Annotated in this window: 47 protein-coding genes and 1 tRNA gene (1 of these 48 running past the window's edge); 19 read left to right on the top strand and 29 right to left on the bottom strand. The window is 67.7% G+C overall.

Going from position 1 to position 57,671, the window contains the following annotated elements:
- Window positions 1–520, top strand: the final stretch of a protein-coding gene (locus KVS69_RS04230; protein ID WP_217537172.1) for a prolyl oligopeptidase family serine peptidase. 1,511 nt of this gene lie to the left of the window's left edge; 520 of the gene's 2,031 nt are visible here — the last part of the coding sequence; its start codon lies off the left edge, out of view; the stop codon is at window positions 518–520.
- Between the two features lie 73 nt (window positions 521–593).
- Here KVS69_RS04230 and KVS69_RS04225 read toward each other — a convergent pair whose 3' ends face one another.
- Entirely contained in the window at window positions 594–2,189 is a 1,596-nt protein-coding gene (locus KVS69_RS04225) for an NAD(P)/FAD-dependent oxidoreductase (protein ID WP_093533398.1), read from the bottom strand.
- A gap of 121 nt (window positions 2,190–2,310) precedes the next feature.
- Here KVS69_RS04225 and KVS69_RS04220 point away from each other — a divergent pair, with 121 nt between their 5' ends.
- Window positions 2,311–4,425: a M13-type metalloendopeptidase gene (locus KVS69_RS04220; RefSeq protein WP_176472633.1), complete on the top strand. Its 2,115-nt coding sequence runs from the start codon at window positions 2,311–2,313 to the stop codon at window positions 4,423–4,425.
- A 168-nt stretch (window positions 4,426–4,593) separates the two neighbouring features.
- A complete protein-coding gene (locus KVS69_RS04215; protein WP_068853496.1) occupies window positions 4,594–6,603 on the top strand; it encodes a M13 family metallopeptidase in 2,010 nt (669 codons plus the stop codon).
- 119 nt (window positions 6,604–6,722) lie between these two features.
- Here the strand turns inward: KVS69_RS04215 and KVS69_RS04210 are convergent, their stop codons facing one another.
- From KVS69_RS04210 to KVS69_RS04180, 7 genes are all read right to left on the bottom strand, one after another.
- Window positions 6,723–8,381: an SDR family oxidoreductase gene (locus KVS69_RS04210; RefSeq protein WP_217537170.1), complete on the bottom strand. Its 1,659-nt coding sequence runs from the start codon at window positions 8,379–8,381 to the stop codon at window positions 6,723–6,725.
- A 36-nt stretch (window positions 8,382–8,417) separates the two neighbouring features.
- Window positions 8,418–9,089, bottom strand: a complete 672-nt coding sequence (locus tag KVS69_RS04205; protein ID WP_068853500.1) for a rhomboid family intramembrane serine protease — start codon at window positions 9,087–9,089, stop codon at window positions 8,418–8,420.
- A gap of 36 nt (window positions 9,090–9,125) precedes the next feature.
- A complete protein-coding gene (locus KVS69_RS04200) occupies window positions 9,126–9,500 on the bottom strand; it encodes an MGMT family protein (RefSeq protein WP_254622026.1) in 375 nt (124 codons plus the stop codon).
- Window positions 9,497–10,417: a DMT family transporter gene (locus KVS69_RS04195; protein ID WP_068853502.1), complete on the bottom strand. Its 921-nt coding sequence runs from the start codon at window positions 10,415–10,417 to the stop codon at window positions 9,497–9,499. Before KVS69_RS04195 ends, KVS69_RS04200 begins: the two co-directional genes overlap by 4 nt.
- Before the next feature lie 63 nt (window positions 10,418–10,480).
- Window positions 10,481–11,836, bottom strand: coding sequence for a glutathione-disulfide reductase (gorA, locus tag KVS69_RS04190; RefSeq protein ID WP_217537165.1), 1,356 nt, complete (start codon window positions 11,834–11,836; stop codon window positions 10,481–10,483).
- Between the two features lie 59 nt (window positions 11,837–11,895).
- On the bottom strand, window positions 11,896–13,113 hold the full coding sequence (locus tag KVS69_RS04185; protein ID WP_345776790.1) for a DUF418 domain-containing protein: 1,218 nt from the start codon (window positions 13,111–13,113) through the stop codon (window positions 11,896–11,898).
- 123 nt (window positions 13,114–13,236) lie between these two features.
- Entirely contained in the window at window positions 13,237–13,716 is a 480-nt protein-coding gene (locus KVS69_RS04180) for a peptidylprolyl isomerase (RefSeq protein ID WP_217537162.1), read from the bottom strand.
- A 116-nt stretch (window positions 13,717–13,832) separates the two neighbouring features.
- On the opposite strand from KVS69_RS04180, the gene KVS69_RS04175 reads away from it, so the two are divergent.
- The 3 genes from KVS69_RS04175 to KVS69_RS04165 all read left to right on the top strand — a co-directional run bounded on the left by KVS69_RS04175 (window position 13,833) and on the right by KVS69_RS04165 (window position 16,859).
- Window positions 13,833–14,366 (top strand): C40 family peptidase, encoded by a 534-nt coding sequence (locus KVS69_RS04175; protein ID WP_217537159.1) that lies wholly within the window; start codon window positions 13,833–13,835, stop codon window positions 14,364–14,366.
- A 146-nt stretch (window positions 14,367–14,512) separates the two neighbouring features.
- Window positions 14,513–15,277 carry a C40 family peptidase gene (locus KVS69_RS04170; protein ID WP_254622024.1) on the top strand — a complete coding sequence of 255 codons (765 nt, stop codon included), beginning with the start codon at window positions 14,513–14,515 and terminating at the stop codon, window positions 15,275–15,277.
- Window positions 15,278–15,521: 244 nt separating this feature from the next.
- On the top strand, window positions 15,522–16,859 hold the full coding sequence (locus KVS69_RS04165) for a sigma-54 dependent transcriptional regulator (RefSeq protein WP_217537154.1): 1,338 nt from the start codon (window positions 15,522–15,524) through the stop codon (window positions 16,857–16,859).
- Between the two features lie 252 nt (window positions 16,860–17,111).
- Here KVS69_RS04165 and KVS69_RS04160 read toward each other — a convergent pair whose 3' ends face one another.
- The 7 genes from KVS69_RS04160 to KVS69_RS04130 form a co-directional block, all read right to left on the bottom strand.
- Window positions 17,112–18,422 carry a transporter gene (locus KVS69_RS04160; protein WP_217537152.1) on the bottom strand — a complete coding sequence of 437 codons (1,311 nt, stop codon included), beginning with the start codon at window positions 18,420–18,422 and terminating at the stop codon, window positions 17,112–17,114.
- Window positions 18,423–18,467: 45 nt separating this feature from the next.
- A complete protein-coding gene (locus KVS69_RS04155; RefSeq protein WP_068853512.1) occupies window positions 18,468–19,250 on the bottom strand; it encodes a hypothetical protein in 783 nt (260 codons plus the stop codon).
- Between the two features lie 8 nt (window positions 19,251–19,258).
- A complete protein-coding gene (locus KVS69_RS04150; protein ID WP_093533407.1) occupies window positions 19,259–19,960 on the bottom strand; it encodes a C39 family peptidase in 702 nt (233 codons plus the stop codon).
- Window positions 19,961–20,097: 137 nt separating this feature from the next.
- Window positions 20,098–21,639: an adhesin gene (locus tag KVS69_RS04145; RefSeq protein ID WP_217537149.1), complete on the bottom strand. Its 1,542-nt coding sequence runs from the start codon at window positions 21,637–21,639 to the stop codon at window positions 20,098–20,100.
- Between the two features lie 42 nt (window positions 21,640–21,681).
- On the bottom strand, window positions 21,682–22,320 hold the full coding sequence (locus tag KVS69_RS04140; RefSeq protein WP_217537147.1) for a hypothetical protein: 639 nt from the start codon (window positions 22,318–22,320) through the stop codon (window positions 21,682–21,684).
- Window positions 22,317–22,802: a hypothetical protein gene (locus KVS69_RS04135; protein WP_320457656.1), complete on the bottom strand. Its 486-nt coding sequence runs from the start codon at window positions 22,800–22,802 to the stop codon at window positions 22,317–22,319. Before KVS69_RS04135 ends, KVS69_RS04140 begins: the two co-directional genes overlap by 4 nt.
- Before the next feature lie 357 nt (window positions 22,803–23,159).
- Entirely contained in the window at window positions 23,160–24,488 is a 1,329-nt protein-coding gene (locus KVS69_RS04130) for a dicarboxylate/amino acid:cation symporter (RefSeq protein WP_184126492.1), read from the bottom strand.
- 150 nt (window positions 24,489–24,638) lie between these two features.
- Here KVS69_RS04130 and KVS69_RS04125 point away from each other — a divergent pair, with 150 nt between their 5' ends.
- The 5 genes from KVS69_RS04125 to KVS69_RS04105 all read left to right on the top strand — a co-directional run bounded on the left by KVS69_RS04125 (window position 24,639) and on the right by KVS69_RS04105 (window position 29,387).
- Window positions 24,639–26,351: an alkaline phosphatase gene (locus KVS69_RS04125; RefSeq protein WP_217537142.1), complete on the top strand. Its 1,713-nt coding sequence runs from the start codon at window positions 24,639–24,641 to the stop codon at window positions 26,349–26,351.
- Window positions 26,351–26,869, top strand: a complete 519-nt coding sequence (locus tag KVS69_RS04120) for a WG repeat-containing protein (protein ID WP_217537139.1) — start codon at window positions 26,351–26,353, stop codon at window positions 26,867–26,869. The genes KVS69_RS04125 and KVS69_RS04120 overlap by 1 nt, the downstream gene beginning before the upstream one ends.
- 66 nt (window positions 26,870–26,935) lie before the next feature.
- A complete protein-coding gene (gene tilS / locus KVS69_RS04115; RefSeq protein ID WP_217537271.1) occupies window positions 26,936–28,222 on the top strand; it encodes a tRNA lysidine(34) synthetase TilS in 1,287 nt (428 codons plus the stop codon).
- A gap of 36 nt (window positions 28,223–28,258) precedes the next feature.
- A complete protein-coding gene (locus KVS69_RS04110; protein WP_068853531.1) occupies window positions 28,259–28,519 on the top strand; it encodes an exodeoxyribonuclease VII small subunit in 261 nt (86 codons plus the stop codon).
- A complete protein-coding gene (locus tag KVS69_RS04105; RefSeq protein WP_093533413.1) occupies window positions 28,509–29,387 on the top strand; it encodes a farnesyl diphosphate synthase in 879 nt (292 codons plus the stop codon). The genes KVS69_RS04110 and KVS69_RS04105 overlap by 11 nt, the downstream gene beginning before the upstream one ends.
- Window positions 29,388–29,848: 461 nt before the next feature.
- Here KVS69_RS04105 and KVS69_RS04100 read toward each other — a convergent pair whose 3' ends face one another.
- Entirely contained in the window at window positions 29,849–30,232 is a 384-nt protein-coding gene (locus tag KVS69_RS04100) for a DUF4870 domain-containing protein (RefSeq protein ID WP_217537137.1), read from the bottom strand.
- Between the two features lie 88 nt (window positions 30,233–30,320).
- Window positions 30,321–31,688 carry a metalloprotease PmbA gene (gene pmbA, locus KVS69_RS04095; protein ID WP_184126487.1) on the bottom strand — a complete coding sequence of 456 codons (1,368 nt, stop codon included), beginning with the start codon at window positions 31,686–31,688 and terminating at the stop codon, window positions 30,321–30,323.
- Between the two features lie 68 nt (window positions 31,689–31,756).
- Here pmbA and yjgA point away from each other — a divergent pair, with 68 nt between their 5' ends.
- On the top strand, window positions 31,757–32,347 hold the full coding sequence (gene yjgA / locus KVS69_RS04090; protein WP_217537136.1) for a ribosome biogenesis factor YjgA: 591 nt from the start codon (window positions 31,757–31,759) through the stop codon (window positions 32,345–32,347).
- Window positions 32,348–32,378: 31 nt separating this feature from the next.
- On the opposite strand, the gene tldD is transcribed toward yjgA, so the two are convergent.
- The 4 genes from tldD to KVS69_RS04070 form a co-directional block, all read right to left on the bottom strand.
- Entirely contained in the window at window positions 32,379–33,824 is a 1,446-nt protein-coding gene (gene tldD / locus KVS69_RS04085; protein WP_217537133.1) for a metalloprotease TldD, read from the bottom strand.
- A gap of 70 nt (window positions 33,825–33,894) precedes the next feature.
- Window positions 33,895–37,734: a YhdP family protein gene (locus KVS69_RS04080; protein ID WP_217537131.1), complete on the bottom strand. Its 3,840-nt coding sequence runs from the start codon at window positions 37,732–37,734 to the stop codon at window positions 33,895–33,897.
- 45 nt (window positions 37,735–37,779) lie between these two features.
- Window positions 37,780–39,267, bottom strand: a complete 1,488-nt coding sequence (gene rng / locus KVS69_RS04075; protein ID WP_068853541.1) for a ribonuclease G — start codon at window positions 39,265–39,267, stop codon at window positions 37,780–37,782.
- Window positions 39,260–39,841, bottom strand: coding sequence for a Maf-like protein (locus tag KVS69_RS04070; RefSeq protein ID WP_217537128.1), 582 nt, complete (start codon window positions 39,839–39,841; stop codon window positions 39,260–39,262). Before KVS69_RS04070 ends, rng begins: the two co-directional genes overlap by 8 nt.
- A gap of 130 nt (window positions 39,842–39,971) precedes the next feature.
- On the opposite strand from KVS69_RS04070, the gene KVS69_RS04065 reads away from it, so the two are divergent.
- The 3 genes from KVS69_RS04065 to KVS69_RS04055 all read left to right on the top strand — a co-directional run bounded on the left by KVS69_RS04065 (window position 39,972) and on the right by KVS69_RS04055 (window position 44,576).
- The gene (locus KVS69_RS04065; RefSeq protein WP_068853543.1) at window positions 39,972–40,706 is read left to right on the top strand and encodes an SIMPL domain-containing protein; all 735 of its coding nucleotides are present in this window, start codon (window positions 39,972–39,974) and stop codon (window positions 40,704–40,706) included.
- Window positions 40,707–40,908: 202 nt separating this feature from the next.
- Complete coding sequence (locus KVS69_RS04060) at window positions 40,909–41,565, top strand: energy transducer TonB (protein WP_217537125.1); 657 nt, start codon at window positions 40,909–40,911, stop codon at window positions 41,563–41,565.
- 182 nt (window positions 41,566–41,747) lie between these two features.
- Window positions 41,748–44,576, top strand: a complete 2,829-nt coding sequence (locus KVS69_RS04055; RefSeq protein WP_217537123.1) for a TonB-dependent receptor — start codon at window positions 41,748–41,750, stop codon at window positions 44,574–44,576.
- A gap of 767 nt (window positions 44,577–45,343) precedes the next feature.
- Here the strand turns inward: KVS69_RS04055 and KVS69_RS04050 are convergent.
- The 8 genes from KVS69_RS04050 to KVS69_RS04015 all read right to left on the bottom strand — a co-directional run bounded on the left by KVS69_RS04050 (window position 45,344) and on the right by KVS69_RS04015 (window position 52,414).
- Window positions 45,344–45,420, bottom strand: a tRNA-Asn gene (locus tag KVS69_RS04050).
- Window positions 45,421–45,477: 57 nt separating this feature from the next.
- Window positions 45,478–45,948 (bottom strand): 23S rRNA (pseudouridine(1915)-N(3))-methyltransferase RlmH, encoded by a 471-nt coding sequence (rlmH, locus tag KVS69_RS04045; RefSeq protein ID WP_068853546.1) that lies wholly within the window; start codon window positions 45,946–45,948, stop codon window positions 45,478–45,480.
- 65 nt (window positions 45,949–46,013) lie between these two features.
- On the bottom strand, window positions 46,014–46,409 hold the full coding sequence (rsfS, locus tag KVS69_RS04040) for a ribosome silencing factor (protein WP_184126665.1): 396 nt from the start codon (window positions 46,407–46,409) through the stop codon (window positions 46,014–46,016).
- A gap of 97 nt (window positions 46,410–46,506) precedes the next feature.
- A complete protein-coding gene (gene nadD, locus KVS69_RS04035) occupies window positions 46,507–47,172 on the bottom strand; it encodes a nicotinate-nucleotide adenylyltransferase (RefSeq protein WP_217537120.1) in 666 nt (221 codons plus the stop codon).
- 5 nt (window positions 47,173–47,177) lie between these two features.
- Entirely contained in the window at window positions 47,178–48,215 is a 1,038-nt protein-coding gene (gene holA / locus KVS69_RS04030; protein ID WP_184126479.1) for a DNA polymerase III subunit delta, read from the bottom strand.
- A gap of 28 nt (window positions 48,216–48,243) precedes the next feature.
- Window positions 48,244–48,876, bottom strand: coding sequence for an LPS assembly lipoprotein LptE (gene lptE / locus KVS69_RS04025; protein WP_210130788.1), 633 nt, complete (start codon window positions 48,874–48,876; stop codon window positions 48,244–48,246).
- Window positions 48,877–48,972: 96 nt separating this feature from the next.
- Window positions 48,973–51,612, bottom strand: coding sequence for a leucine--tRNA ligase (gene leuS / locus KVS69_RS04020; protein WP_217537117.1), 2,640 nt, complete (start codon window positions 51,610–51,612; stop codon window positions 48,973–48,975).
- Window positions 51,613–51,802: 190 nt separating this feature from the next.
- Window positions 51,803–52,414, bottom strand: a complete 612-nt coding sequence (locus KVS69_RS04015; protein ID WP_217537114.1) for a DUF998 domain-containing protein — start codon at window positions 52,412–52,414, stop codon at window positions 51,803–51,805.
- Between the two features lie 120 nt (window positions 52,415–52,534).
- Between KVS69_RS04015 and trxA the strand changes: the two genes are divergently transcribed.
- The 4 genes from trxA to KVS69_RS03995 all read left to right on the top strand — a co-directional run.
- Entirely contained in the window at window positions 52,535–53,392 is an 858-nt protein-coding gene (gene trxA / locus KVS69_RS04010) for a thioredoxin (RefSeq protein WP_217537111.1), read from the top strand.
- A gap of 139 nt (window positions 53,393–53,531) precedes the next feature.
- A complete protein-coding gene (locus KVS69_RS04005; RefSeq protein ID WP_217537109.1) occupies window positions 53,532–55,196 on the top strand; it encodes a FecR domain-containing protein in 1,665 nt (554 codons plus the stop codon).
- Window positions 55,193–56,833 (top strand): CHASE2 domain-containing protein, encoded by a 1,641-nt coding sequence (locus tag KVS69_RS04000; protein WP_217537107.1) that lies wholly within the window; start codon window positions 55,193–55,195, stop codon window positions 56,831–56,833. Before KVS69_RS04005 ends, KVS69_RS04000 begins: the two co-directional genes overlap by 4 nt.
- 236 nt (window positions 56,834–57,069) lie before the next feature.
- Window positions 57,070–57,671: hypothetical protein (locus KVS69_RS03995; RefSeq protein ID WP_217537104.1), on the top strand; the 602-nt coding region annotated here is incomplete at its 3' end.

Raw genomic sequence — 57,671 nt, 5'->3', positions numbered from 1 at the left:
CGGCGACGCCGAGTGGGGCCAGAAGATGCAGGACGACAAGGATGATGGCGCCAAGTGGATGATCGACCAGAAGATCGCCCAGCCCGGCCACATCGCCATGTTCGGCTTCTCCTACGGCGGCTATTCGGCATTCGCCGCATCGGTGCGGCCCAACGGGCTGTACAAGTGCGCCATTGCCGGTGCCGGCGTGTCGGACATCAAGAAGATCTGGTCGCGGTTCTACACCAACCCGTTCTTCCGCCAGGCCCAGGCCAAGACGGTGGACGGCCTGAACCCGCTGGACAAGGCCGGCGAGATGAAGATCCCGCTGATGGTCTACCACGGCGACCGCGACCGCACCGTGCCGATCGAACAGTCCGAATGGTTCGTGGCCAAGGCGAAGAATTCCGGCCAGCCGGTGGAGTACCACGAAATCGCCGATTACGCGCATGGCCCGGCGTGGACGCGCGCAATCATGGGCGACCAGCTGCGGCTGATCGATGATTACCTGGGCAAGGGGTGTGGTGGTGGCGGGTTGTAACCGCCGCTGAGGGGCACCCGACCCACGGTCGGGGGCTCCCGATGATTATCGGCCACCTTCGGGTGGCCTCTTTTTATTCGCGAAGAATGGCCTGTGCCGCGTTGTGTCCCGGCGCGCCGGTGACGCCGCCACCCGGATGCGTCCCCGAACCGCACAGGTACAGGCCCGGCAGGGCACCGCGGTAGTCGGCCTGTCCCAGCATCGGCCGGGCGCTGAACAGCTGGTTGAGGCTGAGCGCGCCATGGAAGATGTCGCCGCCGATCAGCCCGAAGGTGCGCTCCAGGTCCAGCGGACTGAGCGCCTGCCGGCCCAGCACCAGTGCGCTGAATCCCGGCGCGTGCTTCTCGACCGTTGCGATCATCAGGTCGGCCACTTCGTCGCGGTGGTCATCCCAGCTGCGCCCGCCGGAAAGCACCGGGGCCACGTGCTGGCAGAACAGGCTGGCCACGTGCTGGCCGGGCGGCGCCAGCGAATCGTCCAGCGTACTCGGGATCAGCATTTCCACGATCGGTTCGCGTGACCAGCCGTGCTGGCGCGCATCGCGGTAGGCGCGGTCCATGTAAGCCAGCGTGGGCGCCATGATGATGCCGGCCGTGAGGTGGTCCCCTGCCCCGGGCAGCACGGAGAACGAGGGCAGGCCGGACAGCGCGACGTTCATGCGGAACGTGCCTGAACCGCAGCGCCAGTTCGCCATGCGCTCGCGGGTGGCCAGTGGCACCTCCCCAGGCGCGAGCAGCTGTTCGTACAACAGCTTGGGATTGACGTTGGCCACCACCCTGCGGGCGCGGATGACATCGCCCTGCAGCGTTTCCACCCCTACCGCGCGCCCCTGCTCGACGACGACCCTGCGCACGCCGCTGTCGGTACGGATGCTCGCCCCGGCGGCGATGGCCGAGCGCGCCATCGCCTGGGTGATGGCGCCCATGCCGCCGATGGCGTGGCCCCAGGCGCCCTTCACTCCGTTGCTCTCGCCAAAGGCGTGGTGCAGCAGCACGTAGGCCGAGCCGGGCGCTTCCGGGCTGGCGTAGTTGCCCACGATGCCGTCGAACCCGAACAGGGCCTTGATCGGCTCGCTCTCGAACCAGCGGTCCAGGTATTCCGAGGCCGAGATGGTGAACAGGTCCAGCAGTTCCTGGCGCAACGCCGGCGCCAGCCCATGCAGCCGCCTGCCGAGCTGGCCGGCCTGCCACAGCGCCGGCAGCTGGGTCAGCCAATGGCCTTCACCCACGTTCGGCGGTGCCTGCAGCGCAAGATCGCGCAGCACATCGGCGAATGCCTCCAGGCGCTGCTCGAAGGCCGGAAGGCGCTCGGCATCACGTGCGGAAAACCGCGCCACCTCCGAACGGGTCAGCCCGGCACCGGCCAACAGGTAATCCCCGTCCAGCGGCAGGAAGTTGTTGATCCGCCGCGGCACCACCCGCAGCCCGTGCTCCGCCAGCGCCAACGCCTGGATGATGCGCGGCTGCAGCAGCGACACCGTGTAGGAAGCCACCGAATTGCGGAAACCGGGATGGAACTCCTCGGTGACCGCCGCCCCGCCCACCACCGGCCGCCGTTCCAGCACCAGCACCCGCTGCCCGGCCCGGGCCAGGTAGGCCGCGCAGACCAGGCCGTTGTGCCCGCCGCCGATGATGACTGCATCCCAGGCACGCGTCGTTGAAGTGTCCATGCTGGCTGTATACATGACCTTCGACACCCTTGCAGGCCGGGCCAGCGGCGTATCGTCTGGCCCACGGCCCCCATCAGGGGGCCTTCCTGAAAGATTCTTCGGCCCGGAGGCCATACTAGTGATCTCTCGTACTCCCAAGATTGTCCTGCTGACCCTGGCCGTTTCGGCCGCGCTGGTCGGCTGCGGCAAGAACGAAACCCCGGCTACGGACAGCGCGGCCTCCACCGCCACCCCGACCGCCGCCGCCCCGGCCGCCACCGAGTTCAAGCTCGACGAAGCGAAGCTGCCGGCCTACAACGCCTTCCACCCGTCCGACCTGGACAAGAGCCTGGACGCCTGCACCGCGTTCGGCGATTACGTGAACAGCAAGTGGCTGGCCGCCAATGAAATCCCGGGCGACCGCACCAGCTGGGGCGCCTTCACCATCCTGGACGAGCGCTCGGTCGCCGTGCAGCACCAGCTGGCCGAACAGGTCGCAGCGGTGAAGAACCCGACCGGCATCGAAAAGATCGTCGGCGACTTCTGGGCCACCGGCATGGACGAAGCCAAGATCAACGCGCAGGGCATCGAGCCGATCAAGGCCGACCTGGCTGCCATCGACGGCCTGCAGGACAAGGACGCCATCGCCAACTACCTGCGCACCACCGCCGCCAAGGGCGAAAACGTGCTGTTCGGGTTCGGTCCGGAAGCGGACTTCAAGAACTCCAGCATGAACATGGCCTACGCCAGCCAGGGTGGCCTGGGCCTGCCGGACACCACGTACTACACCGACGCCAAGAACGCCGACAAGCTCAAGGCCTACCAGGCGCACGTGGCCAAGGTGCTGGAACTGTCCGGCGTGGCCGCTGCCGACGCCGCCAAGCAGGCCGCGGACGTGGTCAAGTTCGAAACCCGCCTGGCCAAGGCCTCCAAGTCCAGCGAGCAGCTCTCGCGCGATGTCTCGCTGTACTACAACCCGGTCACCGTGGCCGACGCCGACAAGCTGACCCCGAACTTCAGCTGGAGCCGGTTCTTCGAAGCGCAGGGCATTGCCGCGCCGGAGAAGTTCTCGCTGGCCATCCCCAGCTTCCACCAGGAAGTCAGCAAGGCGCTGGGCGACACCGACCCGTCGGTGTGGCGTTCGTACCTGCGCTTCCACACCGTGGATTCGGCGTCGCCCTTCCTGGCTGACGCCTTCGCCCAGGAAAACTACGAGTTCTACGGCAAGACCCTCAACGGCCAGAAGGAAATGAAGCCGCGCTGGAAGCGCGTGCTGGGCACCATCGAAAACGATGCCGGTGAAGCCTTCGGCCAGCTGTACGTCAAGGTCGCCTTCTCGCCCGAGTCGAAGGCCAAGATGGAAGAGCTGGTGAAGAACCTGGCCGCCGCGCTCAAGGAACGCATCCAGGGCCTGACCTGGATGAGCGATGAGACCAAGGCCAAGGCGATCGCCAAGTGGGAAACCTTCACCCCGAAGATCGGTTACCCGGACAAGTGGCGCGACTGGAGCGGCCTGAGCACCGGCCGTGACAGCTACTTCGGCAACGTGCGCGCGGCCAACGAATTCAACTACAAGTTCGCGCTGGGCAAGATCGGCAAGCCGGTGGACAAGACCGAGTGGGGCATGACCCCGCAGACGGTCAACGCCTACTACAACCCGCTGCAGAACGAGATCGTGTTCCCGGCCGCCATCCTGCAGCCGCCGTTCTTCGACCCGAAGGCCGACGACGCGCTGAACTACGGCGGCATCGGTGCGGTGATCGGCCACGAAATGACCCACGGCTACGACGACCAGGGCAGCCGCTTCGGGCCGACCGGCAACTTCGAGAACTGGTGGACCGATGCGGACACCAAGAACTTCAGCGGGCTGACCGGCAAGCTGGTGAACCAGTTCGACGGCTACAAGGTCGGCGACCAGGCGGTCAACGGCAAGCTGACCCTGGGCGAGAACATCGCCGACCTGGGCGGCCTGGCCACCGCCTACGACGCCCTGCAGAAGGCCAGCGCCGGCAAGGAAGACCCGAAGGTGGACGGCTTCAGCCGCGACCAGCGCTTCTTCTTCAACTGGGCCACCGTGTGGCGCACCAAGTACACCCCGGAAAACGCCAAGGTCCGCCTGGCCACCGATCCGCACGCCCCGGCTGCGTTCCGTGCCATGGGCGCGCCGTCGAACCTGCCGACCTTCGCGGCCGCGTTCGAGTGCAAGCCGGGTACGCCGATGGTGCGCGCCGGCGACAAGCAGGTGGTGATCTGGTAATCGTTCACGCGGTGGCGTGAAGCAGAGGGGCCCGGGATTTTCCCGGGCCTTTTTGTTTGCCCGGTTGCCGGCCAACGGCCGGGGCTTCCGTCGGCGTCGGTGAATGCCGCGTTTTCATGCGGGCTTGCTATAGTTCCGCGGTCTTCAATCCTCCTGGATTTGTTTCGCATGCCCAACCTTCGTCCGCTTGCCATCGCCCTAGGCCTGGGCCTGGCCACCCTGGTCGTCACCGACGCCTCCGCCGCCCCGAAGAAGAAGGCCGCCAGCCGTGCGCCCGCCGTGAGCGCGCAGTGCAGCGACTTCCATGACGCCACCAATGCCGGCTGGCTGAAGGCCAACCCGGTGCCGCAGACCGGTGCCACCACCGCCATTGGCCAGCTCGCCGAGCGTACCCGCGTGCAGCAGCGCGAGCTGCTGGATGGCGCGATGAAGGCACCGCAGGGCAACGTGCAGAAGCTGCTGGGCGACTTCTGGGCCAGCGGCCTGGATGAAGCGGCCGTGGAAGCCGACGGCTCGGCCCCGATCGCGCCGCTGCTGACCCGCATCAACGCCATCAAGAAGGCCAAGGATGTGCCGGCCTCGATTGCCGCGCTGCACCAGGTCGGCATCCCGGTGGCCTTCAACTTCGCCCCGGACGTGGACCTGAAGGCGCTGGATCGCCACATCGGCTACTTCATGCAGGGCGGCATGGGCCTGCCCGACCCGGCCTTCTACACCCGCACCGACGCCGATACCGTGGCGCTGATGGGCCGTTACCGTGCGTACGTGAAGCAGATCCTGGCCCTGACCGGCACCCCGGCCGACAAGCTGGAGGCCGAATCGCAGGCGGTGATCGCGCTGGAAACCGAGCTGGCGCGCAATGCGCAGTCGCTGGCCGGCATCAACAACCCGTTCAACAACTACGCGCCGATTTCCACCAAGGAACTCAACAGCCGCTTCCGCAACCTGCAGCTGGATGCGTTCCTGAAGGCGCAGGGCGTCAACGACGACCTGGTCTCGTTGTCCGACCCGGAGCTGTTCAAGGCGCTCGACGGCATGGTCACCCGGATCAAGCCGGACCAGTGGAAGGCCTATCTGCGCTGGCGCGTGGGCGATGCCATGGCCCCCTACCTGTCCAAGGCCTACCGCGATGCGGAGTTTGAATTCCGCGGCCGCGTGATCCGTGGCGAAACCATCGCCCCGGCCCGCTGGGAGCAGGTGCTGGATGCGATGAACGTGGCCGCCGGCCCGATGGTCGGCCGTGAATATGCCGCACGTTACCTGTCGGCCGACGATCGCCGCCAGGCCGCCGTGATCGTCGACAAGATCCGCGAAACCCAGATCGAGGCGGTCAAGGCCAGCGGCTGGCTGAGCCCGGAAGCCAAGACCGAAGCACAGGCCAAGCTGGCCGCGCTGAAGATCGAGATCGGCACGCCGCTGCGCGACCTCGATTACAGCGTGCAGCCGATGGGCCGAGGCAGCTTCGGCGGCAACATGCTGATCGCCTCCACCTGGCGCCATCGCGAAGAAATGAAGCGCATCGGCAAAGGCAACGCCGACCGCCGCTGGGATGTGTTGCCGCAGCAGCCGGCACTGGCCTACGACATCGCGCAGAACCGCCTGATCGTCACCGCCGCCGTGCTGCAGGGCCCGGTGTTCAATGCCAAGGCCGACAACGCCGACAAGTACGGCAGCTTCGGCGCGCTGGTTGCCCACGAACTGAACCGTGCGATCGATGCCAAGGGTGCCCTGGTCGATTCCAAGGGCGAACTGCGCAGCTGGTGGACCCCGGCCGACAAGACCGCCTGGAACCTGCTGGGCAACCGTGTGGCTGCGCAGTACAGCAGCCTGGACTTCCCCGGCGTGAAGGGGGCCAAGGTCAATGGCGAACTGACCCGCGAAGAGAACCTGGCCGATCTGGCCGGCGTGGAACTGGCATGGGCGGCCTACCAGTCGGCCGAACCTGCCGCCAAGCCGGCCGCGCAGCAGGGCTTCTTCCGCGCCTGGGCCAGCCTGTGGCCGCAGCAGCTCTCGCCGGGCGAAGCCGCGCAGCGGCTGACCGCGGACACGCTGGCCCCGGGCAAGTGGCGCACCAACGTGCCGCTGTCCAACCTGCCCGCCTTCGGTGCCACCTTCAGCTGCAAGCCGGGACAGCCGATGCAGCGCGTGGACAGCGACCAGATCAAGATCTGGCGCTGAGCGAAACGTTGAGGGATTGAATGAGGGCGCCCCCAAGGGCGCCCTTTTTCATGCACGTTGAGCCACGCCCTGCCTGGCTGCACTTCGCCGGGCACTGCAAAGCCACGCAGGGCGTGGCTCTACGCGTCGGGCTGCAGCCAGCCCCGGTAATTCACGATCAACCCCACCCCGGGTGCGGCGATCTCCACGTTGAACACGAACCGGCCGTCCACTTCGGTTTCGAACGTGGTGCCCCTGGGCAGCAGCGCCTTCGGCAGCGGCACGCCCAGGAAGGACCAGCGGCGAGGCACCAACATCAAACGATCGCCTTCCACCACCAGCGCCAACGCGACCTCGATCACCCCGAAGCGCTCCACCAGCAGCGCATCGTTGCGCCCTGCCCCGCGCCGTTGCCACGAGGTGAACCTGCGCCCGCCAAAATCCCGCGTCCAGCGCTCGATGCCCTGCTCCGGCATGAAGGTCACGGTGACCGGTACATCGGCGCCCGCTTTCGGAAAACCGATCACCGCCGCCACCAGGCGTGACACCAACCCGGTGCCACGACGCACCTGCGCCGTACCGCTCCAGCGGTGCTGCCCGGACGTGTCGTGCAGCGCCTGCACCTGCGCAGGCAGCGCATCGTAGGCACTGGCCAGCACCTGCCGGTACAGGCTGGCGCCGGCATCGTCGCTGCGGAAACCGGTGTGGATCGCGCGCCCCTCGAACAGCGCGTGGTAGTCGGTAAGTTCCAGCGCCCGGGTCGCGGGCCGCGCACCGGGCAACGGCCGCTCACCCGCCAGCAGCTTGCGGATCACCGCTTCGATCGCCATGGACGGAATGTAAGGGCCGTCATCGCCTTCGGCGAGCAGGTGCCAGCTCAGCGTGGTGGGCGCCCCGTCGCGCATGCCCTGCGCACGCACGTACATCCCACCGCGGTGCTCGCCAAACTTCATCAGGTTCAACACGCGGTAGAACAATGGCGAGAGCGGCTCCAGCGACGGCAGGGTAAAGCGCGCACGCGCCCTGGCCAGCAGGTTGAGCACGCGGTGCAGTACCTCCGGCACCGGGCCGGCGCCCATCCAGATGTCGGTCAGGGTCGGATGTTCGGGCGGAATCACCTGCAGGTCGGGCACGTCCACCAGCGAGAAGTGCAGGTTGCGCAGCGGCAGCCGGCCCGGCACCGCAATGGTGAACCGCCTGCTTTCTGCAAGGCCGCGCCCATGACCAGGTTGGCCATCGCGCTGCAGCTTCACCGGCGCCCCGGCATAGCCCACCACCGCGCGCATCACGTTCAGACCGATGCCCGCATACGGTGATGGTGCGATACCCCCCTCAACGGATACCAGGTCCATGCGCTGCGCCATCTCGCGCAGCACCGCTGCGGTCAGGACGGGGAAGCTGCTGACCCCGGACAGCACGAAAACACCGGCCGCCCTCGCCTGCGCATCGAACCGGGCCACGCCGAACACGAAATCGGCCGCGTCGGCAAAGTCGAGGTAATCGATGCCTGCTGCGATGCATGCCTCGATCACGTTATAGCGGTGTTCGCCATAGTCCTGGAAGGGTCCGGAGGCATCCACCACCAGTGCGGGCTGTTCGGCCCCAAGCACGGCTTCAATGCGCTGCCGCTCCACCACCACCGGGTGCACGCGCGGCGCACCGGCGTAGCTGGCACAGAACGCCTGGGCAGCGTCCAGGTTGCGGCCGCAGATCAACAGCTCGGTGTCCGGCAGGTCCGACAACAACCGGGCCAGTCGTCCACCGAAGACGCCATACCCGCCCAGAATCAGGATCTTCATGCGTGCGCCCTCCCTGGCCAATGCTGTTCTACCGGATCACTTCACGCTGCGCAGGTGGTTGGGCCGCTTCGGGCCACCCGGCGGGCGCCGGTTGAAGGGCGGCTGCCCCCGCCAGTAGCGGATCAGCAGCCAGCCGAACAACATGCCGCCCAGGTGGGCGAAGTGGGCCACGCCCGGTTGCCAACCGGTGGCGCCGAGCACCAGTTCCATCACGCCGAACACGATGACGAAGGTGCGCGCCTTCATCGGAATGGGCGGGAACAGCAGCATCACGCGCTGGTTGGGGAACAGCATGCCGTAGGCCAGCAACAGGCCGAATACGCCGCCGGATGCGCCCAGCACGGTGGCCGGGTCGGCGATCATGGCGCCCACGGCCAGCTGGCACAGGCCGGCACCGGCCACGCACACCAGGTAGTAGGTCAGGAAGCGCTTCTCGCCCCAGGTCTGCTCCAGCGGCGCACCGAACATGAAGAGCGCCAGCATGTTGAAGAACAGGTGCCCGAAGCTGCCATGCAGGAACCCATAGGTGAGCAGCTGCCACGGCTGGAAATTGCCACCCGGCGAGAACGGGTCGAAGCCACCGCGCAGCGGTTGCAGCATGAACGGCTCGAACGTGCCGTTGCCGAGCAGGAACGGCTGCTGCAGCAGGAACAGCACGATGTTGGCGATCAACAGTGCCTTGGTGACGGTGGGCAGTCGCGGGAACATGGAGGCATCCTTTGGAACCGCGCCCATCATAACGGGCTAGCCCGGTCCCCACACCGCCGCGTCCAGGTCATCGCCGCTGCCACGCGGCATGTGCTTGACCCGACCGCGCTCCATCACCACCCCTTCGGCGCGCAGCCGCTGGTTCTGCTCGCGCCAGCCGCGCGAGCCTTCCGGCATCGCGATACGCCCGTCCGAGCGCAGCACCCGGTGCCAAGGCAGGTCCGGATCGTCGTTCATGCCCAGCACCCGTGCGGTCAGTCGTGCCCGGCCCGGCAGCCCGGCCTTGGCGGCCACGTGGCCGTAGCCCATCACCTGCCCGCGCGGAATGGCCCGGATCACCGCCAGGATGCGCTCGCGCGCCTGCGCGGCAGCGTCCACCGCGTCGTCGGCCGGCGACGCGGATTTCTTCAGGCGCGCACGCGGCTGACCAGCAGCACGCCGACCAGCACCAGCGCCGTCCCCAGGATCTGCCAGGGGCCCATGGGTTCGTCGAGCAGCCATAGACTCATCACGATGGTGGATACCGGCCCGAGCATACCCACCTGCGCGGCCAGCGACGAGCCGATCCGCTTCACCGCCAGCATGATCGCCAGCACCGGCAGCACCGTGCAGACCGTCGCGTTGACCAGCGACAGCCAGTACACCGGCACCGGCTGCTGGAACAGCACCGGCAGCGGGTGCAGGACCGCGAAGTGCAGCACGCACAACACGCAGGCCACGCAGCTGGCATAGGCGGTGAGCCGGATCGCGCCGATCCGCGCCACCACCTGGCCGCTGCCGAACAGGTACAGCGCGTAGCTGAGCGCGCTGGCAAACACCAGCGCACTGCCCAGCACGATGCGCCCGCCTTCCAGCTGCAGGTCGTGGCCGAAGGCCAGCAGCACGCCGAGATAGCTGAGTACCAGCGCGGCCACCTGCCAGCGCCCGGGCTTCTTTTTCAGCAGCACCAGGCTGATCAGCAGCACCAAGGTGGGATTGAGGTACAGGATCAGCCGTTCAAGGGTCACGCTGATGTACTGCAGTCCCTGGAAGTCGAGCAGGCTGGAAAGGTAGTAGCCGGTGAAGCCCAGCCACACCACCCGGCCCCGGTCGGCCCAGGACAAGGCGGTGGCGCGGCGGGCCGACCACACTGCAAGCAATGCGAACAACGGGAACGCCATCAGCATGCGCAATGCCAGCAGCGTGGTGGCGTCCACGCCGTGGCGATAGGCCAGTTTGACGATCACGGCCTTGCCGGAGGCGGCTACCGCACCGACGGCGGCGAGCAGGATGCCGGAGGTGGCAAGGCGTGGGGAGGAGGTGGGAAGCGCGTGCGACATCCCACGCATTGTCGCATCAGTGGATGTCTACCGAACAACGGTCGGCAGCTACCCAGGCGGTGTTGATACGCCTCAGCGCATCAACACCACCTCTTCCGACGATGTCGGATGGATGGCGACGGTGTCGTCGAGCTGGGCCTTGGTGACGCCCATTTTCACCGCGACCGCGAAACCCTGCAGGATCTCGTCGGCCGATTCGCCGAGCAGGTGTACGCCTACCACCCGCTCCTCTTCGCCCACGCAGACCAGTTTGAACAGGCTGCGCTGGGTGCCGTCGGCCAGCGCCTGCAGCATCGGTCGAAAATTGGTGCGGTAGATGCGCACGTCACCGTGACGGGCGCGCGCCTCTTCTTCGCTCAAGCCCACCGCGCCCAGTGCCGGGTGCGAAAACACCACGCTGGCGATGTTCTGATAATCCATCTTCGCCTGCGGCTGTCCGCCGAACAGGCGGTCCATCAGCTTGCGGGCGGCGGCGATGGCCACCGGGGTCAGGCCCACCTTGCCCGCGATATCGCCCACCGCGTGCACGCTGGGCACCGCCGTGGTCTGCCAGTCGTCAACCTCGACCTCGCCCTTGTCACCGACCACGATGCCCAGTGCCTCCAGTCCCAACCCGGCACTGTTGCCACGTCGACCGGTCGCGAAGAACACCTGGTCGAAGCGCGGTTCGGCCGGGCCGTCGTGGCCGTAGGCAATGAGATCATCGCCCTCGCGCCGCAGTTCGCGCAGCCGGTAATTGAAGTGCAGCTGCACGCCCTGATGGCGCAGGTTCTCGGCCAACTGTGCGGTCAGCTCGGCGTCGAAGCGCTCCAGCAGGCGTTCGCCGCGCACCAGCAACGTCACGCGGCTGCCCAGTGCCTGCAGCAGGCCGGCCAGTTCCACGGCGATGTAACCGCCACCGACGATCGCCACGCGCCCGGGGGCGCCGCACAGGTTGAAAAAGTCGTCGGACACCGAGCCCAGTTCGGCGCCGGGAATGTCCGGGCGCTGCGGGTGGGCACCGGTGGCGAGCAGCACGTGTTCCCCGCTGATGCGGATGCCATCGCTGCATTCCACCGTATGCGCATCCAGCAGCCTGCCCTTGCGCGGCACACGCACCACGTTGCTGTCGTTCAGGCGCTTGAGGTAACTGGCATGGATGTTGGCGATGTAGGCCTGGCGATGCACCACCAGTTCCTTCCAGTCCAGCGCCGGTCGCGCCGGTACAGCGAAGCCCATCGCCGCAGCGAGGCCGATCCGCCCGGAAAGGTCGGCCGCCAGCCACATCGCCTTCTTCGGCACGCAGCCCACGTTGACGCAGGTACCGCCCAGTTCACCGGGTTCCAGCATCGCCACCCGCTTGCCGTGCTGCGCTGCGCGGAAGGCGGCGGCCAGGCCACCGGAGCCACCGCCCAGCACGATCAGATCGTAGTCGTAATGCGTTGTCATGGGCGCCAGCATGCCACGCCACGTCGCGATTCAAACGTGACGACGCGGCCTGAATCGTTTCATCGGCGCAACGCTGGCCAACGCCCGTAGGTCATCGCGCGCCAGATCCACTCCAGCGGCCCGAACCGGAAATGGCGCAGCCACGCATGGCTGAGCAGCACCTGCAATGCGAACAGCGCCACCGCGAACGGAACCTGCCAGGCACGCGGCATTGTTTCAAACGCACCCAGCCCGTAGCCGTAGAACAGCCAGGTGCAGACCAGTGACTGCAGGATGTATTGGGTCAGCGCCATCCGCCCCATCGGCGCCAGCACGCGCAGGCGGTCCCGCCAGTGCACGATCCAGGCCAGGTAGCCCAGGCACATCAACAGGCTGGCCACCGACGACAGCGCATACGCCGCGCCGGTGGTGGGGGTGAACGTGCCGGGCGCCAGGTACGGCACCCAGCTCGCGCTGATGATCATCAACAGCAGTCCAACCGGCAGCGCGCCGCGCCGCAACCATCGGTAGAGGCGCTCAAACCGCGCCGGGTCGGCCAGCGCGCCACTGCGTGCGAACCAGCTGCCGAGCAGGAACATGCCCAGCACTTCCGGGCCGATGATCAGCGCCCCGGACAGGGCCGTGCCCAGATCGCTGGCCCGCTGCGCCACCGCCTGGCCGAAGCTGCCATGGCCATACGCCTGGCGCTGCAGTTCGACGGTCTGCTGGCCCTGCGCCATGGCCGAGCCGAGGGCGCCGCCATCGCCTTCGACCTGTCCGACCAGGCCCAGCATCGCGCCCAGCAGCAGCATCATCGCCGCCGCACACAGGTAGGTGGCCACGCCCATCGCCGGCAGCCAGCGTTGCGGCGCTTCGCGCGTGGCCAGCAGCGGCAACGACACCAGCGCGTAGATCACCAGGATGTCGCCGGACCACACCAGCAACGCATGGCACAGGCCGATCAACAGCAGCCCGCCGCTGCGGCGCAGGTAGAAGGTCGTGAAGTCGCGGCGCGCCGCTTCGGCACGTTGCGCCATGATCGCAAAGCCGGCGCCGAACAGCAGCGAGAACAGGGTGAAGAACTTGCCCTGCACCAGCACGTAGACGGCGGCATCAACCCAGTAGTCCAGCCCCTGCCAGTGCGGGTCGATGCCGGTGAAGGCCAGGTCCAGCGGACCGCTCAGCGCTTCCATGTTCATCAACAGGATGCCCAGCAGCGCGACCCCGCGCAGGATGTCGATGACTTCGATGCGGTCGCCGGCAGCCACCGGCTGCAGCGTGGGGGAAACAGGCTTCACGGGCGACTCGCTTGGCAGGGCGGACAGTATGCCGCCGCAGCACGCAGGCCGCCCGGCATTTCGGGGCTGCAGATACGCAACGGCCCGCCGAAGCGGGCCGTTGCCTCATACGGTGGCCTGCACTCAGTGCTGGTGGCCGCCGTCGCCGTGCACGTGGCCGTGCTCGAGTTCTTCGGCAGCAGCTTCACGCACGTCGACGATCTCGACCGAGAAGTGCAGGTCCTTGCCGGCCATCGGGTGGTTGAGGTCCACGTCGACCACGCTCATGCCGACCTTTTCAACGGTCACGGCGCGCGGGCCGAAGTTGGTCTGCAGCACGACCTGCTGCCCCTTCACCAGGCGGGTGTCACCGAAGTGCTTCTTCGGCACGCGCTGGGACAGGCCTTCCTTGCGCTCGCCATAGGCATCAGCGGCCTTCACATCGACCTCGAAGGAGGCGCCGGCTTCCTTGTCGAGCATGGCGGCTTCCAGTCCCGGGATGATGTTGCCGTGGCCAATCAGGATCGCCAGCGGGTCACGGTCCCTGGAGCTCTCGATCGGCTCCTGGCCCTGCTCGGCGACGGTGTAATGGAAGCGGACGACGCGGTCTTTTTCGATCTTCATGCGGAACTCTTGTGCTGAGGCTGCCAGGGCAGACGGGTGGGACGGGTTGTCGCCCGCCAAGTACGCCGCCATCATGACGGCCTTCTGAGGCCGCGCATTATCCGGACATCACGCACATGACGCCAGTTCCGCGCTTGAACCGCTCTGTTGCCCGGGTTGCCGCCGTGCTTGCCCTGGCCCTGCTGGCCGCCTGCGGCGGCGGCAAGACCACCCGCCCGAGTGCGCCGGCCGCCTCCACCCAGGTCTGGCCGACGGTGGTACCCAGCGACCCGCAGGCGGCCAATGCGGTGCTGATGCGCGCCATCGGGCTGGTCGGCACGCCCTACCGCTACGGCGGCAACACCCCCGAGTCGGGCTTTGACTGCAGCGGGCTGGTGGCCTACGTGTACCGGGAAATGCTGGACCTGAAGCTGCCCCGGACTTCGCGCGACCTGGCGGCGGTGCAGGGACCGAAGATCGATCCGCAGCGGCTGGCACCGGGCGATCTGGTGTTCTTCGGCGACCGCGGCAACGTCTTCCACGTCGGCATCTACGTGGGCGAAGGGCGCTTCGTGCATGCCCCGAGCACCGGCGGAACGGTCCGGCTGGATTCGCTCGGCGGCACCTACTGGAAGCAGCACTACACAGGGGCGAAACGCGTCCTTCACTGAAATGAACAGGGCAAAGGTCTAAAAATGTGACCTCTATCACGTTCATATAAACGAAACTTTAACGAAATTTGTACCAAATCACACGTCTTACACGGCATCATCACCCATCGTTTTTATTCAGTGACCGCCGCGTGACGACAGCCGACCTGACGTGCCAAGGCCAGACCGCCACTTTCCGGCGCACTGCCCGCCCCGCTCTTCTCGCTTTCGCCCTCTGCCTGGCCAGCCTTCCGGCCTGGGCGCAGACGGCACCGACGACCGCCGTCGATGCTGCTCCGGTTGCCACCGCAGCCGCCACCGAGATCCCCGCCGCCGCCAAGCCCAAGGCCGACGCGCCGGCCCGCAGCAAGGCCGATGCCGCTGCCAGTGCCACCCTCGCCGCCCTGCTTCCGCACCTGGCGGCCAACGACACCATTCCGCTCATGGACCGCTCGGCGATGTTCGCCGGCGACCTGAGCCGCCTGCTGGCCAACTACGATGCCAGCTCCGGCGCCAATGGCGTCGTGGTCGGTGGGGCCGCCGACAACGGCAAGGTGCAGTCGCTGCTGCGCCGTGCGATGACGCTGCTGGGCACTCCGTACCGTTGGGGCGGCACCTCGCCGGACAGCGGTTTCGACTGCAGCGGCCTGGTCGGCTACGTGTTCAAGACCGCGCTGGGCATCGACCTGCCGCGCGTCTCGCGTGAAATGGCCCATGACGGTGAAGCCGAGCTGATCAACGACCGCAACGCGCTGGCGGCCGGTGACCTGGTGTTCTTCGGCCGCAGGGGCCGGGTCGACCACGTGGGCATCTACGTGGGCGAAGGCCGCTTCCTGCACGCCCCCAGCACCGGCAAGGACGTCCGCGTGGACAGCCTGGTCTCGGGTTACTGGAGCGGCAAGTTCATGCAGGCCCGCCGCGTCGAGCTCTGAGCCGGCCGGCCCGCCCCGCCATTTGAAGGCCGCTGCCCCGTGCAGCGGCCTTTTTCGTTATGGGCGCCGGTGGCCGGTAACGGGGGCAACCGGCGTTGTCCCTACTGTCGTTCGAGCAATTCCAAGTGCGTGCGACCAGCCCAGGCCGGCTTCGGCAGGGGTTGTTGACTCCGGCGTGGGGCGGCTCGCCGGGGTCACGCCGACCAGTAGACACCGCCCGGGATCTTTCCAGTAAAGGTGACGCATGGCGGCAGTCCCTGAATTTCCGGCCCGGTGTGTGATCTGGTTTGGGCAACCACACGCGGCCGAGCGCGCCGCATTGGCAGCGGAAGGGTGGCAGGTGCGCGGGGTGGCCAGCGATGCATGCGTGGCCATCGGCATGCGCGGCAGCGACGTGGTGGTCGGGCTGCTGGACCTGCGCGGGGCGGCCCCCGGCAACGTGGAGCACCTGCAGGCGCTGCTGGAGCAGCACCGGCACATGCGCGTGCTGGCGATCCTGCCGCCCGGGCCCTACCCCACGCCGCCGCCGCTGCAGTCGCTGCTGGCGGGCTGTGTGGAGACGTTCACGGCGCCGCTGGATCTCTCCAGCCTGGTACAGCGGCTGCAGCACCTGGCGGACGGCGACGAGACGCGTTCGCCGGCCGGTGCACAGGCACTCGTCGGGAACAGTGCGGTGCTGCAGGTGGCACGGGCGGCGTTGCGCAAGTTCGCGCCGGTGGAACTGCCGGTGCTGGTCACGGGCGAAACGGGCACCGGCAAGGAGCTGGCGGCGCAGGCACTGCATGCGCTGTCACCGCGGCATGCGCGGCCATTCCTGGCGGTGAACTGCGGGGCGATTCCGGCGGCGTTGGTGCAGTCGGAACTGTTCGGGCATGAGCGCGGGGCGTTCACCGGTGCGGCGACGCGTCGGCTGGGCCTGTTCGAGACGGCCAGCGGGGGCACGGTGTTCCTTGACGAGATCGGCGACCTGCCGCTGGATGCGCAGACGAACCTGTTGCGGGTGCTGCAGGAAGGCACGATCGAGCGGGTGGGCAGCAATCACCCGCTGGCGGTGGATGTACGGGTGGTGGCGGCAACGCACATTGATCTGGAGCAGGCGGTGGAGCGCGGGCAGTTCCGCCGCGATCTGTTCTACCGGCTCAATGTGCTGCGCTTGCCGATGCCGGCGCTGCGCGACCGCGGCAGCGACATCGTGCTGCTGGCGGAGCATTTCCTGGCCAGTTTCCGCCGACGGCACGTGACGCGCGCGCGCGGGTTCACGACGGAAGCGGCGCAGGCGCTGCTGCGGTTCAACTGGCCGGGCAATGTGCGCGAGCTGTTGAACCGGGTGCAGCGGGCGGCGATCGTGAGCGAGGCCGAGCTGATCAACGTGGCCGATCTGGAGCTGCTGCCACCGCAGGTGGAGATGCCGCAGCGGCTGCTGCACGATGCGCGCCAGGCGGCCGAGCGCGACGCCTTGTTGCAGGCCCTGCGCGACAACGCGTTCAACATCACTGCGTGTGCCCGCACCATGCAGGTGTCCCGCGTTACCGTGTATCGCCTCTGCCGCAAGCATCAACTCGCTCTGCGTGAGTTGCGCTAACGTCAAACGCCTTGGTTTGCGAACGTACGGGCTTTGGGCCGGCGGGTGCGGGTTTGCGGGACACGCCGCAAGTACGTCCGTGTAGACTCGTTCGCGCCATCCATGGCGCTCTACGGTCCCGCAAACCCACCCCCGCCGACCCTTCGACATCGGGTCGGTGGCCATGGGAAAAGCTGGGGCTTCGCTGACGCCTTCCGTTGGCCGGCCGTCACCATGGCCGCGGTAGGTATCGACCGTTGGTCGATACGCGCGTTACAGGATGTACGGCACCTTGAAGGCCAGGGTGAAGTCCGGCGAATCCGGCGTCAGGCCGATGCCCAGCAGACTCACGATCGTGGTGTTCTGATTGAGTGCGTAGGTGATGCCCAGGTTGAGCGTGGCCGCGTTGGCGTCGCTGCCGACGATCTTGACCCACTGCCCGCCCTTGAAGCGGGTGGAGGCGCGGGCGCTGAGCTTGTCGCTGAAGGAGATGCTCAGGCTGGTGCGTTCGTTGAAGGCGAACGCGACGCCGGCACCGAAGTAGTACGAGCCGCCGAGTTTGACGTCACCGGGGTTGACGGTATCGGGGTTGGCGTCGAGGTCGTCGAAGCTGTTTTCGAACGAGTGGATGTAGCCGAGGTTGGCGAACAGGATGGCCGGGTCGGCGGTCTTGACCGCCGACAGGCCGACGTTGGCCTGCCAGACGCCGTTGCCGGTGGGTTGCTGTTCGGGCACGGCGAAGCGGATGAAGTCGTCGTCGTCGCGCTCGAGCACTTTCCAGCTCAGGCCGTAGGGTTCGCGGCCGGTGGGGGCGGTGGCGCCGACGGTCAACACGGTTTCGGGCCAGCGGCCTTTTTCGGAGAACAGTTTGTAGTTGGCACTAAGGCTGATGTCGCCGATGCCGTTGCCGGTGGTTTCTTCCTGGGCGATGGCCGCCGCCGAGCCGCCGGCGCCGCCCTTCTGGAAGACGGTCTTGCGGGCCAGGTAGGGCACGTCCAGGTTCAGGGCCAGGCGCGGGGTGAGGCCCCAGCGTGCGGCGAGGTTGTAGGTGAGGGTGTCGGACTCGACGTTTTCGATGGCGATGTTGCCGAGGAAGATCGCGTCGAGGGCGAGGAAGCCGTTGAGGGTCAGCTGCTTGCGGTCGTAGCGTGCGTAGCTGAGGCTGTTTTCCAGCGTGAAGCGGCGGGTGAACAGGGTCGAGGTCTGTTGTTTGACGTCGTCGACGCTGCGGCGCGAGGCCTCTTTGGCCTGCTGCGCTTCGGCGGCGGTGCTGGCGTAGCCATCGCCGGTCGGCGGTGCGGCGGGGGTGCTCGAGGGCAGCGGTTCGGGCGGGGCGGCGCCGGCCAGCGGTGCGGTCTTGCCGCTCAGGCGGGCCTGCATGGCCTGTACCTGCATGTCCAGTTCGCGCAGCCGGCGCACTTCCTGGGCGTAGTTGGCTTTGAGCGTCTCCAGCTGCTGGATGAGTGCTTTTACGTCTGCTTCGTCTGCCGGGGCGGCCGGTGCGTCCTGGGCGTTTGCCGCAGCTGACGCGGTCAGTGCCAGCGCCGCCAGCGCCAGCGGTGTCGTGCATATCGAGGTGTGCATTTCCTTGCCCTGCGTTCTGGTGTCGTTCCCCCCACCCGGCCGGTGTTACTGGCCGGGCCCCATGCCTACGCCGCGTACCAGGTTCATCGCCTGGGCCACGTTCTGGTTCAGCGACGCGCTGTTGGCCAGGGTCTGCCGCACCAGGTCGATCTGCATGCGGTTGCTGGCCGATTGGCCATCGCTGGCCACGGCGATGCTCTGGCCGACGCTGCCGTTGCGGATCCATTGCTGGACCTGGCCCACGCCCTGGATCTGCAGCTGCACGCTGGCGCTGTTGCCGTCCTGCTGGGCCACGGCGCTCACGCCGCCCTGCTGCGCGCTGGCCTGCGGGGCGCTCTGTTCGGTGGTGGTGGGTGCGGTGCCTTCGCGCACGTTCAACTGGGTGGCGTTGCTGGCCACGTTGTTGTCACCGGCCACCTGGATGCTCTGGGTGAGCCCGGCCACGTTCTGCAGGCCACTCGAATCCACGCTGCGCCCCGGGGTCTCCGGCAGCGGCGCGTCGGCCGCGGTGACGGTGACGCTGGGCGTGAAGCTCACTTTGGGCGTGTTGCCGCCATGGCTGAAATCCATGCCCAGGGTCAGCGCGCTCTGTGCGGACTGGTTGCCGGCCTGCCATTGCGAAACCATGGTCACGCCGAACCAGGCCACGGCATTGCCGTTGACGGTGTAGCGGCCACGCATCAATTTCAGTTCCGGGTCGGGGATTTCGCTCAATCCCTTGCCGGGGCGTCCCTGCTCCTGCGCCTTGGGTGCATCGGCGGCGTGTACCGGGGCGACCCCGAGCAGCGCGACGAGCAATGCACTGTGCGTCCAGTTTGCGATGTTCATGGTGCCTCCTAGAACAGATCGGCATGGGTGAAACCGAAATCCACCAGTTCCGCGTCGGTGATCGGGCCCTGCCGTGCATACAGCGAACGCGCACTGGGCTGTTCGCCGGGCTGCAGCAACACGGTGTTGCGGTCGAAATCGGTACCGATCACGACGAACACGGCGCGCGACGGCCATGATTCGAGAAATTCGTTGACGGGTATGCTGCGGTTGCCCAGGATCGGGTCCGCTACGTCCACCACGTCACCGCGGACCTGCTTGAGGACCACGAAGTGGCGGAAGCCACGCACATCCATCAACACCAACCCGGGCACGCGCAGCGAGCGCAGGCGCTCTTCGTTGACGCGGTAGCCGCGCCCACGCATGCCCATCGATTCCACGTAACGCTTGATGTCCAGCAGCGAGAAGCCACGCTGGTGGACCAGTTCAGGGTCCGACACCCCCATCATTCCTTCGATCACCGTGCCTTCGTCCGCGTCCAGGTGGTAGGCATAACGCAGGATCGTGGCCAAAGCGGCCGCGCCGCAGCTGTAATCGGTGTGTTGGCGCACCACGTTGCGGAAGCGCCGTTCCTGCATGCTCTCCACGCGCTGGGAGTACACCGCGCCATTGGGCAGCACGCCGCTGAAGGACACATCACCGGCGCGCGAGGCGCCCACCGGCAGGATCAACAGCGACAACGCGCAGCACAGGGCTCGGGTCGACCACATCGGCATGGCTCCGGAAGAAGGAAGGAGCCCCTGCCCCAAAGGGGGAGGATGGAACAGGGGCTCCCGGGGAACCCGGCCATTGGCGGATGGCCGGGTTTGTTGCGCTCAACGCGTGTTGCCTGCGAAAACGGACAGCGTTACTCGCCGCCACCGCCGCCCGGGTTGCCGCCAGTGGACGGCTGGGCCACGGCCAGGGCCAGACTGTTGGCCTGCAGGTTGCCGGTGCCGGCTGCGACGTTCACGCCGATGTTGCCGCTGGCGCCGCGGAACGAGTCACCCGACAGCGAAGCGTTGTTTTCGGCACGTTCCACGACCCAGCGGGTGGTGGCCACGGTACCGCTCAGGCTGGCCTGCAGATCGGCATAACCCACTTCACCGTACGCCAGAACGCCGCGCTCGTCGGTGTCGAAGGCGAGACCGCCCGCACCTTCGTTGTACGGGTTGTCGGTGGCGCCTTGGGCGTCAGCATCCAGGTCGATGTGCCCGGTCTGGTTGCCACCGGTATGCGACGAGCCGCTCCAGGTATCCGGGTAGAAGTTTTCCTTCTGGTAGGCATTGCCGCGACCGGCGTAACCACCCACGCCGATGGCTGCAGTACCGCCCCGGACGTTGCCACGCAGGGTGACCTGGGTGGTGTCACGCATGGCCTTCACGTAGCCCTCGTTGGACACGCTGTTGCCGGTGGACACCTGGTTCGAGCTGATGCTCGCGGTGGCCATGCGGGCGGTGGACACCGACGCAGCCAGGGCGTTCTTCTGCTCGTTGTTGTTGCCGGCGGCGCTGTTCACGCCGATGTTGCCGGTGGCGCCGCGGAAGGCGTTGCCGCTGAGGCTGGAGTTGTTGACCACGCCTTCGTTGGTGGTGGTGTTGCCGGCGCCGTACTGGTTCACGTACACCTGCGCATCGGACATGCCGAAGGTGAACGAAGCATCGGCGGCGGACAGCGAGGCGGCGTTGTCCTGGGCATTGTTGTCGCCGGCGGCAGTGTTGAAGCCGAGGTTGCCCGACGCGTCCTGCGCCACGTTTTCGCTGATCGAGGAATTGTTCTCGAGCAGCTGGTTGTCGCCTTCGTTGTCGGTGATCGACTGGCGGTTGTCGATGATGGCAATCGCGGCCGAGTCCACTTCCAGGTCACCCGAGACGGTCGGACGGCCGCGGAACTGCACGTCCGCACCCACCTGCAGGTCCGATTCCAGGTTCACGTCCACGCCGTGGTTGTTCTTTTCCTTGCGCTCGTCGGCCTGGATGTTGCTGTTCTTCTGCACGTTTTCGTTGACCGAGACATTGCGCGTGTGGTTCACGTCGCTGGTGTCGCTGTAGCTCTTGGTCGTGGTCCTGGTGCTGGTGTCGGAGCTGGTGTTGGTGGTGCTGTTGTTGCGTACGCGGGTGCGCGAATCCCAGTCATTGCGGATGTTGGTATCGATGTTGGTATCGATATCGGTATCGATGCTGGTGGTGATGTCGGTGTCGACATCGGTGTCGATATCGGTGTTGATGTTGGTATCAACGTCGGTATTGAGGTTGGTGTTCGTGTTCGTGTTGGTGTTGGTGCGGGTTTCCCACACGTTGTGGATGTGGTTGATGAACGCGCTTGCGTTCTGGTTGTCCTGTGCGGAGGCAGATGCGGTAGCCGCAACTGCGATGGCCAGCGCAAGTACCGTCTTGTTCATGGTGTTCATGGTGCCCTCTCTCTTCACGGTCAATCGGGTGGATGGAACTGCTCACGGGGTGGACTGCACCGAAATGCCCAACTGGTTGGCGGTGGTGTTGCCGGTACCCGCGATTTGATTGAGTTGCAGAACGCCGTCGAATCCCTGCAGTGCGGTGTCCTCCACGGCGACACTGCGGGTTCCGGCGGAACCACCGCGACGTGCGGTGCCCTGCCCCCCTGCTGACGCGAGTGCCCCCGACGCGGCCAAGGCCTCGTCGTTCGTCTCGCGTATGCCCTGTTGCGCCAGCGTGGCCGTGACGACGTTGAGCGCCGCGTTGCCGATACCGCTGGCCTGGTTGATCATGGCGACGCCGCTGGCGCCGTTCAGTGCCTGGCCGCCGATGCTGGCGCTGGCATCCAGCGCGCCATCGGCGCGCACGCGGTTGCCGGCGAGGCGTTGGCGTGCAGCGATGTTGACCTGTGCGTTTTCGCCGCTGGCGATACCCAGCAGGTTGGCCTGCAGGTTGAGGTCGCCGGCGGCCATGTTGACCACCATGGCGCCGTCGGCGCCGCTCAGCGCGCGGCCCTCCAGGCGGGTGTTGTTGAGGTAGCCCAGCATGCCGGCGTAGTCGTCTGCCTGCTGCGCGTACAGCGGCAGTGGCAGCACCAGCGAGAGCCCCAGCGAGAGCAGCAAGGTGGCGCGCTTCATTTGCCGGGCCCACCTGCAGGCGCACCGGCAGGCTGGCCGAGCGGGAATTGCGCCAGCGCACCGCGCACCTGGTCACCGATACCGCGGGTGGCGTTGCCCACCGCGCCCATCGGCCCGCCGATGCTGCGGCCGAGCGAGCTGCCCGACAGCACACCGCTGCTGGTGGCCTTGCCCAGGGTGCTGTTGATGGTGCTGGTGGTGACGCGCTCCACGGTGGTCTGCGGGTGCCCCGCAGAGAGGCCGGTGTTGGAGCCCAGCGAGGCGTAATCGTCGTCGCTCAGTTCGTCCATGCCGGTCGAGGTGCCCAGTGCGCCAGCGACTTCGCGCTTGGGCGAGGGATCGGCTATCAAGGCCACGCCCGGGGGAGCGGGCCGATACGCCGGCCGCGCGGATACATCCCGCAGCAGCACGATTTCACCCGGTTGCTGCTTCACGCCCTGCCGTGCGCCTGAGGCCTGCACCGCTGCCGGTGCCAGCACCATCACCAGCAGCAGCCACGTCACCGCCGTTGCCTTGCTCCGTACGCGAACGCTGTCCATTGCGACCTCCCGATACATGCGGAGGGATGGAGCAGCAATCGTGCCAAGTCCGAAAGGCCCTGTTTGCGGGCATGTTGCCGGCAGCGACCGCTGTCACTGCAACGCAGGTGTTACACCCGCGTGGCGTTCACGCGTCCTGAACACGAACGTGCGCGCGTCAGGAAGGCGGATAACGCTCACTTCACATGTAGGTGTATCAGCGTTGTTACACCGTCGGATACAGATGTCACAGTGCGCAGTCATCAAACGCAGACGGGCCGACAATCGCCGGCCCGCTGCATGACGACCTGACCGATCGTGCTAAGAGGTGCGCTCTTCGCCCTCATCCACGCCCAGGTTGGTGGACGGGTTGTCGTAGACCTCGCGGTCGAGAAGCCCGGTTTCCTTGGCCACCAGCACCGGCACCAGCATCTGGCCGGTGACGTTGGTCATGGTGCGCATCATGTCCAGGATCCGGTCGATCGCGTACAGGTAGCCGATGGTCTCCAGCGGCAGGTTGGCTGCGCTCAGCACCACCGTGGCCATCACCACCGCCGTACCGGGTACCCCGGCTGTACCGAAGCTGCCCAGCACCGAAGCGATCAGCACCACCACATACTGCTCGGGGGTGAGCGGCACGCCGGTGTACTGCGCGATGAACACCGCGCACAGCGCCGGATAGATCGCGCCGCAACCGTCCATCTTGATGCTGGCGCCCAGTGGCACCGCGAAGGACGCGTAGTCCTTGTTCACGCCAAGGTTGTGGGTGATCGAACGCATTGCCGCCGGCATCGCCGCGAAGCTGGACGAGCTGACGAACGCCACCTGCATGCCCGGCGCGGCACCGCGGAAGAACTTGAGCGGGTTCAGGCCGTGCACCAGCAGCAGGCTGCCGTACACCAGCACGATATGCAGCGCGCAGGCCACGTACAGCGCCAGCACGAAGCTGCCCAGCGGCAACAGTTTTTCGAAGCCGTAGCTGCCCACCAGCCCGGCGATCAGGCCGAAGGTGCCCAGTGGGGTCATCTCCAGCACGAAGCGGGTGACCTGGATCATGATGTCGCTCATCTGCCCGGTCAGCTTGCGCGCCTCGGCGACCTTGTCGCCCAGCTTGACCATGGCAAAACCGAGCAGGCCGGCGAAGAAGATCACCGGCAGGATCGAACCGCGCCCCGCCGCCAGCACCGTCTCGCCGGCCGCGTTGACCTTGGTGCCGATGCCGGTGAGCGCGTAGAACACGTTGGATGGCACCACGTCCATGACCACCTTGACCACGCTGGGCACTTCGCGCGGCGTGTAGCCGTGGTCCATGCTCAGGCTGAGGTTGCCGGTCCCCGGCTGCATCAGGGTGCCCACGGCAAGGCCGATGCCCACTGCCAGCGCGGCGGTGATGATGAACCACAGGAAGGTGCGCCCGCCCAGCGCCGCCACGGATTTCTGCCCGTGCAGGGAGGAAATGGCGTTGATCACCGCGAAGAACACCAGCGGCACCGCGATCATCTTGATCAGCGTGACGTACAGGTCGCCCAGCGGGCCGAACCAGGTTTCGGCGGCGGGGCCAAGCAGCCAGCCGGCCAGCGCGCCGAGCACGAAGCCGCCAAGTACGCGCTGCCAGAACGGGATCCGCAGCCAGGCAGACACCAGCGTCATGAGCATTCCAGGGAGAGGGTGACAGCCCCTCACCTTAGCCCAACGCGCCCCTGCGGACGAGGCGCACAGAAACAAATCAGCGTGTCATCGGCGTGCCTTGCGGCGTTCTGCATAATGAACGCCCGTTTCACCATTGAGATACGCGCGTCCATGTCCCGTTTCACGCCTCTTGTGGCGGCCCTCGCCACCACCCTGCTGCTTGGCGCCTGCGCCGCCTCCGCCCCCACTTCCCGCGCCAACGCCGGCGCCGTTCAGGTCGATGTACCGGCAGTGGCCCACCCGGCCGGTGAAACCCCGCAGTGGTGGTACCGCAGCGGCGCCGCCCGTGCCGCCGGCAGTGGCGCCATGGACGGCCGCGCGAAGAACGTGATCCTGTTCCTGGGCGATGGCATGAGCCTGACCACCGTGGCTGCCGCACGCATCTTCGAGGGCCAGCGCAACGGCAACCCGGGCGAAGAGAACCTGCTCTCCTGGGAGCGCTTCCCGGCCACCGCGTTCAGCAAGACCTACAACACCGATTCGCAGACCCCGGATTCGGCCGGCACCATGACCGCCATCACCACCGGCGTGAAGACCCACATGGGCGCCATCGGGGTCAGCGCCGGCAGCCGCAGCGACTGCGCCGACAGCCTGGGCAAGGGCCTGCTGACCTGGCTGCAGCTGGCCGACAGCGCCGGCATGGCCACCGGCGTGGTGACCACCGCGCGCCTCACCCACGCCACCCCGGCCGCGACCTACGCCCATTCGCCCGAGCGCAACTGGGAAAGCGACGCGGACCTGCCGGAGGCGGCCAAGGCGGCCGGCTGCAAGGACATCGCCCAGCAGCTGCTGGACACCTCGCGTTACGGGCGAGGTCCGCTGGTGGCGCTGGGCGGCGGTCGTGCCCAGTTCACCAACGTGGAAGAGACCGACCCGGAGTACGACGACAAGGTGGGCCTGCGCCTGGACGGGCGCAGCCTCGTCGGCGAATGGAAGCAGGCGCACCCGCAGGGCGCCTATGTCTGGAACGCGCAGCAGCTGCAGGCCGCCGCCAACGCCCCGGCGATCCTGGGCCTGTTCGAGCCGGACCACATGCGCTATGAGATCGAACGCAAGGACGACCCGTCCGGCGAGCCCAGCCTGGCCGAACTGACCAAGGCGGCCATCGCCAACCTGTCGCGCCACCAGGAAGGCTACGTGCTGATGGTGGAAGGCGCGCGCATCGACCACGCCAACCACAGCGGCAACGCCTACCGTGCGCTCAGCGATACGGTGGCGCTGTCCGACGCGGTGCGTGCGGCGGCGGAGGCCACCTCTGACCAGGACACGCTGATCATCGTCACCGCCGACCACTCGCACACGCTCAACTTCGTGGGCTACCCGGCGCGTGGCAACCCGATCCTGGGCAAGGTCAAGGACAAGGGCGGCGAAGACGGCGCCGGCGCGCTCGACCTGGCCCGCGACGGCCTCGGCCTGCCCTACACCACCCTCAGCTACGCCAATGGCCCCGGCTTCACCGGCGCCACCAACCAGCAGCCGGCAGGCCCCAAGGCCTACCCGCACAACCCGAGCAGCTTCGACCCGGCCAAGGGCCGCCCGGACCTGACCCACGTGGATACCGAGCACCCTGATTACATGCAGGAAGCGCTGGTGCCGATGAAAAGCGAAAGCCACGGCGGCGAAGATGTCGGCATCTGGGCCCGTGGTCCCGGCAGCAAGGCGGTGCGCGGCACCATGGAACAGAACGCGATCTACCACATGATCGTCCAGGCCACCCCGCGCCTGCGCCAGCGCCTGTGCGATGCCGGCACCTGCGACGCCAAGGGCGTGCCGGTGGAACTGCCCGCACCCAAGGCGTTCGAGCGCAAGGACGCAGGCAACTGATGCGGCGGGCCGGCGTGCTGGTGGCATTGCTGGCCCCGGCGATGGGCCTCGCCGCGCCGCCGGCCTGCCAGCGGCTGACCGAGGAAGACGGGTTGCAGCCGCTGGCCGGCTGCCACCTGGAGCAGGGCCGCCTGTCGCTCGACGCGGCGGCACGTGCCCGGCTCGATTACGACAACCAGGGACTGGCTGCGGTGTACGCCGGGGACAGCTTCCACTACGTCAGCCGCCAAGGGCGCACCCAAGCGGTGATCACTTGGGACAACGGCCCGGATTACGTGGAGGAAGGCCTGCTGCGCGGCCGGGTGGGCGAGCGCATCGCCTACTTCGATGCTGCGCTGGCGCAGGCGGTACCGGGCACCTACGATTTCGGCTGGCCGTTTTCCGATGGCATTGCCCAGGTATGCAACGGCTGCCGGCGCGGCACGCCCGATGGCGATGGCCACACCCCGATGGAAGGCGGCGAGTGGTTCCACATCGACCGACAGGGTCGCCGCGTGGCCGATCCCACTGGCCGATGAGCCTGCGTGATGGCGGTGAGTGCTGCCAGGGACGATACTGGCCCTCTGCCTGACATGTCCCATTCGATGCCTACTGCGCTGCCCCCTGCCCCCGACCTGCCCGCACCCGTATTGGTGGGTTTCAGTGGCGGACTGGATTCGACGGTGCTGCTGCACTGGCTGGCCCAGTCACCCGCGCAGCGCGCCGCCGGCCTGCATGCGGTGCACGTGCACCACGGCCTGCAGGCCGATGCAGATCGTTGGGCGGCGCACTGCGAGGCGATCTGCACGGCCTGGTCGATTCCCCTGCAGGTGATCCGCGTGGCGGTGCCGCGCGACAGCGGTGCGGGCCTGGAAGCCGCGGCACGCCACGTCCGCCGCGAAGCGTTCGCCCGCGTCCTGCGCGAAGGCGAACACCTGGCTTTGGCGCATCACCGCGATGACCAGGCCGAAACCTTCCTGCTGCGGGCCCTGCGCGGCTCCGGGGTGGATGGCCTGGCGGCGATCCGGGCGCATGCGCCGTTCGGTGCCGGATCGATCTGGCGCCCGCTGCTGCAGATCCCGCGCAGCGACCTGCGGGCGCATGCCGCGACGCACGGGCTGGAGTGGATCGAAGACCCCAGCAATGCCAGCGACGTGGCCGACCGCAACTTCCTCCGCCTGCACGTGCTGCCGCTGCTGCAGCAGCGCTGGCCGCAGGCCGATGCGGCGTTCGCACGCAGCGCCGAATTGAGCGCGCAGGCGCAGCGCCTGCTCGATGCCTCCGACCACGACGCGTTGCGGCGCTGCACGGTGTCGCCCGGCGTGCTCGACTGCGCCAAGCTGCAACGGCAGCCGCGCGAGCGCCGCGCGCGGCTGCTGCGGCAGTGGGTGCGCAGCGCGGGACAACCGCCGTTGCCGGCCGCGGGCGTCCAGGCCATCGAACGCGAACTGCTGCCTGCTGCCCAGGATGCCGATGCGCAGTTCGCCTGGCAGGGCGTGCGCATCCGCCGCTGGCGCGGCCACCTGTACCTGCTGCCGATGGCCTTGGCACTGCCGCTGGACTGGAGCGTGCATTGGGACGGCGCGAGCCCACTGGCACTCCCCGATGGTGGCGAACTGGCACTGATCGGCGCCCAGCGGTTGGGTGAACCGGTGCAGGTCAGCGCACGCCGGGGCGGCGAGCGCATCCAGCTGCGCGGGCGTAGTCATTCGCACGCGCTGAAAGATCTACTGCAACAGAGCGGATTGCCTCCGTGGCAGCGCCGCCAGGTGCCGCTGCTGTATGCAGACCAGATGCTGGTTGCGGCCGGCGACCAGGTGATCGCGGCACCGTTGCAGCAGTGGCTGGATGAACAGCACGCCCGACTGCGCTGGACGCCGGGCGCGGCGTGAATTGACCCCTTGGGGCTGGCGCCTCACACTTGTCGCATGGCCAAGAAATCCCCCACTGACGCCTCCCCGGTCGCCCACTTCGAGCATTCGCTGGAAGAACTGGAGCAGCTGGTGGAGAAGATGGAAACCGGCGACATGAGCCTGGAGCAGTCGCTGAGCGCCTACGAGCGCGGCGTGGGCTTGTACCGCCAGTGCCAGCAGGCGCTGGAGCAGGCAGAACTGCGCGTGCGGCTGCTCAGCGACCCGGCCCGCCCGGAAACCGCCGAGCCGTTCGACCCGCCCAGCCATGACGGTTGAGTCCACGTTCGCGCGTTGGCGCGACCGCATTGAAAGCCAGCTCGACGCCAGCCTGCCCTCGCCGGAACAGGCGCCCAAGCGCCTGCACCAGGCGATGCGCTATGCAGTGCTCGGTGGCGGCAAACGCATGCGCCCACTGCTGGTGTACGCCAGCGGGCAGATCTTCGGTGCCGACGAACATGCGCTGGACGCACCGGCGATGGCGGTGGAGCTGATCCACGCCTATTCGCTGGTGCACGACGATCTGCCGGCAATGGACGACGACGCCCTGCGTCGCGGTCGCCCGACCACGCACATCGCCTTCGACGAGGCCACGGCGATCCTGGCCGGCGATGCGCTGCAGACGCGCGCGTTCGGGCTGCTGGCCGATGCGGCGTTGCCGGCACTGCTGCGGGTGCACTGCCTGCAGGCGTTGACCCACGCCTCGGGTGCAGCCGGCATGTGCGGCGGCCAGGCGCTGGATATCGATGCAACGGGCCACGCGCAGCCGCTGGCCGACCTGCAGCACATGCATGCATTGAAGACCGGCGCGCTGATCCGCGCGGCGGTCCGCATGGGCGCGCTGTGTGGCGATGCACCGCACGCGGACCTGCTGCAGCTGGATGATTTTGCCAACGCCCTCGGCCTGGCCTTCCAGGTCCGCGATGACATCCTGGATGTGGAAGCCAGTTCCGAACAGCTCGGCAAGACGGCGGGCAAGGACCAGGCGCAGGCCAAGTCCACGTTCCCGGCGTTGTTGGGAATGGACGGTGCGAAGGCGGAGTTGGCCGCGCTGAGCGAGCGCATGCACGACAGCCTTGCCGGGTATGACGAACGCGCTGATGCGTTGCGTGCGCTTGGGCGGTTGGCGGTCGAGCGCAATCACTAAGGAACCGGCCTTCGGTCGGTGTTCGTCTGCTGCAGGCAAGAGCCCTGGTCTGCGAACGTATCTGCGCAGGGCCGGCGGGTGTGGGTTTGCGGGGGGCGCCGTGAATACGTCCGTGTAGGCTCTTGCGAAACATCCATGTTTCGCAAAGCCCCCGCAAACCCACCCCCGCCGGCCCTCTGACGGTTGGTTGGTGCGCACAGGCGATCAAAGGCAATTGAACCGCTTTTGCCTGAACAACCGATCCACTGTCGGGGGCAGGCGGGGGTGGGTTTGCGGGACCGTAGAGCGCCATGGATGGCGCGAACGAGCTTACATGGATGTACTTGCAGCGTGTCCCGCAAACCCACCCCCGCCTGCCCAGCCCTGACACGTTCGCAGGCGACGGCTTTTGCTTTCGCTCTTGCTCCAAACAAAAAACGCCCGGCAATGCCGGGCGTTTCTGCATTCCCGGAAAACAGGAATTATTTGATCAGGCGCAGGGTGAACGGATAACGGTAAGCCTCGCCGTTGTTCGCCTTCACCGCCGCAATGATGCAGAACACGATGTTGAGGATGCCCACCAGCGGCGCCAACAGGCCGCCGATGATCACGATCATCAGGATGAAGCAGATGATCATTGCCAGGGTGATGGTGATCTGGAAGTTCAGCGCTTCCTTGGCCTGGTCAGTGACGAACCCCTTGCTGGCGTCGTCCTTGCTGATCAGCCAGATGATCAACGGGCCGATGAACCAGGTGAAGATGCCCAGCAGGTGCGCGGCAAGCGCCATGGTGCGCTGGTCGCTGGGAACCGGGCCGGCGCTGGTCGGCGGCGGCGGCGGGGCGGTGATGTTGTCGAATTCGCTCACGTGAAACTCCTTGTCCAGTGTATGGGTGGTGCGTGGCAGGCTCCCCGCCTGCCGAGGCAGCGGGCACAGGATACGTCAATCGATGCCGTCAATCGTTACCGGCAACGGTCATCCGCCCGACCAGGATCGAGCCGACGTGTACGTGCGAGCGGCGGTCGATGTCGCTGCCCACCGCCTCGATCGCCGCGAACATCTCCTTGAGGTTGCCCGCGATGGTGATCCCGTCGACCGGGTACTGGATTTCGCCATTTTCCACCCGGAAGCCGCCGGCCCCGCGCGAGTAATCGCCGGTGACGCCGTTGACGCCCTGCCCCATCAGCTCCGTCACCAGCAGGCCGTTGCCCATCTGCCGCGCCATCGAGGCCAGATCGCCCGCGTTGGAATGCACCCGCAGGTTATGCACACCGCCGGCGTTGCCCGTGGTCACCAGGCCCAGCTTGCGCGCCGAATAGCTGCCCAGCACATAGCGCTGCAGCACCCCGCCTTCGATCAGCGACGAATCGCGGGTGGCCACGCCATCACCATCGAACGCGGTCGAACGCAGGCCACGGCGCAGCAGCGGCCGCTCCTCGATCGCGAACCAGTCCGGGAACAGCTGCGTGCCCACGCTGTCGAGCAGGAAGCTGGCACGGCGGTACAGCGCCCCGCCGGACACCGCACCCAGCAGGTGGCCGATCAGCGACCGCGCCACTTCCGGGGAATACAGCACCGGCATCTGCGCGGTGGCCATCGAACGCGGGTTGAGCCGGGCCAGGGTGCGCTCGGCGGCGCGGCGACCGATCGACGCCGCATCTTCCAGGTCTTCGCGGGCCAGCGCGCTGCTGTACCAGCCGTCGCGCTGCATGCCGTCACCCTGCCCTGCGATCAGCGCACAGCCCACCGAATGATGGCTGCTGCGGTCACGGCCGATGAACCCGTGCGAGTTCGCATAGACCGACAGGCTGGTGGCGGTGGACGCCGATGCGCCGTCGGAGTTGCTGATCCGCGGGTCGGCCTCGCGCCCGGCCGCTTCGCAGGCCAGCGCCAGATCCACCGCCTGGTCGGCCTGCAGCGCCCACGGGTGCCAGCTGTCCAGGTCCGGGAACTCGCGCGCCATCAGTTCCGGGTCGGCCAGGCCGGCGGCCTCGTCGTCCTCGGTATGCCGGGCGATTGCGCAGGCCTGGGCCACCGTCGATTCCAGGCTGGCCGGCTGCAGGTCGGCGGTGCTGGCGCTGCCCTTGCGCTGGCCGAAGTAGACCGTGACCGCGATTCCACGATCACGGGTGGATTCCACCGTTTCGACCTCGCCCAGGCGCACGTTCACATCCAGCCCGCGCTCCTCGCTGCAGCTGACTTCGGCCTGGGTGGCGCCCAGCGCCCGGGCCCGGGCCAGCAGCTGCTGGGAGATGTCGGCCAGCTGCTCCAGCCTCGGCAGGCTGTCGTCGGCGGCATGGGCTTCAGGGGAGATCACGTTCAATGCTTTATCCTGTACGGGTGAGTGCCTGGCGCAACGCCGGGCACAGTTCTGGATGTGGAAAGAAGACGATGCGCGGACGCGACGAAGAAACCGGTGAATTCCTTGATATCAGCCGCAGCCAGAACCGGCGCGACGCGCTGGACGTGCTGGCCCTGGGCGAGAAGCTGGTGTCGCTGACCCCGGCCCAGCTGGCCCGCGTGCCGGTGCCGGAAGACCTGCTGCCGCACATCGCCGAGGCCAAGCGGATCACCGCCCATATCGCCCACAAGCGCCAGCTGGCGTTCCTGGCCAAGCATATGCGCCGCGAGGACGATGCCACCCTGGACGCGATCCGCGATGCGCTGGACGCCAACAGCGATACCTCGCGCCGCGAAGTGGCCGCGCTGCACCGCGCCGAGGATTGGCGCGAGCGCCTGCTCAAGGACGGCGACACCGCGCTGAGCGCGCTGCTGGCCGAGTACCCGCAGGCCGACCGCCAGCAGCTGCGCACGCTGGTGCGCAATGCGCAGGCCGAGCGCGCCAAGAACAAACCGCCGCGTGCCTTCCGTGAAATCTACCAGGTGCTGCGCACCCTGCTGCTGCCGGCCGCGCTGGGCCTGGAAGCGACGGCGGCCGACACCGACGACGACATCGGCGACGCCGACAGCGCCGAAGACTGAGCCGGGCTGGCAGGACGGGCGCATCCGGCGATCAGGCCTGGGTGCCGCCCACGGTGATGCCATCAATCAGCAGCGACGGCTGGCCCACGCCCACCGGCACGCTCTGGCCATCCTTGCCGCACACGCCCACGCCTTCGTCCAGGGCCAGGTCGTTGCCGATCATGCGCACCTTCTGCATGGTTTCCGGACCATTGCCGATCAGGGTCGCGCCCTTCACCGGCGCGGTGACCTTGCCATCTTCGATCAGGTAGGCCTCGGTGGCCGAGAACACGTACTTGCCGCTGGTGATGTCGACCTGGCCGCCACCGAAGTTCACCGCATACAGGCCACGCTTGACCGAACGGATCATTTCTTCCGGGTCATGCTGGCCGGCACGCATGTAGGTGTTGGTCATGCGCGGCATGGTCATGTGCGCGAACGATTCGCGGCGGCCGTTGCCGGTCGGGGCCACGCCCATCAGGCGTGCATTGAGCGAATCCTGCATGTAGCCGACCAGGATGCCGTCCTCGATCAGCGTGGTGCACTGGGTCGGGTGGCCCTCGTCGTCAATGTTAAGCGAGCCGCGGCGACCGTCCAGGGTGCCGTCGTCAACGATGGTCACGCCCGGCGCGGCCACGCGCTCGCCAATACGGCCGGCGTACACGCTGGTGCCCTTGCGGTTGAAATCACCTTCCAGGCCATGGCCGACCGCCTCGTGCAGCAGCACGCCGGGCCAGCCCGGGCCGAGCACCACGGTCATCACCCCGGCCGGGGCCGGAATGGCGTCCAGGTTGACCAGCGCCTGGCGCAGCGCCTCGCGGGCGAAGGCTTCCGGGCGCCCGTCAGCGAACAGCTCCTCGTAGCTGTAGCGCCCGCCACCGCCGGAATAGCCCGATTCACGGCGGCCGTGCCGCTCCACGATCACCTGCACGTTCAGCCGCACCAGCGGGCGGATGTCGCCGGCCAGCACGCCATCGCTGCGCGCGATCAGTACCGTGTCCACGCCGCCGGACAGGCTCACCATCACCTGCTGCACGCGCGGGTCGGCCGCACGCAGGAAACGGTCCAGGCGCTTGAGCACCTCCACCTTCGCTTCGTTGCCCATGCCATCGATCGGGTCCAGTGCGGGGTACAGCGCGCGTGCATTGCCGCGCACCAGCGACCGCGCCGGCTGCGCCCCGCCCTCGCGGGAAATCGCGCGCGCCGAGCGCGCCGCGCCCAGCAGCGCATCGCCATGGATGTCGTCGGAATAGGCAAACCCGGTCTTCTCGCCGGCAATGGCGCGCACGCCCACGCCCTGTTCGATGGAATGGGCGCCGTCTTTCACGATGCCATCTTCCACGCTCCAGCTTTCGCGGCGGGCGTGCTGGAAGTACAGGTCGCCAAAATCGATACCCGGCCCCAACAGGGTGCCAAAGGTGCGTTCCAGGCCACCGGCATCCAGCCCGGCGGGCAGCAGCAGGCGGTCTTGGGCAAGGGTGAGTGCGTTGTCGGTCATGGTCTTGATCTGTGGGCGCGGGCCGATATCGCAAGCCGTGCGCGGGACATTGTGGGGGTAACGGCCGGGATCAACGTGGCGGCGCGTCGTCGCGGTCGATCACTTCGACCTTGGGTTCGGCCCAGGGGCCGGTCACGCGGTAGGTCTTGGCACCGATCTCGCCCAGCGGCTTGGACAGCACCGCATTGGCGGCCGCGCCCACTGCCGCGCCGACCGGACCGCCGGCGACGGCGCCGACCACGGTGAGCAGGTTGCCGGCGCGCGGATTGACGTCGATGGTCTGGTCGAACTGCTGGCGGCGCAGGTCGGTGCGGCCGCGGATGCTGATGTTGGCGGCCGGGCCTTCGATCAGCACCTTGTCGGTGGTGGCCATGCCGTCGGCGAACGCCAGCGTGCCCTCCACCTGGTTGAAGGCGAAACCCTTGGAGAAGAAATCGCGGAAATCGAACATCAACCGGCGCGGCAGCTGGGTCACGCTGAGCAGGCCCAGCACGCGGCCGGCGCCCGGCTCGAGCTCCAGCAGCTGGCCGTTGCGTGCGTGCACCTGCATCTGGCCCTGCAATGCGCCCAGCTGGAAGTCCGATGGACCGCCCTGCCAGCCGGCATCCAGGCTGATCTGGCCCTGCCCGCCGCGCAGCTGGCCGCCGTAGTCCAGGTTCTGCATCAGTCCGCCCAGGTCCTCACTGTCGACCTTGACCTGGAACTGGGTACGCGCCGCCTCACCCATGCCCAGCCAGCGGCCCTGGATGTCGATCACCTGCTTGGGCGCGCGGAACTGCAGCTGGTCCACGCTCAGCCCGTTGCCGAACGGACGCGTGCGCAGCACCGCCTGGCCCAGCCGCGCCTTGCCGAACTGCAGGTCGTTGATGTCCAGCGACAGCGGCGGAATCTTTGCCGGGTTGGTGTCGTTGGCGCTGGCTTGCACCCGCGCCGGCAAGCTGGCGTCGGCCGGCAGGATGATCGGCGCGCCATCAGGCGGGGCTTTCACGGGGGTGGGCAGCGACTGCCAGTGCACCCGGTCCAGCTTGCCGACGATGGCCGCGCCGTCGGCATTGGGCACGCTCAGGTCGCCCGACAGCGACGGGCCGTCCAGGCGCACGTCCACGCCGGTGGGAGTCGGACGCAGCTGCAGGCGCGTCTGCGCGAACACGCCTCCGGCCAGCAGCAGCTGCCCGACCTGCACGTCCACCTGGCGCAGCGGCATCGGGTCCGCACCGGGCGTCCCGCCTGGCGAACGCGCCAGCGCGATCCAGTCCAGGGCATCCAGCGAGCCGCTGCGGCCGTTGACCACCAGCCCGCTGGCGGGCGGGTCGCGGTCAACGGTGGCGCTGCCCAGCGTGACCTGCACGCCGGTCTTGTTGTCGTGGGTCCGCGCGGCCAGGGCCAGCCGTTCGCCGAAGGCGACGTCCACGCGCCCGGCGCCCATCGGCAGCTGCGCCTTCACGGCGGTGGCCAGGGGCATCTCGGCTGGCTTGTCCAGCGGTGCCGGCAGGTCCAGCCGGGTGCCGACCAGGTCCGAGTGCAGGGTGAGCAGGGTCGGCGGCGCGGTCTTGCCGCCCGGCGCCAGCTTGGGCAGCGTCACCCCGATCGTCCAGCGCGACGTCCCTTCAATGTAAGGCTTGAGCCAGCCCAGCTCGGGCGCACGGTCCAGCAGCTGGCCGGCATCCATCCGCGCGGCCAGCTCGGCTTCGAACGCATGCTGCGGGTCACGCGCATAACCGCCGGCGCGCAGGCTGAGCTGGCCGTCCTGGCCCAGGTGCCGCACGGCCAGTGCCTCGGCACCGAACCCGTCCTGGCTGTACCTGGCCTGGCCGCGCATCGCCTCGAAGGTCAGGTCGAAACGTTTGTCCGACAGCGTGGCGCCGTCCAGATCCACCGTGCCCTGCAGGTGCCCGCCGCCCTCGGCGTGGTGCAGCGGCTGCAGCAGGTCGAAGGTCACCGCCGCCGGGCCCTTGGCCGCCAGGTTGTCCAGCGAATCGGCATAGGTCTTGTGCAGCGGGCTCTGCTTGAGCATCGCCAGCAGCGCGCCGGCGTCGCTGCGGCTGGCCGCCTTGACGTACAGCTGGGAGGCGCCGAAATCGGCGATGCCCGCATCGAAGTGGTCCACCTCCACGCCGGCCAGGTCGCCACGGCCGTGCAGCTCGAAGCCCGGGCCGATGAAGGCGATATCGCCTTCGACCTTGTCCATCGTCGGCCAGTCACGCTGGAAGCGGATGTTGCCGTTGTCGATGCGGCCGGTCGCCTCGAAGCGACCGTTGTGGTCCTTGAACGGCCAGTCTTCCAGGTCGCCGGTCACCAGGCCGATACCCCCGCGGATATGGCCCCCCACCAGCGCCGCATCCAGCCAGTCGGTGGCCGCTTTGCTCATCTTGGAATGGATCCAGAAGCGCTTGGCCGCGGTCATCGGCACGTCGTCGAGCTTGGCCGCCAGCTGCATCCACGGGCGCGTGCCATTGCCCTGGAACCACATCGTGCCGCGCACGTCGGCGGCGTAATCGGTGCCCTGCACGCGCAGCGCCGGGGTGCCGATGCGCCAGCCGCCGCCTTCATCGCGCCAACCCACCATGCTGCCGGCCAGGCGCACGTCATGGCGCACGCCGAACCCGGTGGGCCAGTCGAAATGCATCACCCGGGTCGGCTGAAGGTCGAGCCGGAAGCCGTTGGCATCGCCCTCGAAATGGCCGCCCACTCCAGCCAGGCCGGGTGCGTGGCCGGCGGCGGCGAACTGGATCTCTTCCAGCTCGCCTTCAAAACCCAGCGGCCCGTCGCGCTCGCCGACGAACCGCACGCGGCTCATGCGCACCTTCGGCGCCGCGTCGTGCAGCCAACTGCGCAGCCCGGCATCGATCCGATCGGTCAACGCCAGCCCGCGCAGCAGCGCGGTGGCATCGATGTTGTCGCCGGCCAGCGCCATGTGCTGGCCGCCGGCCACCAACAGCCCATCCAGCGTTTCGGTGCGTCCTTCCAGGCCGATCCGCAGGCGCGGTGCATCGGCACGCCAGCCGCCCCGCACCCAACGCCAGCGCGCGCGCAGCTGCAAGGTATCGAGCTTCAGTTGCGGGCGCCCGCCATCGGCCAGGCGCGCACCGCGCAGCTGTACGCCGGCCAGGTCGGCATCGGTGGTGATCATCACCGGGCGGCGGTCGCGCAGGTCCACCCAGGCATTCAACGTGCCGGTACCCTGCTGCAGCGCCACGCCGCCGAACTGCAGCAGCGACGACCACGCACGGAAGTCGGCCGGGTCGGCGGCCAGCCAGGCCTGCCCGTTGCCGTGGGCACGGTCGAAATCCACCACGGCCGTCAGCGGGGCGCCCTTGAGATCGGCCCACGCGCGCGCACCCACCGCCAGCCGCTGCCCGTTCACCCGCAGCCGCAGGTCGATGCGCGGCAGTTCGGTCTGTACATTCAACGACGGCGCATCCACCCGCAGCCGGCCGCCGATGACCTGCAGTTCGCCCAGCCGGCGCAGGGTATCCAGCGGATCGCCGCCGGCCTTGGGTTGCGGCAGCCCCTGCACCGACCAGCGGCCATCGGGCGCACGCTGCAGCACCAGCGCCAGGCCGCGCAGGCGCAGCTCGGTCAGCGAACGGCCGGGCAGCAGCCCCGAATACATCGAGACCTGCACTTCAGCCTCGCCGATGCGCAGTCCCTCGCCTTCACCGATGCGCAGGCCCTTCAACGCCAGCACCGGGCCGCGCCGGGTCCAGCGTGTCTGCAGCTGGTCGAAACGCACCGGCTGGCCGGCACGCGCACTCAACCACCCGGCCACCTTGTCCGGGTGCCGTTCGGCCAGCGGCAGCACCTGGCTGAGGCTGCCCACCAGCACCGCCACACAGACCAGTACGATCGCCATGGCATAGACAGCATGGCGGCGAATCCTTCGCAGTCGCAGGCGCAGCGGCGCGCTCATCGGGTCCCGCAGGCGCCGGCGCACCACTGCGCGGGCCGGCTCAGGTCACAGCAGCACGACATCGAACTGCTCCTGCAGGTACTGCTCGTCGGCCTGGAAGCGGATCGACTTGCCGAGGAATTCCTCCAGTTCGGCCACCGCCGAGGATTCCTCATCGGTGATCCGCGCCACGACCTTGGACGAGGCGATCACCAGCAGGCGCGCGGCATCGAACTGGCGCACTGCCCGGGTGATCTCACGGAAGATTTCGTAGGTGACCGTTTCCGCGGTCTTGATCGACCCGCGCCCGCTGCATTCCGGGCACGGCTCGGACAGCTGGCGCTCCAGGCTTTCCACGGTGCGCTTGCGGGTCATTTCCACCAGCCCCAGCGGAGAGAACTCATACACCGTGGTCTTGGCATGGTCGCGCGCCAGCGCCTTCTCCAGCGTGCGCAGCACCTGGCGGCGGTGCTCGGCGTCATCCATGTCGATGAAGTCGATGATGATGATCCCGCCGAGGTTGCGCAGGCGCAGCTGGCGCGCCACCGACTGCGCGGCCTCGAGGTTGGTGCGGAACACCGTTTCCTCCAGGTTGCGTTGGCCCAGGAACGAGCCGGTGTTGACGTCGATGGTGGTCATCGCCTCGGTCTGGTCGATCACCAGGTAGCCGCCGGATTTGAGCGGCACCTGCTTGTCCAGCGCGCGGCCGATCTCATCCTCCACCCCGAACATGTCGAAGATCGGGCGGTCGCCGCTGTACAGCTCCAGCTTCTCGGCCAGCACCGGCATGTACTTGGCCACGAAGGCCTGCAGCTGGGTGAAGGTCTCCTTGGAGTCCACCTTCACCTTGTCCACGTCCTTGCGGATCAGGTCGCGCACCGAACGCAGCGGCAGGCTCAGGTCTTCATAGATCACGCTGCACGGGGCCGCCTCGCGGCCACGGCGCTCGACCACGTTCCAGACCCGTGACAGGTAGGCGATGTCTTCGGCAATCGCCTCGGCCGGCTGGCCTTCGGCGTTGGTGCGCACGATGTAGCCGTAACCACCGTGCTGGGCCGACAGTTCGGTGACCAGCGTCTTGAGCCGGGCACGCTCGGCCTCGTCCTCGATCCGTGCCGATACCCCGACCACTTTGGACTGCGGCAGCAGCACCATGTAGCGCGAGGGAATGCTGATCTGGGTGGTCAGGCGCGCGCCCTTGGTGCCGATCGGGTCCTTGACCACCTGCACCACGATGTCCTGGCCGTCGCGCAGCAGCTCCACGATCGGCACCGACGACGGTGGCGGCAGCGTGGTGCCCTCGGTATCGGGGCTGGCCACCGGGGCCGGCCGTACCACGTCGTTGGCGTGCAGGAACGCGGCGCGCTCCAGCCCGACCTCGACGAAGGCCGCCTGCATGCCGGGCATCACCCGCTGCACTTTGCCCTTGTAGATGTTGCCCACCACCCCGCGGCGCCAGCCACGTTCGATGTGCAGTTCCTGCAGCATGCCGTTTTCGATGACGGCCACGCGGGTCTCGCGTGGGGTGACGTTGACCAGGATTTCTTCAGACACCGGCGACTCCCTTCGATTCAAATGCCTGCAGCAACTGCTCGGTCTGTTGCAGGGGCAAGCCCATGACACCCGAATAGCTTCCCCCCAGGTGGCGGATGTAACGCTCGGCCCCGCCCTGGATGGCGTAGGCCCCGGCCTTGCCCATCGGTTCGCCGCTGGCCACGTAGGCGGCAATGGCCGCCTCGTCCAGCGCGATGAAACTCACCTCCGATACGACCATCACCGCCTGTTCGGCGCCGGCGGCGACCAGCGCCGCGGCGGTCATCACCTGGTGGGTGCGGCCGGACAAGCGGCGCAGCATGGCGGCGGCATCGGCGGCATCGACCGGCTTGCCGAACACCTCACCGTCCAGCACCACTTCGGTATCCGCGCCCAGCACCATCGCGTCGGGGTCGTGGGCCACCTGCGCCAAGCCGGCACGGGCCTTGTCGATGGCCACGCGCTGCACGTAGTCCTGGGCGGTTTCCCCGGCCGCCCGTACTTCGGGCACATCCAGGTCCAGCGCGCGGAACGGTCGGTCCAGGCGCGCCAGCAGTTGGGTTCGTCGGGGCGAACGAGAGGCGAGATAAAGCATCGCGGAAGCATAACCTGCGGGCCCTGTCTGAATCGCGAGCAACGCCTCCGAATCGTCATCAACCCCGATAAACCTCACCAGACGTTCATCGCTCCGACACCAACCTCAACGCCTTCACATGGAGATGCATATGCGCCGCCCGACCCTGTCCCCGCTGCTGCTTGCCCTGTCCCTTGCCCTGGGAACCTCGATGACCGCCCACGCCCAGACCCCGCCTGCCATCGCCGTCCCGGCCGACAGCACCCTGCTCAACATCTCGGCCAACGCCGAAGCCCGCCGCGTGCCCGACGTGGCCACGCTGTCGGCCGGCGTGGTCACCCAGGCCACCGATGGCAACACGGCCATGCGCCAGAACGCCGAACAGATGGTCAAGGTGCTGGCCGCGATCAAGGCCGCCGGCATCGCCGAGCGCGACGTGCAGACCAGCGGGGTCAACCTCAGCCCGCAGTACCGCTACGCCGAAAATGAAGCGCCGAAGATCACCGGCTACCAGGCCAGCAATACCGTCAGCCTGAAGGTGCGCGACATCGCCAAGCTGGGCAAGGTACTCGACGCGCTGGCCGCGCAGGGCGCCAACCAGATCAACGGCCCGCAGTTCGAGATCGACCAGCCCGAACCGGTCTATGACGAAGCCCGCCTGGCCGCGCTGAAGAAGGCCCAGGCCCGCGCCGAGACCTACGCCAAGTCGCTAGGGCTGCGCGTGCGCCGTATCGTCAGCATCTCCGAAAGCGGCGGCGGCAACTTCCGGCCGGTGATGATGCGCGCCGCAGCCGCGCCGATGGCCGCCGATGTTTCCACTCCGGTGTCGCCGGGCGAGTCGACCGTGTCGGTCAACCTGGACGTTGTCTTCGACCTGGGGCGGTAAGCCCGCCCGGTATTCGACCTGGGCCGGTGAGCCCGCCCGGTAGCAGCGGACCGTTGGTCCGCTGTGTTCCTGACCGGCAGCCAAACACCCACGCCACCCCTGCCTTCCGGCCCGCGCCGGGCTGCGGTATTGCTGTCATTGCGGGGCCCCGGCCCCTGCACGTTGATGTTCCCGCACGCACATCTGGCAAGGAGAGTGGCGCATGGTCCGTACGCATCCCCCGGTGGTCCCGCTGCAAATCGACGTCCCGCGCGTGCTTGGCTGGAGCACCGCGCTGGCCCTGCACCTGCTCGCCCTGATGCTGCTGCTGATTCCCGCCGCCTACGTGGCTGCCCCGCTGCCCCGCGAGCGGACGGTGGTGAACCTGATCACCCCACCGGTGCCGCAACCGGAGCCGCCGCTGCCGATCCCCCCACAGGAACCGGTGCCGGTGCGTGCGCCAACCACCACCCCGCGCGTGGCCCCGCTGCCGCTGCCCACCGCCAGCGCAGACGACGTACTGGCCGTGCCGCCTCTGCCGGCCAGCGACGTACAGACGCCGACCCTGGCGCCGGTCGAGCCGGCGCCGGCCGCCTCCGGTGACGGCGCGCAGCTGCAGTACCGCACCGCACCGCCGCCGAGCTACCCCATCGCCGCCATCCGGGCCGGGGAGCAGGGGACGGTCACCCTGCGGGTGCAGGTCGACGCCGACGGCAAGCCGACCTCCGTCTCCATCGAACGCAGCAGTGGGTCGCGGGCGCTGGACCATGCTGCGCGGCAGCAGGTGCTGCGCAACTGGCGCTTCGTGCCGGCCCAGGTCAACGGGCAGGCCGTGTCGGCCGTGGGCCTGGTCCCGGTGAGCTTCTCGCTGCCGCAGTAACGTCAGGGATGCGGGGTCCCGAACCCGGGACCCCGCACTTTTTTGACGGCCATCACCAATTGCGCGAATTAAGCAATTTTTCACGTTTACGTCACCTGTTGGAAACCTAGATTGGCGCCGACGCGTCAATCCGTTGACGGCGCCCAGCCCAGACCCCAGGTTGTCCAGTCAGGAGAGAAGCTGTGAAACACCCGATCCAACAACGCTACAGCGGCAACCGTCGCAATCCGCTTGCCCACTCCATTTCTTCGGTCCTTGCTGGCGGCGTGCTGCTGCTGGCCGGCGCCTTCGCCTCCTCCTCGGCCTTGGCCCAGGACCAGGCCACCAACCTGGACCGCATCACGGTCACCGGGTCGAATATTCCCCGCACCAACACTGAAACCCCCTCGCCCGTGCAGGTAGTGACGCGCCAGGACATCGACCGCAGCGGCAAGACCACCGTGGCCGAGTACCTGCAGACGCTCACCTCCGACGGCGCCGGCTCCATTCCCAAGACCTTCGGCAACGGCTTTGCCGGCGGCGGCGCGGGCATCTCGCTGCGCGGCCTGGGTGCCGGCTCCACGCTGGTGCTGTTGAACGGCCGCCGCATGGCCACCTACGGCTTGGCCGATGACGGCCAGAAGGTCTTCACCGACCTGAGCACCATCCCGCTGGACGCGGTGGAGCGCGTGGAAGTGCTGAAGGATGGCGCGTCGGCGATCTACGGCTCCGACGCCATCGCCGGCGTGGTCAACATCATCCTGCGCAGCGATTTCGAAGGCGTGATCCTGCGCGGTTCGTACGGCCTGTCCGGCGACAGCGACGGCGACGCCAAAAAGGCGACCTTGACCGCCGGTACCGGTGACCTCGTCGAAGACGGCTGGAACGCCTTCTTCAGCCTGGACGTCGGCAAGACCGATGCGATCAAGATCAGCGACCGCAAGGACCGCAAGTGGATCGGCACCGGTGACCTTCGTCGGTGGGGCATCTCCGCGCCGGATTCGCAATTCCTGGGCGGCGCATTCCTCGGTGGCGGCACCAGCGGCGGCGCCGGTCCCAACGGCTCGGTGTTCGATGACCGTGCCGTGACCGCCACCAGTCCGGCTTTCCTGGTTCCCTTGCCGGGCTGCGAAGGCCTGACCACCATTCCCGGGCAGACCGCCGCGTCCATCGCCGAAGACGGCTGCCTGTGGAACCCGGCCCAGCTTTACCGCGACCTGAGCCCAAAGGAGGAATACGTCAACGTGTTCGGCCGCGCCAGTTTCGCCTACGGCGAAGGCGGCGAAATCTACACCGAAATCGGCTACTCGAAGAAGGAAACAGTCTTCAGCAACACGCCGTCCGGCGTGTCCGGCAGCTGGGGCTACCCGCTGGGCCCCGTCAATGCCAACAGTGGCCCGGACGCCACCGTGCTAGGACCGACCCATCCGGACAACCCGATCCCCGGGCAGGCATCGCGACTGCGTTACTCGGCCTGGGATGTGGGTCCGCGCGTCACTACAAATACCAATGAATTCACCCGCTTCCTGGTCGGCACCAAGGGCAACTGGGGCGATTGGGGTTACGACACGGCCTACCTGCATTCGAGCACCAACCTGGTCAACAAGCGCACCGGCTTCCTGCGCTACAGCGCCGTGCAGTGCGCGCTGGGCGACCCGGCCTGCGCGGGCGGCGTCTGGCGCATCGGCGACAACGCCGGGCAGAACTCGCAGGCGCTTTACGACTACATTTCGCCGGAAATCCAGGCCAACGCCAAGTCCAGCCTCGACATGTTCGACTTCACCGTGTCGCGCAGCCTGACGGACCTCAGAGGCGGCCCGCTCGGCCTGGCGATCGGTACCGAGTGGCGGAAGACCAGCAACAGCCTGACCCCGCAGACCTACACCGACGAGGGCGACATCATCGGCTTGGGTTACTCGGCCTATGACGGTACCCAGAATGTCTATGCCGGCTATGTGGAATTGTCCGCGCCGGTGCTGGAGCAGTTGGAATTGTCGGGTGCCGTGCGTTACGACAAATATGAAAGCGGCGAGGGCAAGGCCACTCCGAAGTTTGGCGTGAAGTGGACGCCGGTGGACTGGGTGGCGCTGCGTGCCACCTACGCCGAAGGCTTCCGCGCGCCGAATCCTGCCGAAAACGGCGACGGCGGCCTGGCGGCGTTCTCCACCGCACGCGATCCCGTGCGCTGCGCTGTCAGCCCGCCGGATAGCGTGACCACCAATTGCGGTGCGCGCCCGGTGGCCATCATCACCAGCCCGAACCCGGACCTGAAACCGGAAGAGTCCAAGAGCTATTCGTTCGGCATCGTGCTGCAGCCGACCTCGACCACGTCATTGACGGTGGATGCATGGGAAATCAAGCGCACCAATGAGATCGCGCAGGGCAGCACCGCCGACGCGATCGCAGCCGGCAGCGTGCTGCGCGATACCGACCTGATCAACGGCATCCCCGGCACCGGCACCATCCTGGCGGTGAATACCGCCTACGTGAACGCCAACTCGTCGCGGGTGCGCGGTATCGATACCGATATCCGCCAGACCTTCGACGTCGGCCCGGGCCAGCTGGAGATGGACCTGCAGTGGAGCCACGTGCTGAAGTTCGAACGCACTGAAGGCGACAACACGGTCGATTACGTGGGCACGCACGGCAACTGCGACGTGACCAACTGCATCGGCACGCCCGAAGACCGCATCAACTTCGGCACCACCTGGAAGCAGGATGCGTGGAGCGTCAGCGGCGTGGTCAACTACATCAGCAGCCTGGAGAACAAGGACCGCCGCGGTGGCGACTACCTCGCGTTCTATGCCGATGGCACGCCGGTGGAGAAGATCTCCTCGTTCACCACGTTCGACCTGTCCGGTCGCTACAACATCACCGACGCGTTCGAACTGAATGCTTCGGTGCAGAACGTGTTCGACCGCACCGCCCCGCTCGACCCGACCACCTACGGCGGGGTGAACTACAACCCGCTGCACTTCAGTGGCGCGATCGGGCGTTACTTCACGGTGGGTGCGAAGTACACCTTCAACTGATCCACACACAGCACTGAAAGACGACGCCCGGGCATTGCCCGGGCGTTTTCTGTTCGCGCTGGGCAGAAGCGAAGGGTGCCGACGCGCTGTTTCTGGAAGTCGCGCGCTGCGGGGACGGAGACACTTGTGCCCCATTCCAGCAAGGCCCCTACTTTGGGTATACAGAACATCACGCTTCCCGATGCCGTCTCCCGTCGTGCGTTCGCGCCTCCCGTGCGTGCCGTGGAGGCCGTCCCGCATCGACTGCCGACATTCATCGGCGCTCACAACCCGCCTGATGCGCTTATGAAATCGGGAGTCTTCGAGGCCCTGGTGCCGTCGCTGCCTGAACCCCCGCGTATCGTGTTGCCTGACATCCACGACATCAGGCGCGATCTTGACGCTCGCCTGCTCCGCAGTAGCGGCAATGACGTCTGCCGTGAAAGAGAGATTCCCCGCCTCACTACTCAGATGCAGTCATTCAACGTCAGCAGTGCACTTACGAGGATTGGACAGGCAAAGACCCTGGAGCAGGCACTGCCTTCGATAAACCTGCTCCTGCGTGCAGGGGGCTACCCGTCGAAATCACTCCCGGCTGCAAGCCCGTCCGACCGGAGCGCTGCCGGCCCTGCGCACGCCAATGGACATATCCAGCTTGGCACTAATGTGTGAACGAAGAGGCCCGGGCATGTCCGGGCCTTCTTTCGCGTGACCGTGATCGCGAACAGCGATGCACCTGGACATGCGCGCAAAAAAAAGCCTCGCATCGCTGCGAGGCTATTAAAACTTGGCGCCCGAAGTTGGACTCGAACCAACGACCCCCTGATTAACAGTCAAGTGCTCTAACCGGCTGAGCTATTCGGGCGGGGTGCAAATTGTAACCAGTTTTTCGCAGCTTGTAACCCGTCTGCGCGGAATTTCTTCACGCGCGGTGATAGGGGTGGTTGGCCAGCATCGCCGCTGCGCGATACAGCTGCTCGGCCACCACCAGCCGCACCAGCATGTGCGGCAGGGTGAGCGGGCCGATCGACCACTTCTCGTCGGCCAGCGCCGATACCTCCGGCGAATGCCCTTCCGGGCCGCCAATCAGGAACGCCAGGTCCCTGCCCTGCCCGCGCCAGTGCTCCAGGCGCTGCGCCAGCTGCTCGGAGCTGAGTTGCTTCCCCGGTACATCCAGCGCCACCACATACGCGTTCTTGGGCAGCGCGGCGATCACCCGCTTGCCTTCGTCCTCGGTGGCGCGACGCGCATCGCGTCCCTTGCCACGCAGGCCCGGCTCGATTTCCACCAGCTCGAACGGCAACCAGTGCGAGAGCCGCTTCTGGTACTCGGCAAAACCCTGCGCCACCCAGCTGGGCGCGCGTTCACCGGTGGCGATCAGCCTGGCTTTCATCGTCATGCTCCTTCAAATGACAACGGCGCCACCCGGCGCCGTTGTCGTCACCACGTGCGCAACGCTCAGCGCGCAGCGTAGTCGTCTTCTTCGTCGCCCTCGTCGAGCAGGCTCGGCGGCTGGTCGCCCACCGTCCACAGGCGCTCCAGCGCGTAGAACTCGCGCACGCGCGGCAGCATCACATGCACCAGCACGTCGCCCAGGTCAACCAGCACCCACTCGGCTTCGCGCTCGCCTTCCACGCCCAGCGGCATGATGCCGAGGTTCTTGGCGAACTTGACCACTTCGTCGGCAATCGACTTGACGTGGCGGCTGGAGGTGCCCGAGGCGATCACCATGAAATCGGTGACGCTGGACTTGCCGATCACGTCGATCTCGACCACGTCCCTGGCCTTCAGTTCTTCGGTGGCCTGGCGCACGCACTCCAGCAGCTGCTGGGTGGACGGTGCCGGGTTCGGCATGGTGACCTTGATGGTCTGGGGCTGGGCTTGGTCGCTCAAAGCAGGGAGACTCGATAAATGTGGGGCCGATTATACGGGGCGGAGGAGCTGAACGTGTTCACGGCGTACGGACCCCGTACAGGCCATGGCGGGCGATGTAATCGGCCACCGGAGGTGGCAGCAGCCCGCGCCAGTCCCCGTCAGCGGCGATCCGCTCCCGCACGGCCGTGGCGGATTCGTTGCGCAGCGGGGCGTGCAGGCGCAACACGCGCCCTGCGGGGGCGCTGAACAGCGCCTTGTCGGTGTCTGCCCAACGCCCCTCCAGCGCCTGCTGCAGCGGGGCCGGCAGGGCCTGCTCCAGCGAGCTTCCCGGGCGGTCGGCCACGATGAAGTGCGCCAGCTCGAACAGGTCCTCCCACTGGTGCCAGCTGGGCAGGCCCAGCAGGCTGTCGGCGCCTACCAGCCAGGCGATGGGCTGGCGCGGGCCCAGCTCGGCACGCAGCTCGCGCAGCGTGTCGACGGTGTAGGAAGGGGTCGCCGGCTGGCGCTGGGCGCGTTCCAGCTCGCGCCGGTCCAGCAGCAGTCCCGGCTCATCGCCGATCGCCAGCGCCAGCATCTCCGCCCGCTGGGCGGCATTGGCACCGGGGGCCTGCCGGTGCGGCGGATCGGCCGCCGGCAGCAGGCGCACGGCGACCTGCAACTGGTCGCGCGCCGCCCGCGCGATGGCCAGGTGCCCCAGGTGCACCGGGTCGAAGGTCCCACCGTAATGGATGCGCAGGCCCACGGGGCTCAGGCGCGGGCGAGCAGGCGTACCGCGCGCGCTTCGGCCACGGCCACCAGCAGCCGCTCCAGGCCCAGCCAGGCATCGCCGTCGGCGCGCCCCTTGGCCATGCGGTCCACCAGCCCGGCCTCAGCGACGAAGCGCTCCCAGCGTTTGGCTTCCGGGTGCCGCTGCAGCGCGCGTTTGAACGGCGCCTGGCGCGATTCCCAGATGCCGCGGCTCTTCATTTCGGCCGCCAGGTTGCCACCGCGCGCCTGCACCCGGGCCAGCGCGGCGGTGGACAGCATCTCGCGGATCACCATCGGCATCAGCGCGGCCACCGCCTCGCCTTCGCCGCGCAGCCCAGCCAGCATGCGCAGCACCGCCGCCGGTTGCCCGGAGAACGTGGCTTCCAGCAGGCGGAACACGTCGTAGCGGGCGGCGTCGGCCACCAGCGATTCCATGGTGTCCACATCCAGGGTCTGGCCACTGGCCAGCAGCGCCAGCTTGTCGATTTCCTGCGCGGCCGCCAACAGGTTGCCCTCCACCCGCTCGGCCAGCCGCTGCACGGCGGCCGGGTCCGCGCGCAGGCCCTGCTGGCGCAGGCGACGTTCGATCCAGTCCGGCAGCTCGTGCGGCTTGATCGCCCAGGCCACCGACAGCACGCCGACGCGGTTCACCGCCTCGGCCCACTTGCCCTGGTGCGCCTTGCTCCATTCGTTGCAGGTGATCAGCAGGATCACGTCCGGCGCCGGGTTGGCGCAGAACTGGCTGATGACTTCCCCACCCTCCTTGCCCGGCTTGCCGGTCGGCAGGCGCAGCTCCACCAGCCGGCGCGCACTGAACAGGCTGGGGGCATTGAAGGTGGCGTCGAGCTGGTTCCAGTCGAAATCGCGGCCGTCGGCATCGAACACTTCGCGTTCGCTGATGCCGTCGGCGCGGGCCCGCGCACGCACCGCATCGGCCGCTTCCAGCACGCGCAGCGTTTCAGGCCCGGCAATCAGGTACACCGGCGCCAGGGCCTGGCTGGCCGGCTGGCTGGCAAGCTGTTCGGGGCGCAGTTCCATCGTGCGGCCGGTCCGCCGGGCGGGCCGGTCAGCCGCCCTGCGGCGGCTTGACGGCCGGCACTGCGGCCGGAGGCGTGGTCGACGGCGTGGTCGACGGCACGCCGGCAGGCGCCGCTGCCGGATCGGTGGTCGGCTTGGCCGGCGGGTTGAGCCGCCCGCGCTCCAGCTCGGCACGCACCACGCTGTCGATGCGGCGCATGATCGACGCCGACATCTCACGGCGCAGTTCGTCGGCCAGGATCTCGCGTTCGGTGGTGGTACCGGTGGAATCGGTCGGCGGCGAGACGTAGTCGCGCGACAGCTCGATGACCTGCTGCGGGACCAGGTCGCTGCCGTCTTCGCGACGGAACACGAAGATCACCGCGTAGCGCAGGCTGAACTCCTGTGCGCGGCCCTGGGCATCGATCGCGATGGGCAGGTCGCCCCAGCGCTCGGACAACACCTGCAGCTGCGCAGCCGGTTCCTTGCTGTCGGCGTCGGCAAGCGTCGCGCCCGATGCCTGCAGGCCACGCCGGAGCAGCTTGGCCAGTTCGCTGTAGGGCGCCGTGGAGACCACCTTCACCGCCGCCGTATCGGCCGGCAGCATCAGCTTGTTGCGCAGGTGGAAGCCACAGCCGGCGAGGGTAGCGGTAAGAACAAGGGCAAGCAGGAATCGGGTCATGTTCACAGTCTGGAGGAGCCGGGCGAAGCCGGCAACAGAAAATTGGATGCCGATACGATGCCCGACCCTGCGTGAACGAAGCACGTAGAGCGGGGCTTACCCCGCCACGATGTTCACGATCTTGCCCGGCACGATGATGATCTTGCGCACGGTCAGCCCGTCCAGGAACTTCGCCGCATTCGGCTCGGCCAGGCCCAGTGCCTCGATCTGGTCGCGCGCGGCATCGGCGGCCACCTCGATGGTGCCACGCAGCTTGCCATTGACCTGCACGGCCAGGGTCACCGCATCACGCACCAGCGCGCCGGCATCGGCCTGCGGGAACGGCTGGTCTTCCAGCAGCGTTTCGCCATGGCCCAGCAGCTGCCACAACGCATGGCTGGCATGCGGGGTGATCGGGTTGAGCAGCAGCACGGTGGCCTGCAGCGCTTCCTGGCGGACCGCACGGCCCTGGTCGGAGCTGTCATCGAACCTGGCCAGCGCGTTCATCAGCTCCATCACCGCGGCGATGGCGGTGTTGAAGCTGTGGCGGCGGCCGTAGTCGTCGCCGACCTTGCCGATGGTTTCGTGGGTCTTGCGGCGCAGCGCCTTCTGTTCGGCGGTCAGCGCCGCCAGGTCCAGCGCCGGGGCAACCCCCTCGTCCGCGTGCTTCTGCACCTGCGTCCACAGCCGGCGCAGGAAGCGCGCCATGCCGTCCACGCCCGCTTCGTTCCACTCCAGCGACTGTTCCGGCGGTGCGGCGAACATCGAGAACAGGCGCACGGTGTCGGCGCCGTAGCGGCTCACCATGGCCTGCGGGTCCACGCCATTGTTCTTGGACTTGGACATCTTCTCGGTGCCGCCGATCTCCACCGGCTGGCCATCGGCGATCAGCACCGCGCCGGTGACGCGGCCGCGCTCGTCGCGCCGCACGTCCACGTCGGCCGGGTTGATCCAGTCCTTGGACCCGTCCGGGTTCTGGCGGAAGTAGGTATCGGCGATGACCATGCCCTGGCACAGCAGGTTCTGTGCCGGTTCGTTGCTGTCCACCATGCGCGCATCGCGCAGCAGCTTGTGGAAGAAACGGAAGTACATCAGGTGCAGGATCGCGTGTTCGATGCCGCCGATGTACTGGTCCACCGGCAGCCAGTAGTTGCCGCGCTTGTCCACCGCGTCACGGGCGCCCGGGGAGGTGTAGCGCGCGTAATACCAGCTCGATTCCATGAAGGTATCGAAGGTGTCGGTCTCGCGCTCGGCCGCGCCACCGCAATCGGGGCAGGTGGTCTTGCGCCATTCCGGATCGGCCTTGATCGGCGAACCGGTACCGACGAAGTTGACGTCTTCCGGCAGTACCACCGGCAGCTGCTCTTCCGGCACCGGCAACGCGCCGCACTTGGGGCAGTAGATCACCGGAATCGGGCAACCCCAGTAACGCTGGCGGCTCACGCCCCAGTCGCGCAGGCGGTAGTTCACCCGGCGCTGGCCCTGGGCCTTGCGCTCGAAGCGTTCAGCCAGCGCCTCGAAGGCGCCCTGGAAATCCAGGCCATCGAATTCGTCGGAATTGACCAGCTCGGTCTCGCGGGTCTTGTCGCCGTACCAGTCCTGCCAGTTGCGCGGGTCGTAGGCGGTTTCGTCCTTGCGCGGCGACTTCAGCGCGATGACCTGGCGGATCGGCAGGTCGTACTTGTTGGCGAATTCGAAGTCGCGCTGGTCGTGCCCGGGAACGGCCATCACCGCGCCGGTGCCGTAGCCCATCAGCACGAAGTTGGCCACCCACACCGGCACCTGGGCGCCGGTGACCGGGTGCACCGCGCGCAGGCCGGTGTCCATGCCGCGCTTTTCCTGGGTTTCCAGTTCAGCCTCGGACACGCCGCCCTGCTTCATCTCGGCCAGCAGCGCGGCCAGCGCCGGGTTCGACTTCGCCGCATGCAGGGCCAGCGGATGCTCGCCTGCGATCGACACGAAGGTCACGCCCATCACCGTGTCCGGGCGGGTGGTGAACACGCGCACCGAATCCAGCGCGCTGCCGTCGGCATCGCGCACGTCGAACTGGATCTCCAGCCCTTCGGAGCGGCCGATCCAGTTGCGCTGCATGGTCTTGACCGATTCCGGCCAGCCCGGCAGTTCATCCAGGCCGTCCAGCAGTTCCTGGGCGTAATCGGTGATGCGCAGGAACCACTGCGGAATCTCGCGCTTCTCCACCAGCGCGCCGGAGCGCCAGCCACGGCCGTCGATGACCTGCTCATTGGCCAGCACGGTCTGGTCGACCGGATCCCAGTTCACCACCGCGTTGCGGCGGTAGGCCAGGCCCTTGCGCATCAGCCGGGTGAACATGCGCTGTTCGTGCACGTAGTATTCGGGCGTGCAGGTGGCGAACTCGCGCGACCAGTCGATCGCGTAGCCCATCGACTTGAACTGCCCACGCATGTGTTCGATGTTGGCGTAGGTCCACTTGGCCGGCGCGGTCTTGTTCTTGATCGCCGCGTTCTCGGCCGGCAGGCCGAAGGCATCCCACCCCATCGGCTGCAGCACGTTGTGCCCGGTCATCCGCTTGTAGCGGCTGATCACATCGCCAATGGTGTAGTTGCGCACGTGGCCCATGTGCAGCGCGCCCGACGGGTACGGCAGCATCGACAGGCAGTAGTACTTCGGCTTGTCCGAAGCCTCGTTCACCTCGAAGGCGCGCGTGGCGTCCCAGAACTTCTGGGCGGCGGATTCAACCTGCTGCGGATCGTATACGTTGGGTTCGACGCTGGTCATGGAAAACACAGTTGCGGCGGCAAAGCGGCACAGCGTACCGCAGTGCGGCAAACGGCTCCAATCGTCGCCCCTACGGATACAGGACTGGATTGGCATCCCGTTGATAAATCAAGGAATTACCCATTTCCGGATTATCTACAACGGTCATCCCGCGCGCGCACCCGCGTGGATTGCGGCCGAATCCGCCAGTTCAGTCGTGGCGGACCTTGCTGGCCACTGGCAGCGCCGCCGCCAGCCACACCGCCCAGGCAACGAAGGCGACGCGCTGCGCGACTGGCGCCGGAATGACCGCCTGCAGCACGAAGGCACCCACCAGTACGGCCAGCCCCGCAGACACGTGCAGTGCCGCCAGCCGCCCCCAGCCCGGCAGGCGCCGCGCCCCGAAGCCGGCCATCAGTGCGCCCGGCACGAACGCCAGCACCCAGACCATCCACGCGCTGGCGTGGAACTGGCTGGCCGGGCTCTGGATGTCGGTGGGATCCAACGGCAGCACGCCCATCGCGGCGAAGGCCAGCCCGGACAGCACCAGCATCTGCCCGCCCACCCGCATCGTCCACGGCGCGGTGACTGGCACCCGCGCCAGCAGGCGCAGGGCCACCACCGCGGCCAGCAGCCCGGGCAGCACGAAGCCAAGCAGGTCGAAGGCCACCGCGTGCGGCACCCCGGTCGCACCCAGCAGCGCCACCGGGTGACCCAGTGGCAGGTAGCCCGGCAGTACCGCGCCAAAGCCCAGCACCGAGGCCAGGAACAGCACCGCAGCCAAGGCGCCCAGCAGGGGATCGAAACGTTGCAGTGTCTTCATGCGGCCATTCTCCGCCAGCGTGGCGCCATCGCCTATAGGGCAACGCCGACCGATTGGGGTTGCTTCTCGATATCGCCGGCACCATACACTGCGTACATCTTTATCGTTGATCTTCCGACCATGAGCGAACTGCCCCACGTCTTTGACGCCACCACCGAAACCTTCGAAGCACAGGTGCTGCAGAAGTCGCTGCAGACCCCGGTACTGGTCGATTTCTGGGCCACCTGGTGCGAGCCCTGCAAGACCCTGGGCCCGATGCTGGAAAAGCTGGCCGGCGAGTACAACGGCGCGTTCGAGCTGGCCAAGGTCGACGTTGACAAGGAGCAGCAGATCGCGGCGGCCTTCCAGATCCGCTCGGTGCCCACGGTGTTCCTGGTCAAGGGCGGCCAGCTGGTGGATGGGTTCCCCGGTGCGATCCCCGAAGGCCAGCTGCGCGAGTTCCTGGCCCAGCACGGCATCAGCCCCGCCGACGCCCCGGAAGCTGCGGCTGACGAGCCCGCACCACTGGATCCGCAGGCCCGCGTGGACGTGCTGCGCGCCGGCATTGCCGCCGAGCCGGACAAGGAGGAGCTCAAGCTCGACCTGGCCCTGGCCCTGCTGCAGACCGGCGCCACCACCGAAGCCAGCGCGTTGATCGATGCGCTGCCGGCCAACCTGTCCACCGACGACCGCGCCGTGCGCGCCCGCGCCCGCCTGGATTTCGCCAAGGCCCTGCAGGACGCCCCGGCACCGGAGCAGCTGGACGCGCGCATCGCGGCCGACGGCGGCGACCTGCAGGCCCGCCACCTGCGTGGGGTGCAGCAGCTGCTGGGCGGTGAAGACGAGGCCGCGCTTGAGCAGTTCCTGGCCATGTTGCGGAAAGACGGCAGCTACAGTGACAACCTGCCGCGCAGACTGCTGATCGATGCCTTCAAGGTCATCGACGACGCCGCGCTGGTCGGTCGCTACCGCCGTTCGATGGCCGCGCTGGTGTTCTGATCGCGTCCGCCGTTCAGAATCCCTGCACCGGCAGCGGTCAATAATGTGATCGCGGTCTAACTTTCGACCGCGATCCATTCGGGGGGATGCGGTCTGGCCATGGGGGCCCTACGGCTCGGCCCCGCCTCCAGGGGCACAGATGACCGTGAGTTCGACCCGCTTCCCGCGCCTGCGCGCCCGTTCGATCCGCCTGCTGACGCTGCTGGCGCTGCTGCTGTCCGCCTTCCCCGTGCTGGCCCAGGACTGGACCTACCGGGTCCGCCCCGGCGACACCCTCTGGGACCTGGGCGGGCGTTACCTCAAGCCGGATGTGCCCTGGGCACACCTGCAGGCGCACAACCGCGTCACTGACCCTTACCGGCTGCCCCCGGGCACTCCGCTCCGGTTTCCCATCGCCTGGCTGCGCGTGCAGCCTGCGCCCGCCCGGGTGCTGGCCGTGCGCGGCGCCGTGCAGGCCCGGCTGGGCGACAGCGGCGCATTGCGCCCTGTGGTGGAGGGCGAACGGCTGGGCATCGGCACGCACCTGATCACCGGGGCAGAGGCCAGCGTGACCCTCGCCTTCGCCGACGACTCGCGCCTGCATCTGCGCGAGAACTCGCACCTGCGCCTGGACCAGCTCAGCCGTTACGGCCACACCGGCATGGTGGACACCCGCCTGCGCCTGGAACAGGGCCGCAGCAGCAACCGGGTCACCCCCGCCAAGGGCCCGGCGTCGCGCTACATCATCGATGCCCCGACCGCGACCAGCAGCGTGCGCGGCACGCAGTTCCGGGTCAGTGCCGGCGGTCAGGGCCGCATGGCCGCCACCGAGGTACTGGAAGGCCGCGTGCAGGTCGGCAACCGGCGCGGCGAGCGACTGGTTGCCCACGGCCAGGCCACCCGCAGCCGGGCGCTGGACGCCCGTCCCGACATGCCCGAGGCGCTGCTGCCCGCCCCTGTCATGGCCCGCACTGGACTGCGCCTGGACCCACTACCGGCCCACATTGCGTGGGAAACAGTAGCGCAGGCCACCCAGTACCGGGTAGAAGTAGTGCGCGCCGATCAGCCGGAGATCCTCGTGTTCGCCAGGGACACCGCCGACACCACCATGACCGTGCCCGACCTGCCCCCCGGCCTGCTGCGGCTGCTGGTGCGTGCGGTCAGTGCCGATGGCGTGGAAGGCCTGGATGCGCAGGCCGATTTCGAAGTGCGCGACCAGCCGGCGCCGCCGCTCACGGTGCGCCCGGTCAATGGCGAAACGATGGCCAGCCCGCGCCCGCGCTTCGAGTGGAGCCAGGTGGAAGGCGCCGCCAGCACCGTGCTGCAGGTTGCCACCGAGCCGCAGTTCCTGCAGCCGGTATTGGAGCAGGAAGGACGCGGCACCCGCGTGCGTGCTGCCGAAGACCTGCCCCCCGGCGACTATTTCTGGCGCGTGGCCTCGCGCGACGGCAACGGACACCGCGGCCGCTTCGGCCAGCCGGTGGCGCTGGGCATCAGTGACGCGCCAGTGGACCCCGGCCTGCAGCCGCCGCAGGCAGCCAAGGGCCAGCTCACCCTGCGCTGGCAGGCAGGCGAACCCGGCCAGCGCTACCGCGTGCAGTTGGACAAGCGTGGCGACTTCACCCAGCCGCTGCTCGACCAGCAGGTGGACCAACCCGAGGTCACGCTCAGGCGGCCATGGCACGGCACCCTGCACGTGCGCGTGCAGACGATCGATGACGACGGCTACGCCGGCCCGTTCTCGCCTGCGCAGCAGGTCGCGCTGCCCTGTCGTACCTGCTATGGCGCCGGTGCCGGCGCGCTGCTGCTGCTCCTGCTGCTGTGAGGCCGCTCACGCTCTCCTGGCCCCGGCGCATCGTGCTCGCGGTGCTGGTGGGCGCGTTGGCGGCGGCAGCCAGCCACGGGCAGTGGTTCTGGAAGCAGGATGAAGCGATCTACGACGCCTACGTCGGGTCCTGGGAATACACGCCCTATCCGCGCCTGCTGGTGGTGGCCATCGACGACAGCAGCCTGCAGCAGCTCGGCCAGTGGCCGTGGCCGCGTTCGACCCATGCGCGGCTGCTGGACCGCCTGACCGCAGCCGGCAGCCAGCGCGTGGTGCTGGACCTGCTGCTGTCCGAACCGGACCGCCAGGACAGCGCGCAGGATGCCGAATTGGCGGCGGCGATTCGCCGCAATGGGCATGTGGTACTGCCGGTGCTGGCCGCGCCGTCTAGCGGGCCGCGCATGGCCGAGGAACTACTGCCGATTCCATTGATCGCCGCCAACGCCTCGATGCTGGGCCACAGCGATGTGGAGGTTGAGGCCGACGGCGTCACCCGCGGGCTGTACCTCACTGCGGGCATCGGCTCACCGCACTGGCCTGCGCTGGGGTTGGCGTTGGCCAACACGCGCGGAACGCTGCCCGGGCTGATCGATACCCGCCCACGGCATGACGCGCCCTACCAATGGCACCGCAACCACTACGTGCGCGTGCGCTTCGCCGGCCCGCCGGATCGCTTCCCGCAGGTGTCGTACGCGGATGTGCTGAACGGCGATGTCGCGCCGGAAATACTGCACGACCGTCTGGTGCTGGTGGGCATGACCGCCAGCGGCATCACCCCGCGCCTGCTTACCCCGACCACCCGCGAGCGCTGGATGAGCGGCACCGAATACCAGGCCAACGTGGCGTCGATGCTGCTTTCCGGGAATGTGATCAGCGTATTGGCGCCCTCATGGCAGGCAGCCTTGAGCGGGCTGCTGGTGGCGTTGTGTGCGCTGGGCCTGACCCTGCCGCGCGCGGTGGCCAGCGCCCTGCTGGCCCTGCCGCTGGCGCTGCTGTCCAGCTTCGCGCTGCTGCGTGCCGGCCACCTGTGGTTCGCGCCCGCTGCAGCGCTGACCTGCATGCTGGCCGTGATCTGCGCGTGGGTGCTGTGGCGGATCGCCGCGTGGCGCCGGCAGGCCAACAGCGATGGCTTGACCGGGCTGGGCAACCGCGTGCGTTTCGAACAGACCCTGCAGCAGGAACATGATGCCGGCCGCCGCAGTGGTCGCCCGCTGACCCTGGTGCTGATCGATGTGGACCACTTCAAGCAGCACAACGACCTGCATGGGCATCATGCCGGCGATGCGGTGCTGCGCCGGATCGCCAACGAGATCCGCGCGCATGCGCGGCGCCCGCGCGACATGGCCGCGCGCTTTGGCGGCGACGAGTTCGCGCTGGTGTTGCCCGATACGACGTCGGAAGGCGCCGTGCAGGTGGTCGAAGACCTGATCGCCGCCGTGCGCGGCATGCACCTGTCGCCCGGACTGCAGCCGCACGCGCAGATCACCCTCAGCGTGGGCCTGTACACCCACATCCCCGATGCCGGCAGCGAGCCGCGTCATTACTTCGAAGGCGCCGACGCAGCGCTGTACCGCGCCAAGGCCGCAGGCCGCGATGGCTACGCCACCGGCGACATGGAAACGGACAACAGCGCGTAGAGCCACGCCCTGCGTGGCTGCTCTACGTTCCGGCACCGCACAGCCACGCAGGGCGTGGCTCTAGCGTTCCAGACGCGATCAGCCATTCAAGCATGCACTTCGTCACACTCATTCCGGCACTGCGTTGCCGAAGTGATTTCACGACACGCGCGTTCGTTGAATTCCTATACCCCGCCATCACCCCAGCTGCTCCACTTCGCCTACCCCGCGTGTGCGGGTTGGCAAGGAGCTGGACCATGAAGAAGATGCTGTGGTTGTTGCTGGCGGCGATGCCGATGCAGGCGGTCGCCAACGACGAAGATCCGATTGCGTACAAATGCTACTACTGCACGCCGGATGAGATGGAGGAGGTGGCATTGGCGCAGGGGGTTGGGCGTCACTATGTGTATGACGCGCAAAACTTGTCCATATTCGGGTACAACGTGGTTAGAACTGGGCAGCTACTGGTCGCCGAATCGTTTGCAGCCGAAGACTGGGTAGAGAGTCAGTTCTTGGGAATGATGGCTCTGTACAGCGGATACAGCGGTGACATGAAGGCATCGATCCAAGACGTCAGATTGCTTGCGCCGGGCACCGAGCATGGCAGGCGGCACAGCTACCTGTGGGGACACCATCTCTCTTCATTGAATCCACATCATGCGACGGCCCGTGAATACGTGCATCGCTTTCTGGCGACCCTTCCTCGCCTACAGTTTCTGAACACGTCCACATCCTCAGGGAAGCTATTAAGGTTCGAGTACATGCTGGATGACGCGCGGCCGATCCTTGCAGAGTTGTCCTTCTTCAGCAGGGATGATGGGCGCGCGAACTTCAATTTTGATCACGACGCACGGCGGTG

The organism is Stenotrophomonas sp. GbtcB23 (genome assembly GCF_019091045.1).
In the GTDB taxonomy this organism is placed as follows: domain Bacteria; phylum Pseudomonadota; class Gammaproteobacteria; order Xanthomonadales; family Xanthomonadaceae; genus Stenotrophomonas; species Stenotrophomonas rhizophila_A.
This window is presented reverse-complemented; position numbering and strand designations above follow the sequence as displayed.

What these genes read in the sequence shown, in the direction of transcription:
- KVS69_RS04225 (WP_093533398.1), bottom strand. Translation starts at nt 2,189, where the DNA reads ATGGACACTTCAACGACGCGTGCCTGGGATGCAGTCATCATCGGCGGC.
- KVS69_RS04215 (WP_068853496.1), top strand. Translation starts at nt 4,594, where the DNA reads ATGCCCAACCTTCGTCCGCTTGCCATCGCCCTAGGCCTGGGCCTGGCC.
- KVS69_RS04210 (WP_217537170.1), bottom strand. Translation starts at nt 8,381, where the DNA reads ATGAAGATCCTGATTCTGGGCGGGTATGGCGTCTTCGGTGGACGACTG.
- KVS69_RS04205 (WP_068853500.1), bottom strand. Translation starts at nt 9,089, where the DNA reads ATGTTCCCGCGACTGCCCACCGTCACCAAGGCACTGTTGATCGCCAAC.
- KVS69_RS04195 (WP_068853502.1), bottom strand. Translation starts at nt 10,417, where the DNA reads ATGCGTGGGATGTCGCACGCGCTTCCCACCTCCTCCCCACGCCTTGCC.
- gorA (WP_217537165.1), bottom strand. Translation starts at nt 11,836, where the DNA reads ATGACAACGCATTACGACTACGATCTGATCGTGCTGGGCGGTGGCTCC.
- KVS69_RS04180 (WP_217537162.1), bottom strand. Translation starts at nt 13,716, where the DNA reads ATGAAGATCGAAAAAGACCGCGTCGTCCGCTTCCATTACACCGTCGCC.
- KVS69_RS04175 (WP_217537159.1), top strand. Translation starts at nt 13,833, where the DNA reads ATGACGCCAGTTCCGCGCTTGAACCGCTCTGTTGCCCGGGTTGCCGCC.
- KVS69_RS04165 (WP_217537154.1), top strand. Translation starts at nt 15,522, where the DNA reads ATGGCGGCAGTCCCTGAATTTCCGGCCCGGTGTGTGATCTGGTTTGGG.
- KVS69_RS04160 (WP_217537152.1), bottom strand. Translation starts at nt 18,422, where the DNA reads ATGCACACCTCGATATGCACGACACCGCTGGCGCTGGCGGCGCTGGCA.
- KVS69_RS04155 (WP_068853512.1), bottom strand. Translation starts at nt 19,250, where the DNA reads ATGAACATCGCAAACTGGACGCACAGTGCATTGCTCGTCGCGCTGCTC.
- KVS69_RS04150 (WP_093533407.1), bottom strand. Translation starts at nt 19,960, where the DNA reads ATGTGGTCGACCCGAGCCCTGTGCTGCGCGTTGTCGCTGTTGATCCTG.
- KVS69_RS04145 (WP_217537149.1), bottom strand. Translation starts at nt 21,639, where the DNA reads ATGAACACCATGAACAAGACGGTACTTGCGCTGGCCATCGCAGTTGCG.
- KVS69_RS04140 (WP_217537147.1), bottom strand. Translation starts at nt 22,320, where the DNA reads ATGAAGCGCGCCACCTTGCTGCTCTCGCTGGGGCTCTCGCTGGTGCTG.
- KVS69_RS04135 (WP_320457656.1), bottom strand. Translation starts at nt 22,802, where the DNA reads ATGGTGCTGGCACCGGCAGCGGTGCAGGCCTCAGGCGCACGGCAGGGC.
- KVS69_RS04130 (WP_184126492.1), bottom strand. Translation starts at nt 24,488, where the DNA reads ATGACGCTGGTGTCTGCCTGGCTGCGGATCCCGTTCTGGCAGCGCGTA.
- KVS69_RS04125 (WP_217537142.1), top strand. Translation starts at nt 24,639, where the DNA reads ATGTCCCGTTTCACGCCTCTTGTGGCGGCCCTCGCCACCACCCTGCTG.
- KVS69_RS04120 (WP_217537139.1), top strand. Translation starts at nt 26,351, where the DNA reads ATGCGGCGGGCCGGCGTGCTGGTGGCATTGCTGGCCCCGGCGATGGGC.
- tilS (WP_217537271.1), top strand. Translation starts at nt 26,936, where the DNA reads ATGCCTACTGCGCTGCCCCCTGCCCCCGACCTGCCCGCACCCGTATTG.
- KVS69_RS04110 (WP_068853531.1), top strand. Translation starts at nt 28,259, where the DNA reads ATGGCCAAGAAATCCCCCACTGACGCCTCCCCGGTCGCCCACTTCGAG.
- KVS69_RS04105 (WP_093533413.1), top strand. Translation starts at nt 28,509, where the DNA reads ATGACGGTTGAGTCCACGTTCGCGCGTTGGCGCGACCGCATTGAAAGC.
- yjgA (WP_217537136.1), top strand. Translation starts at nt 31,757, where the DNA reads ATGCGCGGACGCGACGAAGAAACCGGTGAATTCCTTGATATCAGCCGC.
- tldD (WP_217537133.1), bottom strand. Translation starts at nt 33,824, where the DNA reads ATGACCGACAACGCACTCACCCTTGCCCAAGACCGCCTGCTGCTGCCC.
- KVS69_RS04080 (WP_217537131.1), bottom strand. Translation starts at nt 37,734, where the DNA reads ATGAGCGCGCCGCTGCGCCTGCGACTGCGAAGGATTCGCCGCCATGCT.
- KVS69_RS04070 (WP_217537128.1), bottom strand. Translation starts at nt 39,841, where the DNA reads ATGCTTTATCTCGCCTCTCGTTCGCCCCGACGAACCCAACTGCTGGCG.
- KVS69_RS04065 (WP_068853543.1), top strand. Translation starts at nt 39,972, where the DNA reads ATGCGCCGCCCGACCCTGTCCCCGCTGCTGCTTGCCCTGTCCCTTGCC.
- KVS69_RS04060 (WP_217537125.1), top strand. Translation starts at nt 40,909, where the DNA reads ATGGTCCGTACGCATCCCCCGGTGGTCCCGCTGCAAATCGACGTCCCG.
- rlmH (WP_068853546.1), bottom strand. Translation starts at nt 45,948, where the DNA reads ATGAAAGCCAGGCTGATCGCCACCGGTGAACGCGCGCCCAGCTGGGTG.
- rsfS (WP_184126665.1), bottom strand. Translation starts at nt 46,409, where the DNA reads ATGCCGAACCCGGCACCGTCCACCCAGCAGCTGCTGGAGTGCGTGCGC.
- holA (WP_184126479.1), bottom strand. Translation starts at nt 48,215, where the DNA reads ATGGAACTGCGCCCCGAACAGCTTGCCAGCCAGCCGGCCAGCCAGGCC.
- lptE (WP_210130788.1), bottom strand. Translation starts at nt 48,876, where the DNA reads ATGACCCGATTCCTGCTTGCCCTTGTTCTTACCGCTACCCTCGCCGGC.
- leuS (WP_217537117.1), bottom strand. Translation starts at nt 51,612, where the DNA reads ATGACCAGCGTCGAACCCAACGTATACGATCCGCAGCAGGTTGAATCC.
- KVS69_RS04015 (WP_217537114.1), bottom strand. Translation starts at nt 52,414, where the DNA reads ATGAAGACACTGCAACGTTTCGATCCCCTGCTGGGCGCCTTGGCTGCG.
- trxA (WP_217537111.1), top strand. Translation starts at nt 52,535, where the DNA reads ATGAGCGAACTGCCCCACGTCTTTGACGCCACCACCGAAACCTTCGAA.
- KVS69_RS04005 (WP_217537109.1), top strand. Translation starts at nt 53,532, where the DNA reads ATGACCGTGAGTTCGACCCGCTTCCCGCGCCTGCGCGCCCGTTCGATC.